Raw genomic sequence first — 57,671 nt, 5'->3', positions numbered from 1 at the left:
GTCTGTAATTGATGTAGGATGTTAAGCTTGACGTTGAATTAGATAAATAAAGATCGTTCCTGATTATTCACCTTAATAATATTCAGCTGTATTTTTATGTGTGTTAAAGAACGCTAATCTACATAAAAGTTCATTAATTAACTTCAGACTTAATATTATGTGTAATTGCGCAATGAATTAATTGTTTTAGACGCTTCTTTCTTCTATTGCATTTTTTATTTTTACCGCTGACTCCATGTCGGGTTGGTAATATAATAATATAGTATAACCAATAATTAGTGCTTAATAAGTATGGATAAATAATACCTATGCAATATCTTAAATGTTATTACCAGTTGCTTGCAATAAAACATTACTCAATTCCTAATAATATTGACACGTAACAACAGAAGGGAAAGAGCATGATTAATTTAAGCAGTAATGGTCCATTAAATATAAAACACATGAAAAGAATCAAAGATACTTTAAACAAGTCACTTAGAGAATATCACCGAACAATGATACTTAGAATTGACCTGAGAATGCCAGAAAATAGCCCGTATGAAAATGACTCTACATTAATAACGCGTTTTATGGAATCACTGAAATCCCAGAAGAATGCAGACAGGTTAAATAAAATATCTCTCAGGAAAAGAACTCATCACTGTCGGATAAGATATGTGTGGGTAAGGGAGTTTAACAAAAATGGCAAGAAACATTATCATCTGGCTTTATTTTTCAATCAAGAAGCTTATGCCTATCCCGGAACATATAAACCTGACCATGAAGGTTTATATCATCACAACCTTGCATATATGATTATGGAGGCCTGGGTAAGGGCATTACATCTCGATCAAGAGGAGAGCTATCAACAGTATTATCGGCTTATCCAGTTTCCTGATAACTGTCATGCTCGTCTGAACATGTATGGCTTATCTTACCAGAATGATTATGCAGTCATCATGAACAGGCTAAGTTATCTGGCTAAAGAGTACAGTAAAGATTATTCGGACGGTAAACGTAACTTTGGTTGTTCTATAGGATAACGGGAATAAATTATTTTATTACTGACATGTGGATATTGAGAAGGAGAATACGTCAACGGTTAATCATTACAACCAACGCTTCTCCATACCTCTCAATATTTCATATGGAGACAGCCTCATGGACACCCGGAATAACAGCACTAGTCTGCTTAACGATAAAATGGTTAATATGGCTTTCATTACCAGTTTTACCGGATTGACGGATAAGTGGTTTTACAAGCTGATAAGCGAAGGAAAATTCCCTGAGCCAATTAAATTAGGCCGTAGTTCTCGCTGGTTACAAAGCGAAGTAGAAAAATGGGTTCAGGAACGAATTAATGCCTCACGGCAGTAATACTTTCTATAATGATATATACGCCCATAAAGAACACAAAAATAATAAACACCCTGTAATCATTTCAGATGCTTTAAATGTATAGGGAAGGCAAGGTTATCACCTTTCTATTAAAAACGTCTCAGGGTGGCGTACCGCTCGTTTAAAAGGCATTAATAAATGAAGTCCGTTTATTCAGAAAAATGTAATATAGAAATCAGTCTATCTGAGGAGCAGCATCATCCATTGATTGATTGAAATTTGCTCAAAAATAAATGTTTATTTAATGTTGCTAATATTTTTATATTATGTTTTAAAATGATTTTAAATGCATTATTTTCATCATAATGAAATTGCTACTCATGCTACGTAGCATGAGTAGCAAGTATAAACATACTGAATTTATTGTTTTAAATAGATCTTTTCAGTTACACTACCATTGGTGTTTCGTTGTCGATCTATCCATATCCTATCCTCTTCTTCAAGGAATTTTAGAGCTGCATTTAAGCGCCCATTATTCCTCAGATGGGAGTTGCTAATGCTTCTTCGCATATGTGATTTTATAACGAAGTGAATCTCAGGTATTTCTTTCTGATTACTTTCGGCAGCATGATCTAAATCATCAGGCATATTGGCAAAGATTCCTCCAATATTTTTTATGTTTGATAACTCTCGCTTCAGCCAGTTGTAAACATATTCAGCATCCTGTTCTGGTGTTGCCAGTTCAGTTGAAAATAAAATCATTGCCTGATTACCATAAATTCCTGCAAAATATATAGCACAGAGAAGTGTATCGCGTGATATTTCATCTTCATCACGATAATGAAAATAATGTAACAGACCTGCAAGGCGTAAGGCATTCTCTGCCAGCTTCATGAGCAATGCTTTAATAGCATTATTTTTAGGATGCGTAGAAATTTCATCCTCAATTTTTCGATAAAATGCCTCAAGTTCTGTTTGAGCATTAGCGGTAAGTTTGAGCGTCTTTGGTTTGTTGCCTTTTTGAAGTTGTTCCTTTAAATTTAATAATAAAATGTTTATTTGCTCATGAAAGCAGACTAGTTCTTTACTGTTAGCGATATTACTAGACGACAACCGTGGTGTTACTGATGACGGTATGAATGAAATTAAAAATCTTGATAAGAAACCAGAACCAGCCGCTTTTCTTCCGTGTTTTTTAAAATACTGGATAAATACATCGTATTGAACCATAAGCAACATGGTAAAATGGGCGTCATCAATTGAAAAACTCTTTTGGCTACGACGCTCAATATCAACAGGAGCACCATCCCATAACTCATTAAGAAATCCAAGATTATTTTTAGCCCGGCCTTCAAAAAACACACTTGCTTCATCTGACATTAGCCCCGCAGTAGGAATATTATCATGTAGACCTCGTTGCATCGCTTCAGGTGTTGTGTCTGTATATATCAGCTTGATTTTTTTTGGTGGCGGAGGTTGGTTAAGCGCAAGTTTTTTCAACTCATCCTGTTCAGACTGACAGTCTTCACCGTCTCCAATTTTTTGTGTTAGTCTTCTTAAAACAGATTTATTTGTGGCGTTCCACATCAGCATTTGTGCATTATGTATCAGGAGCGCATCGCTATAATTTTTCTTCTCCGTTTTTTCAAACTCAAGAAAAGGTTTCATGACCAGTGAATAAATCGTTGATTTTCTCTCACCTGAGTCGGCAATAACAAGATTATACAGGCTACATGGCTTAATTCTGCCATCAGGAAACTGAATTTCGATAAAGGCCTGACACGCCAGAGATACAGCGGAGAGTACCGTTCCTGTAATTAGCTCAATGGGAGCGCTAATGTCCCTGCATAATGCAGTAATCACATCACGCAGTACCGGAGGGAGTGAGTCAACAGGATAACCGGTGTTCTTTGCCAGTTCCCTGGAAAGGCTCATTTTCTCAGCCTCTTCGAGTGGTTCTCCCCAGGGTCTGAATGGGTACGACATCTTGTCATTAAACATAGCTTTTTGCTTGCCTCAATTTGCCAATATCTTCCGGGCAGGATAACAAAAAGAAAGAGAGAAACCATGCTTTAACGATGAAAACCTGCCCGTTGTAGGCAGTCTAAACAGCAAACATAGCCACTAATGATTCATTACCGAAATGGATGTATTGAACCAATGTGCTCATGATTACCTTTTATCAAAGGACATGACCAAAATCATTGTGTTATGGTAGTGACCGAAGACAATAATGAAACATCCTCATCTAAAACAAGAAGTAAGATATCTCAAAAGGCAGGAAAGCGGATGGCAACAATAAAAAGGTTGGTTCTAAAAAACTTCAAACGATTCAGAAATCTTGAGCTTGAGTTCGATCCCGAGCTGAATATCTTGGTTGGAGGGAATGAAGCGGGAAAAAGTTCAGTTCTCCAGGCAATTGACATAGTGCTAAACGCCAGCCGAAGTAAGGTTGAGTCACTTGGGCTTGAAACCCTCTTCAACACAGAATGCATCAAGGACTTTCTGCACAGTGAGAGAAGAATCGTCGATCTCCCTGAGCTTTTCATAGAAATATACCTCGAAGGACTTGAAGGCCATCACGAACTCGATGGCCGGAATAATAGCAAGGGAATAGATCATCTTGGTATCAAGATGGTGTGCAAACCGGTCGACGAATACACTAAAGAGATCCAGGCACTACTTGCTGACAAACATGAAAATTTCCCTTTCGAGTACTATGGCGTCCGCTTTCTAACTTTCACGGATGAAACTATCTATCCATACAAAAAACCGCTTAGGCACTTACTCATTGATAGCTCTCAGATAAATAATGAATATGCCACACGCGAATATACCCGCACTATGTACACCAGCCATGCATCTGTAGTTCAGCGTAATCTTCACAATTTTGAGTATCGCAAGGCCAAATCGGAATTTAAGAAAAGCGCCTTCAAGGCAATGAATGAAGCACTGGATAACTACAAATTTGATGTTCGCACAAGCCCGAAAGCCAATGTCGAAACGGATATCATCATTACAGAAGGTGAGATCCCAATCGACAGTAAGGGTAAAGGCCGACAGTGCTTCATAAAGACGGAGTTTGCGTTACTAAATCGCGAACACGCGCTTGATATTCTTTTGCTTGAAGAACCAGAAAACCATCTCAGCCATGTCCATATGCACAAGCTTATTGAACGCATCCGTGGTTCTGTCAAAAAGCAGCTTTTTATTGCGACGCATAGTAGCCTGATTGCGACACGCTTAAATCTTAAAAAAGTGCTGATAATGAATGAAGAAAACCCATCTCAGCCAGCTACCCTCAAAAACCTTAGTAAAGAGACAGCTGACTTTTTTATGAAGGCTCCTGACAATAATGTACTGGAACTTGCATTGTGTAAGAAGGCAATACTTTTGGAAGGTGACGCTGAATTTATCCTTATGGATAGCCTCTATAGAAACAGCACAATGGGTGTAAGCGTTGATACTGATGGTATTTATATAATCTCGGTAGACGGAACAAGCTTCAAGCGGTACCTTGAACTCGCTAAACTACTTAGCATTAAAATTGCAGTGATTCGTGATAATGACGGCGATTACGAGGGGAATTGTGTCACTAACTATGTGGAATTCACTTCTGATTCTATAAGAATTTTTGCCGATCCTGATAACGCCCGTACTACTTTTGAGATTTGTATGTATCAGGATAATAAGGGAATTTGTGACAGTCTTTTTGCTGTTGGTCGCAAAACGCTTACTGTTGAAAATTTTATGTTAAAAAATAAAACAGATGCAGCATTCCAATTGCTTGAGAAAAAGAGTGCTGACATTATCGCTCCAAACTATATTCAGCAGGCAATCTCATGGATAAGAGCGTAATATTTGCTGTTGCAGGTTCTGGCAAGACTTACCATCTTGTTGAAAGTCTTAATGAAGAAAAACGTTTCCTGATCATCACATATACGGAGTCTAATTACAGTAATTTGCGTGAAAGAATTATAAATCGATTTGGTTATTTCCCAGCTAACATTACGCTCTATACTTATTTTAAATTTCTACATGGTTTTTGCTACCGACCATTCCTTCGGTCAAACAAGAACACTATTGGCATGACATTTAAACGTCCTAAAACATATCCCCGATATAAGTTGACAGACGATCGATACTATGTGACCCCCCACCGCCAGGTTTATGCAAATCGTCTTGCTAAATTTATTGAACAATCTAATCTAATGGGAGCTGTTATTGCACGGATGGAGAAATATTTTGATACTTTCTTTGTAGATGAGGTTCAGGACTTCGCTGGTCACGATTTTAACTTTCTTAAAACTATAAGTTCTGCAAATATAAATATCACGTTTGTTGGGGACTTTTTTCAACACACATTTGATACAAGCAGAGATGGAAATGTAAACGCCAGTCTTCATAATGATTATGCCTCCTATAAAGCGGCTTTTAAAAAGGCTAACCTTAGGGTTGATACAGACAGCCTAAAAAAAAGCCGCAGATGCAGTAGGAGCGTTTGCAATTTTATTACCGAAAAGATTGGTATAGAAATTGAAGCTTACGATGACAGAGAAAGTATTATCAGGTTTGAAGATGAACCAAAGGCTGTTGCTGCTCTCTATGAAGATTCTACAAAGGTAAAACTATTCTATAAAGCACATTATAAATACTCCTGTTATTCTCAAAATTGGGGGGCATCAAAGGGAGTTGACAGTTATAATGATGTTTGTGTTGTTCTCAATCCTGCAAATGTGAAAGCCTGGAAAAATGGAAGCTTCCGAGATATCAACTCAGAAACACGTAATAAGCTATATGTTGCCTGCTCAAGGGCTAGAGGGGATATTATTTTTATTCCTGAGTCATTACTGAAAACTTATAAAATCACCTAATGCTTTTCGATAATTAATTAGTGGGAGTTATAAAATATATTACTCAGACCTGTATTGATAATAATGATTGCTATTGTCAGTACAGATCTGAGCATCAATGACTTAAACCATTAATGGAAATATTCATACGTTTTATTGACGTAGGTTTTATCTCCACTATCAAGTTCAATCTCAGCCAGAACTTTACTATAATCAGATTTCTGCACGATGAGAGCAGAATTACCAAATTTATCTTCCATTACTCCATAGATGATATTACCATTTTTGACATCAAATCCTCCAGCCATGCCTCCTCCGCGAGTAACATCGCCACTCTCTTTTTCTAAAGTAATTTCTGGTTTTCCAACAGGTCCATAAGTATATCTATAACCTTCCTCTGTTTGGCAGAGTTCTACAGCTTTAGTATGTTTCATATTATAAGCAAAGAACACAAGATTTTGCGTTTGACATCCATGCCATTTGGCAAAGGAAGAAGCGGAAAACAAAGCAACCAGAGTCAGTATTGCAACGTTGATTAATTTTTTCATGATATATATCCCTCTTAACATGTTAATTAGTCTTCAAGTAATTTAACTTGATACTGACCTTCTTTCTCATTAGTCCATGCAATCTGATAAGTAAAATCATCGGTGTGGACATTCCCGTTGTAACGCATTGTCACCCCGGCAGTACACTGCCTTAACCCAGCTTTTTTATCATATAAAGTCTCCTTGGTATCAGACACTGTAATTTTGAGATGAAGGGCATTTGAGTTATATTGCCTTAGCTTATTAATAATCATGTTTGGTATCTTTTTATCAATAAGGTTAGAATCACTACAATAAGGAAGCTCAGGGCCACGCATAAAACCGGTTATAAAATTATAAATACAGAATAAAACAAAAGCTCCGATGATAATTTTTTTGTACTTAACAAAGAAGGCCTTAACAGAGGTTGAGTTTGTTGCTTGTGTATTCATTTTATTACCCTTGAAATTATTTTCGCACTCTAACGCCAGAAATACCTTCTTCAAGAAGATTATTCCTTGTCTTAATTGTGTCTACAATACAGTTACCTGTTTGAGTAATCCTCCCTTTATCATTGCTTAATGAGAAATCAGCAACAGGGATTCCATCCAGATTTTTAGGGATATAGGAGACATACACCATTGTATTTTGATCAGTTATTCCAGATAACGAAAACTCAGCAAATTGCGTAGCAGGTATAACCACTTGCTCAACATTTTCCGAGAATTTACCAAGAATAATAACATTATCATCTGGTGAAAATTTAGGGGCACTGTATGCGATATAGATATTGTCATCATCATGAGTAATAAGCATATTGCCTCCATTTTTGAAATCACATGACAGATCTGTTACGTTTGCGAATGAAGAGCTTGCGAATAAAAAAACAGAGATAAACAGAAAACCAATATTTAGTTTCTTCATTTCTACTACCCTTTAAATAATTAAAGCCCACTGAATTTAGGAGGCGAATAAAACTACTAATACAATTGTTCTGAAACTGCCAATGCCCCAAGTAGCCAACCAATAGATTGAGGACCAATAGCCCAAAATATTTTGGCTTTGAATATTCCAATGGTACCTTCACGGGTATATATTGCATCAGGTATCAACCACTGACGAATAAAGGCACCAATTAGCATTCCAACACCTGGTCCAACCGTCAGCCAGAACAAAATTTTCACCCCATGCCAAAAACCATAAATTTTCCCTGTTGGTGTAAATAGATTAAATAATACAATAATCAGTGACAATACGAACGCGAGAATAAAATACTTTATTGCGGTATGATGCATATGGTTAGCCTCATTTTTATAAATAAAATGTCTCTACTCACGACAATCATAGTTATTCTTCACGTATACATTGCTGTAAAGAATTTCTCATATTTTGCTGAAAGTCAGAGGGTGGGGCTGTTCGTTGATCGCCAATCGCTTTCAGTAATTTTGGCGGATAAATATTACTCATCTTCTCCCAGGTGCAAGCACATACAGAACCGTTACGGGTTGCAATTTTACACCCCGTCATAAATTGTCTTTTCTCTGGCGAATCGCAACCAGTGAGCATTGCTGTGATAAGTGCAATAGAGGCGATAAGCCCCCTTCTGGAGTAAATACTTTCTGCAAAATTAATGTTCATTTGTAATCCCTTAAAAAATTGAATTTTTCCGAATTCTGTTTGTGTCCTAACAGAAGAACTCATAAGCCTTCCGATAGGTTTTTTCTAATCCCCAGGGTAAAACTCTATGGGGCTGCACCTGCTTTTGCTTCGTCTTCCATTTACTCCTTCTCTTTACTAACGAGTCCAGACGGAAATGTTGCTACGAAAGTCACTGAACGATTTTCAAAATTTCCAACAGGTAACTGCGCGATTGAATGCAAGATTTTGTGATCTTTTCAGGAAGATGAAGATGTGTAAAATTGTTAATACCGATCGAAATTTCGAAATCGATCGACACCATCTATCGGTAAAATCGATCAGTTAATAACAATCGATCGTCATAAGCTATTAAAAAACATAAACCGATCGGTGGAGTAGATCAATCAATGAGAAGAATTTGAAGGGAACAGGAACGTGATAGATATGCTATCTGAGAGATGGAAAGATAAATACATCAATATAATCAGTCAAATGTATGTTCACATTCCCGGCATACATACCTGTCAAACACTACGCCATCCATAGCCGAACCTGTAACAGCCCCGGCCGTTGCCCCAGCGACAAACCTTCCCAGTACTGCGCCAATAACCGCCCCTGTTGCCGTCCCCACAACCGGCACAACTGAACCAATCGCTGCCCCCGTCCCTGCGCCACTGAGAGCGCCAGCCGCTCCGCCGATAATACCTCCCGTCTTCCTGCCAATATGACGCTCACTTACACGATCAGAACCGCATTGCGGGCATATTGTAGTCATTTTAGCATTCTCCTTAATTTCAGTTCGTTAGAAAGCAAAAAGGCACCTGAACATTAAAGTAAAGATGCCTTCTGTGTGTAATTCGTGTACTACACGAACTATCTGGTCTGCATTGGGTTATTGAGTTTTGCATAATCAAACGGACTAATTGTTTCCTCCCGGTTAGCATCAAGAAAGTCGGCCCACCATTGCAGCATCAACTTACGCTCATCCAGATGTTCCGCTTTATGGATATATGCCGCCCGCACTGAGTTACGTTCCATATGACTCATTTGCCGTTCTACCGCATCCTTCGACCATAGACCTGACTCAATCAACGAACTACAGGCCATTGTGCGGAAACCGTGACCGCAAACCTCAACTTTGGTGTCATAGCCCATCACCCGCAATGCACTGTTCACAGTGTTCTCACTCATGGGTTTACGCGGATCGTGATCGCCAATGAAAATCAACTCGTGTTCCCCGCAAAACTGTTTTATCTGCTTCAGGATTGCCAACGCCTGCTTTGAAAGCGGCACCAGATGAGGTGTACGCATCTTTGCTCCTCGCTGAGAATGTTTCACGCCGGGAATAGGCTCTCGCTCAGGCGGGATGGTCCACATTGACGTTTCAAAATCGATCTCTGACCAGCGAGCAAAACGCAGCTCACTGGATCGAATAAAGATAAGCAAAGTGAGTTCCGTTGCCCAACGAGTTAGCGGCCTGCCGGTATAGCCGTCTATTTTCTCGAGTAACTCTGGGATGCGCTTTAATTCCAGCGCTGGGCGATGTTGTCGATTGCCAGATGCGACGGCCCCAGCCATCTCCTGCGCCGGGTTGTAATCAACCAACCCGCTTTGCACCGCATAACGCATGATGGCCGTGGTGCGCTGTTGAAGACGGGAGGCCACTTCAAGACGGCCTGATGTCTCGACGGCTTTAATGGGAATTAACAGATCGCGGGTACCCAGTTCAGCAATATTGCGAGCACCAATTGCCGGGAAGATATTGTCCTCCAGGCTCTTTTTTACGCGATTAGCATGATCTTCCGACCATTTTTGGTTGGTCACGAGCCACTCTCTGGCAACCTTCTCGAAAGTAATAACCTCTTTCGCCTGCTCTTCTTTCGCAGCACGTTTATGCTCACGAGGATCGATACCAGCAGCTACCAGCTTTCTGGCTTCTTCCCTTTTCTTCCTGGCATCCGCCAGTGAAATTTCAGGATAGACACCGAACGCCATTAAATGCTGTTTACCGCCAAAACGGAAACGAAATCGCCAATACTTGGAACCGTTAGGTTTTACAAGTAAAAACATGCCGTCACCGTCAACAAGTGAATACTCTTTCTCCTCAGGTTTCGTAGAACGAACTTTAGTATCCGTTAGGGCCATAATGGTCCTCCTTCCATTGGTATTTCGTGAGTATACAAGCAATATCGAATCGGCAAATATACTCATTAGTATACTCACAAGCTTGTTGATGTGGGTTGAGTTAGGTTGACTTCAGTTGAGGAGAAAATCGTGGGAAGCCTTGTGTGGCGCGGATTTCAGACATAAAAAAAGACCTCAATTGAGGTCCATTTACATGCTTTTGGTGCCGAAGGCCGGACTCGAACCGGCACGTATTTCTACGGTTGATTTTGAATCAACTGCGTCTACCGATTTCGCCACTCCGGCACGGAAAGGATACGGAAAACGTTCTGGATTATACCTGTCATACGCTGCCATGCAAGCAACGTTGCATTCACCTGCCACCAAGTGATGAATTTTTCATCGGCTCAGTGTGTTAGCCTCTTCAGGGCACATTTTCCCTCCTCTTATACCCCCCTTCCCCCCTCCTTCTGCCAAGCGTCCCCTCGCCCCATGCTCTACACTTCCTTCTTAACTACGCCAAACCCAAGGAAACTATCATGAGCACTATTAAAAGTTACGCCGCCAAAGAAGCGGGCGCCGATCTGTCGCTGTGGGAGTACGATGCCGGCGACCTTAAGCCGGAAGATGTCGAAGTGCAGGTAGAGTACTGCGGGATCTGCCACTCCGACCTGTCGATGATCGACAACGAATGGGGCATGTCGAGCTATCCACTGGTGGCCGGTCACGAGGTGATTGGCCGGGTAGCAGCGCTGGGCAGCGCGGCGCAGGATAAAGGGCTGAAGATTGGTCAGAAGGTTGGGATTGGCTGGACGGCGCGCAGCTGCGGCCACTGCGACGCCTGTATCAGCGGCAACCACGTGAACTGTCTGGAAGGCTCGGTGCCCACCATCATCAACCGCGGCGGCTTCGCCGATAAGCTGCGCGCCGATTGGCAATGGGTGATCCCGCTGCCGGAGAGCATCGAGCTGGCTTCCGCTGGCCCGATGCTGTGCGGCGGCATCACCGTCTTCAAACCGCTGCTGACCCACCACGTTACCGCCACCAGCCGCGTCGGCGTGATTGGTATCGGCGGCCTCGGTCATATCGCGATTAAACTGCTGCGGGCGATGGGGGCGGAAGTGACCGCTTTCAGTTCCAACCCGGCTAAAGAGCAGGAAGTGCTGGCAATGGGCGCCGATCGCGTAGTGAACAGCCGCGATCCGGAAGCCTTAAAGGCGCTGGCCGGCCAGTTCGACCTGATTATCAACACCGTCGCCGTCGACCTCGACTGGCAGCCGTACTTTGAAGCGCTGGCGTACGGCGGCAACTTCCATACCGTCGGGGCAGTGATGAAGCCGTTCCCGGTCCCCGCCTTCACCCTGATTGGCGGCGACCGCAGCATCTCCGGTTCAGCCACCGGCAACCCGTCCGAGCTGCGCAAGCTGATGAAATTTGCCGGACGCAGCAAAGTCGCGCCGACCACCGAGCTGTTTCCGATGTCGCAGATCAACGAGGCGCTGAAACACGTTCGCGAGGGCAAGGCCCGCTACCGCGTGGTGCTGAAAGCCGACTTCTGATCAACCCTCGTCATGCTTCAGGCCGCAGCCGCGCGGCCTGAACGCCACTGGCCGGGGTGATGCCGGGCGGCCCGTCTGCCCGGCGCTTGTTTCTCTGGTCATTAAACCGTCATCTCCCCGCCATACTTTTGCAGTCAATCCTTCCCACAATCCGGGCTTCTACAAACGCCTGAATGAGACGTCCGCCACCATGAGAAAAACCTGGCTTCCCTGGCTGATACTGTCGCCTTCCCTGCTGTTTTTATTACTGTTTACCTGGTTCCCGCTCGGGCGATCGATTTATGACAGCCTGTTCGATACCCGCATGGCCAGCGACGGCGGCCAGTATGTCGGGCTGGAGAACTTTAGGCGTCTGTTCGCCGACAGCGTCTTCTGGCAGTCGCTGGTGAATAACCTGCTTTATATCCTGCTGACGGTGGTACCGGGCGTGGCCCTCGCCCTGCTGCTGGCGGTCGCCCTGACCGAGAATCACCGCATCAACCGCTGGCTACGCACCGCCTTCTTCTTCCCGATGATTATCCCGATGGTCAGCGCCGCCGCGCTGTGGCTGTTTATCTTTATGCCCGGCCTTGGCCTGCTCGACCACTATCTGGCGAAGCTGTTCGGCCCGATGAACAACAACTGGCTGGGGCGCAGCAATAGCGCGCTGCTGGCGCTGGCGCTGATTGGCGTGTGGAAGTTCGCCGGTTACTACATGCTGTTTTTCCTCGCCGGGCTGCAAAGCATCCCGGCCTCCACGCGCGAAGCGGCGATCGTGGAAGGTGCCACCCGCACACAGGTGTTCTTTAAGGTCACGCTGCCACTGCTGCGCCCGACCCTGAGCTTCGTCATAACCACGGCGCTGATCTACTCCATCACCCAGATCGACCACGTGGCGGTGATGACCCGCGGCGGGCCGGATAACGCCACGACCGTGCTGCTCTAATACATCCAGAACCTCGCCTGGGACACCCATGATTTAGGTAAAGCTTCCGCCGCCACCTTCCTAACGCTGGCCGGGCTGTTTGCCTTCTCGCTGATTAACCTCAAACTGCTGGAGAAAGGAGCGCACTATGAGCGCTGAAATCTCGCCGCTGGCGCTGCGATCGCACAGCGCATCGCGCCCGCTCTGGCTGCGCCTGCGCCGCTCGCAGCCCTTTACGCTCACGGTATTAATGTGCTGCCTGGCGCTGCTGTGGATGAGTCCGTTTTTATGGATGCTGGCGACCTCGTTCAGCGCCACGACCTTCGGCGAGGATATGGCCTCGCTGCTGCCCCGTATGCAGCTGACGCTGGATAACTTCCGCGATGCCTGGGCCAGCGCTGACTGGCTGAGCCTCTACACCAACACCCTTATCTTCACCTTAGGTACCTTCTTCGTGCAGCTGTTGACCATCACCACCGCCGGCTACGTCTTCGCCTGCCACGAGTTTCGCGGCAAAAAGACGCTGTTCCTGATGTTCCTCGTCCAGCTGATGATCATGCCGGTGGTGATGATGGTGCCGAACATGCTGACCCTGAAAACCTTCGGCCTGCTCAACACCCTCACCGGGGTGATGATGCCCTACTTCACCTCGGCGTTCGGCGTGTTCCTGATGCGTCAGGCGTTTCTGGCCATACCCAAAGAGCTGGAAGAGGCGGCGCTGATGGAGGGCTGTCGCTGGTGGCAGGTGCTGTTCCGCGTGCTGCTGCCGATGTCCTGGCCGTCGGTGCTGGCCTTCGCCACCGTCAGCATTACCTACCACTGGAACGAGTATCTGTGGCCGCTGATGATGCTGAACGACCCGGACAAACAGGTGCTGACCGTGGGGCTGGTCTCGTTCGCCATGGGCGCAGAATCCGGCGGCCAGTGGGGCATCATCGGCGCCGGCACGCTGATGGTCTGCCTGCCGCTGATGCTGGCCTTCATCTTCTTCCAGAAACAGTTCCTGCGAAGCTTCGGCTTCTCCGGGATAAAATAAGGAGCTCTTCATGCTGTTAGCGCAAATTTCCGATACCCATTTCCGCAGCCGCGGCCAGAAGCTGTACGGCTTTATTGACGTCAACGCCGCCAATGCCGACGTCGTCTCCCAGCTGAATGCCCTGCAGGAGCGTCCGGACGCGGTGGTGGTGAGCGGCGATATCGTCAACTGCGGCCGCCCGGAAGAGTATGAGGTCGCCCGTCAGATCCTCGGCAGCCTGAACTATCCGCTGTATCTCATTCCCGGCAACCACGACGATAAAGCGCTGTTTCTGGAATATCTGCATCCGCTGTGTCCGCAGCTCGGCCGCGACGCGCAAAATATGCACTACGCGGTAGACGATTTTGCCACTCGCCTGCTGTTTATCGACTCCAGCCGGGCAGGTACGTCGAAAGGCTGGCTGACCGATGAAACTATTAACTGGCTGGAAGCCCAGCTGTTCGACGGCGGCGATAAACCGGCGACGGTGTTTATGCATCATACGCCGCTGCCGCTGGGCAACGCGCAGATGGACCCTATCGCCTGCGAAAACGGCCATCGTCTGCTGGCGCTGATTGAGCGTTTCCCGTCGCTGACGCGCATTTTCTGCGGCCATAACCACAGCCTGACCATGACCCAGTATCGCCAGGCCATCATCGCCACCGTCCCGGGAACCGTCCACCAGGTGCCCTACTTCCATGAAGATACCCGTCCGTATTACGACCTCTCTCCGGCGTCGTGCCTGATGCATCGCCAGGTCAACGAACAGTGGGTGAGCTATCAGCATCCGCTGACCCACTACGCCGGACCGTGGATGTACGACGAAAATATCAGCTGCCCAACGGAAGATTGCTAAACGCCATGCTTAGTCTACAAAACATCAGTAAACAGTTTGACGGTAAACCGGCCCTCAGCGCCCTGTCGCTGGATATTCGCGAAGGGGAATTTGTGGTGCTGGTGGGCCCGTCCGGCTGCGGTAAAAGCACCCTGCTGCGCCTGCTCGCCGGGCTGGAGCCGGTCAGCGAGGGGGAGATCTGGCTGCACGATGAGAACATCACCGATATGTCGCCCAGAGAGCGTAATTTCGCGATGATCTTCCAGAACTATGCGCTGTTTCCGCACCTGTCGGTGCGCGACAACATCACCTTCGGCATGAAGGTGCGCAAAGAGGAGAAGTCCAGCTGGCAGCCGCGGGTGGATAAAGTCGCGCAGATGCTGCAGCTGGATACCCTGCTCGACCGCAAACCGGCGAAACTCTCCGGCGGCCAGCGGCAGCGGGTGGCGATGGCGCGAGCAATTGTGCGCAATCCGCGCCTGTTCCTGATGGATGAGCCGCTCTCCAACCTCGACGCCCGCCTGCGTAGCGAAGTGCGCGACAGTATTATGGACCTCCACCAGCAGCTCAGAACCAGCACCGTCTACGTCACCCATGACCAGACGGAAGCGATGTCGATGGCCGACCGCATCGTGGTAATGAACGGCGGCCACGTACAGCAGGTCGGGCGACCGGAGTATCTGTACGCCAACCCGGCCAACCTGTTTGTCGCCGGGTTTATCGGATCTCCGGCGATGAATCTGCTCTCGCTGCCCTGCGCTGATGGTGAGGTATTACTGGGTGAGCTGCGCTATCCGCTGCCGCCGCGCTACCGTGAAGAATCCCGGGTGTGGTTAGGCATTCGCCCGGAACATATCAGCGACCGCCTGGAGGAGAGCCATCTGCGCTTGCCCGCCACCGTGCTGCAACGAGAACTGATGGGAGCCGATTATCTGCTCCACGTCAGCACCCCCATCGGCACCCTACGCTTTTGCCGTCGCCATCGCGGCGCGGTGCCGGAGAAAGGCGATTCGCTGATACTCGGCTTTTCACCTGCCGATGTGCATCTTTTTCATGCTGAGAAACAGCATAATTTAGCGCCGGTACATCAGGCGTAATTGTTGCAGTCAGTTTGGACACGGACAGCGCGGAAGAACCGGAGCATACGTGTAGTACGTGAGGATGATTCGCTACGCTCCCCCTTCGGGCCACCCTGAAGGGTGTTCAAAACTCTACGAGTTTTGTCTGAGCACTGCCCTGGGCCAAACTGGCAAATAAAATAGCCTGTGGACAGGTGCTTACTGATGGAGACAAACTATGTTTAAACCTCTCACCGCTCTCGCGGTTGGGCTCAGCCTTGCCCTGAGCGGCGTGGCGCTGGCGAAAGAGAAGATCGACTTCATGTTTCCGGCGCCGGTAGATGGCAAGCTGACCATGGAGATGACCCGCGTCATTAAGCAATTCAACGAGTCGCAGCAGGATGTCGAAGTGCGCGGGATCTTTACCGGCAACTACGACACCACCAGGATCAAAGCCGAATCGGCGCAGAAGGCCGGGCAGCCGCCCGCGCTGGTGATTATGTCCGCCAACTTCACCACCGATCTGGCGCTGAAGGATGAGATCCTGCCGATGGACGAGCTGTTCCGGTATGGCGATCAAAAAGCGGGGGATTTTCTGGTGAAGGCATTCTGGCCCGCAATGCATAAAAACGCCCAGGTGATGGGCACCACCTATGCGATCCCGTTCCATAACTCGACACCGATCCTCTACTACAACAAAACGCTTTTCGATCGGGCCGGGATCAAACAGCCGCCGCAAACCTGGGCCGAGCTGCTGGCGGATGCCAGAAAGCTAACCGACGAAAGCAAAGGCCAGTGGGGGATCATGCTGCCGTCAACTAATGATGATTACGGCGGCTGGATCTTCTCGGCGCTGGTGCGCGCCAACGGCGGGAAATACTTTAACGAGGACTATCCGGGCGAAGTCTATTACAACACGCCAACCACCATCGGCGCCCTGCGCTTCTGGCAGAACCTGGTCTATAAAGACAAAGTGATGCCTTCCGGCGTGCTGAATTCGAAACAAATCAGCGCCAGCTTCTTCTCCGGCAAAGTTGGGATGGCGATGCTGAGCACCGGCGCGCTGGGCTTTATGCGCGAGAACAGCAAAGATTTTGAGCTGGGCGTGGCGATGCTACCGGCCAAAGAGCAGCGGGCGGTACCGATCGGCGGCGCCAGCCTGGTCAGTTTCAAGGGCATCAACGACGCGCAGAAAAAAGCGGCGTATCAGTTCCTGACGTATCTGGTGAGCCCTCAGGTCAACGGCGCCTGGAGCCGCTTTACCGGCTACTTCTCCCCGCGTAAGGCCGCCTACGATACGCCGGAAATGAAGGCGTATCTGCAGCAGGATCCGCGCGCGGCTATCGCCCTCGAACAGCTGAAGTATGCCCACCCGTGGTACTCCACCTGGGGGACCGTTGCCGTGCGTAAAGCGATGGAAAACCAGCTGGCCGCGGTGGTCAATGATGCCAACGTTACCCCGGAAGCCGCGGTGCAGGCGGCGCAGAAAGAGGCGGATGCACTGATGAAGCCGTATGTGGATAAAACCGTGTTGGCTGAAGTAAAGTAGGTTCCCCCTCCCCCTGACCCTCTCCCAAAAGGAGAGGGGATTGCTCGACGCGAGCTTCTGGCTCACAACCCGCACAGACTTGTAGCCCCGATAAGCGTAGTGCAATCGGGGGTTACCGATGACTAACTTGTTTGGAACATGGTGCTTTAATTTCTACCGGGCGATCTCAGAGGGGATTCGGGATGTAGAGCAGGAAAAAAAGCAGGCCATACGACGTATGGCCTGAAAATGAAACAACGATTAGATTCCTGCCGTCTCGCGGATATATTTACGCGCTTTTACGGCGTATTCGAATGGGTTGGCCAGCGCCGGATCCTGCTCGGCCTCAACCACCATCCAGCCTTTATAGCCATGCTCGTCCAGCAGCTTGAACACCGGACGGAAATCAATGACGCCGTCGCCCGGCACGGTGAAGGTCCCCTTCTTCACGCCGTCAAGGAAGGAGAGTCCTTCACGACGCACCTGCTCGATCACCGGCGGACGTACGTCTTTCAGGTGCACATGGTTAATGCGCGGCAGATATTTTTTCAGAATCGCCAGCATCGGCTCTTCGCCGCCTTCGGAATACCAGGCGTGTCCGGTGTCGTAGAGCAGGAAGACTTTGTCATCCACCAGTGACATAAACTTGTCGATCTCTGCCGTCGTCTGGATACCGGTGCCCATATGGTGGTGCAGACAGACCTGCATGCCCTTTTCCGCCGCCAGACGGCCGAGGGTGTTATAGCCTTCCGCCACCCGCTGCCACTCTTCTTCGCTAAAGCACGGTTTCGCATTCTCCAGGATGGGCTTTTCCAGCCCCTGGATGCTGCCGCTCTGCTCGGAGCAGCCGATGACTTTCGCGCCCATAGCATGTAGGAAATTCATATGATTAACGAATTCATCAATGGTTTTTTCCCGCTGGCCGTTAGCAAAAAAGGTGCTGAACCAGGCGTTGCAAATCTGAATGCCGCGGATATCCAGCATCGGCTTGAGAACCGCCGGATCGCGCGGATATTTGCTGCCGACTTCGCTGCCGGTAAAGCCCGCCAGCGCCATTTCGCTGACGATTTGCTGGAATGTATTTTCGCTGCCCAGCTCCGGCATATCGTCGTTAGTCCAGCCAATCGGCGCGATGGCCAGTTTTACGTTATCTTTGTTCATAGTAGAGGCTCCTGCCGCTGCGCCTTAGCGGCGCAGCAATTCACGTTCGATGAGTTCACGGGTTTCTACTGCCTGGTATTTCATTTTTTCCGGGTAGCCGAACAGCGAGGTGGCCACGATAGGCTCACCGCCGACCTTGAAGGTCTGCTCGGCAAACTTCATATCGCGCAGGGTGCGGAACAGCGCGTCGAAATCAACATCCCCTTCCCCGACGCCCACGTGCTGGTGAACGACGGCATCTACGCCCGGCGGGTTAACGATATAGCGGCAGTGTTTTGTATGGTTGCGGGTATCCGCTATCAGCACGTGGGAGAGATCGCTTCCCGCGTAGCGCAGCATCTTCTCAACGTCGCCCACGCCTTTGTCATAGAAGAAGGTGTGCGGGACGCTGTAAACGTACTTCACGTTATCGCTGCGGAACGACTTCACGATATCGACGGTTTCATTGTTCTCTTCGCAGAAGTCCCACGGATGCGCCTGAATTTCAACGCGGATGCCTTCGCGCTCAAAAATCGGCAGCAGCTCTTCCATGGAACGATAGAACATTTCATCGCAAATCTCCGGCTGGTTAGGATCGCCGGAAAACTCGGTGTTGATCACCTGCACGCCCATTTCAACCGCGATTTCGATAAGCCGTTTCCAGTTTTTCACTGCCGCCTGGCGGCGCAGCTCATCCGGACCGGACCAGCGATAGACGCAGATAAACGAAGAAAGCTCTACGCCGGTTTCGCGCAGCGCCTGCTTGTACTCAGCCATAATTTCCCGGCTGGCGCGCGGGTGTTTGTAGAACGGGTTGATCTGCGGGTGCGGCGACTGCTCAATGTATTTGTAACCCCAATCCGCCACCTGGTGGACCATTCGGGTAACCCCGAGGTCTTTAATGACATCAACATCAAAGGCAATTTTCATCGTCGTTACCTGTGCAAAGAAGTTCCGTCAGCAAAGCGGGATTAGCGTTTGTAGAATGCCGGGCATTCAGGCAGCGTCACCTCAACCGGCTCGCTGATTCCCTGCGCTTTGATACAGGCGTCGGCAGCAACGGATGCCGCATAGCCATCCCAGGCCGATGGGCCGTGCAGCTGGCCGGCCTGAACATCATTAATAAAGGCCTGAAGTTCAACGTCATACGCTTTGATAAAGCGATCTTTCCAGTCGGTCAGAATAGCGGTCGACAGGTTAGCGGCTTTGCGCATCTGCACAGCCGACGGCTCTGGCAGGCGGGCAATCCCGGTTTCCCCCACCACTTCACACTGGATGTCATAGCCGTACTGGCAGTTCACAAAGACTTCCACGTCAATCAGGGTGCCTTTTTTGGTTTCAAACGATACGATCTGCGGGTCTTTCAGACGCGCATGAGTGTGGGAAGTGGAGCGCGGGAAACGTACCTGCACGGAGCGATAGTCGTCATTCAGCAGCCAGCGCAGAACGTCCAGCTCGTGAATCAGGGTGTTGGTGATCGCCATATCGGTGGTGTAATTCTCGCCCACCGACTGGTTGCGGTGCGCGCAGCGCAGCATCAACGGCGCGCCGATGTCGCCGTCATCGATCACTTTTTTCAGCGCCAGATAGCCTTCGTCGTAAGGACGCATAAATCCAACCTGCACCAGGCGGCGACCAGCTTTCATTTCCGCATCAACGATGCGGCGGCAGCCTTCCGCGCTCATCGCCAGCGGCTTTTCGCAGAACACCGGCTTCCCGGCGGCGATGGCGGCCAGCGTGTACTCTTCGTGGGTGGGGTCCCATGAGGTGACCAGAATGGCGTCCACATCGCTGGCTTTAATCACGTCATGACCGTCGGCATACACTTCGGCATGCACGCCCGGCAGCGCAACCGCGGCGCGAGCATTCTCTTCGTTGATGTCCGAAACCGCCACTACCGTGGCTCCCTGCAGTACCTGAGTGCAACGACGGATATGCTCTTTACCGATAGCGCCGGCACCGATGACACCTAATTTGAGTGACATAGTTGGTTTTCTCCCGAGATGTGTAGGGTTCAGGGTTTGTATTCTGTTTTAGTAATCCCGCGCCTGAGCGCGTTTTTCATTGATCATTTGCGCCACCTTGCGGATCCGCTCGGAGAGCGCAGACTGCGCGACGCCGACGTTCCACCAGCTGCCGTATTTGTGCACCATGGTTTTCGGCAGCACTTTAATGTCTATCAGGGTGCTGACGGTTTCGCGGCGCGCGGCGTCCAGCGCATGGCGTAGTTCATCTAACGTTGTGACGCGCCATGTTTTGCAGCCGTAGCCGGCAGCGACGGTAGCGAAATCTACCGGCACCAGGCCGCCCTGCAGCTGGCCCGATTCGGCGCAACGGAAGCGGAACTCGGTGCCGAAGCTGTCCATACCGTGCTCCATTTGCAGGTTGTTGATACAGCCGTTGGCCATGTTGTCGAGCAGCACGATGTTGATCTTCGCGCGCTCCTGCAGAGAGGTCACCAGCTCGGAGTGCAGCATCATGAACGAGCCGTCGCCAACCAGTGAGTAAACCTCGCTTTGCGGTTGGGCTAACTTCACGCCCAGCGCGGCGCTGACTTCATATCCCATGCAGGAGTAGCCGTATTCCACGTGATAGGTGTTAGTAGCCCGGTTACGCCAGACGCGCTGCAGGTCTCCCGGCAGGCTTCCCGCCGCCGCCACAATCACCGCATCCGCCGGCAGCGTTTCGTTGAGTACGCCAAGGACGCTGCTTTGCGTCAGGGTAGAGTCAGTTATCTGACGGAATTCGCGATACACCGATTCCCGATCCAGATGGTCGTCGATTTCCGGGACGAAAGCGCTATCCTGCCACACCGCCTGATAAACGCGCTGAGTCTCTTTCAGCTGGCGGCTCTGTACGCTTTCAATCTGCTCGCCCCAGCCAGCCTGCCAGGATTCGCCGGACAGGGCGTCATCGAGGGCGGTGAGGGCTTCGCGGGCATCCGCCAGCATCGGAATACCGTCGAGCTTCCAGGCATCGAAGTTGCTGACGTTAATATTGAGGAAGCGCACGCCAGGGTGCTGAAAAATCCATTTTGACGAGGTGGTGAAATCGCTGAAACGCGTCCCCAGGCCGATGACTAAATCCGCCTCTTTCGCCAGCAGATTCGCCGCCAGACAGCCGGTTTCACCAACGCCGCCAACGTTGAACGGATGCGAAGAGACAACGCTGCCTTTACCGGCCTGGGTTTCGGCAAACGGCACGCCGTAGCGCTCGGCAAAACGGGTGAGCGCCTCGCCAGCCCCGGAGTATTTCACCCCACCACCGCAAACAATCAGCGGCTTACGGCTGGCTTTAATCGCCGCCACGGCATCCGCCAGCTGCGCGGCGCTGGCCGGGCGCCGGTCAAGACGGTGTACCCGGCGGGTAAAGAAGGACTCTGGATAATCCCAGGCTTCGCCCTGAACGTCCTGCGGCAGACACAGAGTAACCGCACCGGTTTCCGCCGGGTCGGTCAGCACGCGCATAGCGTTAATGCAGGCGCTCATCAGCTGCTCCGGACGGGTGATGCGATCCCAGTATTTACTCACCGCGCGAAACGCGTCGTTGGTGGTAATGCTCAGGTCGTGGCTCTGTTCAATTTGTTGTAAAACCGGGTCAGGCTGGCGGGTGGCGAATACATCGCCCGGCAGCAACAGGAGAGGGATACGGTTGGCGGTGGCAGTGGCGGCAGCGGTAATCATGTTCGCGGCGCCGGGGCCAATGGAAGAGGTACAGGCAATAATCTGACGGCGCAGAGATTGTCTGGCGAAACCGGTGGCGACATGCGCCATCCCCTGCTCATTACGCCCCTGATAGACCCGCATTTCACCGCTATCTTGTTCAAGGGCCTGGCCCATCCCCAGCACGTTGCCGTGGCCAAAGATCGCAAAGATGCCTTTGACGAACTTATGTTTTTCGCCATCGACTTCCAGGTACTGATTATCCAGGAACTTCACCAGCGCCTGCGCCATTGTCAGTCTTAGTTTGCCCATGTGCCCAATCCTTATTGTTCAGTATTTGCATGTGGGTTAGCGTTTTCCCTGACAGCGATAATTCAGGGTGATCGTTAACGTCACTGGAATACTTTTGGATTATAGGCAAACATTTTTTTCATTAAATAGAAATACAGAAGAAATATTTCATTTTGCGAGAAGGATCAAACTCTCTTTGCATTTCACCCGTTTCATTCGCTTCCTGCATACGAGGTGGCACGCAGTTTACGCGGCGCATCACTTAATATCCTTTTAAAAATCATAGGTAAAGATGGATGTTAAACTCACTCTCGTTCTATTTTCCGCTGTCGCTCAGGATCTGAGGCAGAATGAGGCTCAGCGCGGCATAGTGGTATATCCCTCACATTTTTGGTTTTTTAATTTCGATCTAGTTTGCAAATGAAATATTTATTTCTCAAACTAAAGATAATCAATAACCCTCAGGCTGTTTTCGGAGACACTGTCGGCATCCCGACTCTTCCGTACAGCAGAAATGCAAAAGGAAACCCTAGCTATGAATGCAGCAGTAAAGCGACTCGATGTCATCTGTATTGGCCGGGTGGCAGTCGATCTCTATGCCCAGCAGATTGGCGCGAGGCTGGAAGATGTTGCCAGTTTTTCTAAATACCTGGGTGGCTCTTCCGGCAACGTCGCCTTCGGCACCGCGATTCAGGGATTAAAATCGGCGATGCTGGCTCGGGTAGGCGATGAGCATAATGGTCGTTTTTTACGTGAAACGCTTAGCCGCGCCGGCGTTGATACCGAATACTTGATCACGGATAAACAGCGCCTGACGGCATTAGTGATGCTGGGGATTAAAGATCAGGAGACGTTCCCGCTGATTTTTTATCGTGATAACTGCGCCGATATGGCCCTTTCACCAGAAGATATTAAGGAAGAGTATATTGCTTCTTCACGGGCTCTGGCGGTGACCGGAACCCACCTTTCCCACGCCAATACGCGTGAAGCGGTGCTGAAAGCGCTGAAATATGCCCGCCGCCACGGCCTGCGCACCGCACTGGATATTGACTATCGTCCGGTGCTTTGGGGGTTAACTTCTTTAGGCGATGGCGAAACACGTTTCATTGAATCCGGCCAGGTGACGAGCCAGCTACAGGAAGTTCTGCATCTGTTCGATTTAGTGGTGGGTACAGAAGAAGAGTTTCATATTGCCGGCGGCAGCACCGATACCCTGACTGCGCTGAAAAACGTGCGTAATGCTACCAAAGCGACGCTGGTTTGCAAACGCGGCCCGATGGGCTGCGTGGTGCTGGAAGATGCTATTCCCGACAGCTGGGATAGCGTACCGCTGCAGCAGGGCGTGCGCGTTGACGTGCTGAACGTCCTGGGCGCTGGCGATGCCTTTATGTCCGGCCTGCTGCGCGGCTGGCTTAACGATGAAGGCTGGGAGCAGGCCTGCCGCTACGCTAACGCCTGCGGCGCGCTGGTAGTTTCACGCCACGGCTGCGCACCCGCGATGCCGACCAAAGTCGAGCTTGACGACTATCTGTCACGGGCGGAATCGGTCCCGCGTCCGGATATTGATGACCGCCTTAACCATCTCCATCGTGTCACCAGCCGTCGTCAGCAGTGGCCGGAGCTATGCATCTTCGCCTTCGATCATCGTAAGCAGCTGGCAGACCTGGCGCAGGAAACCGGGCGCGATGAATCCTGTATTCCCCAGCTCAAGCTCCTGCTGCTGGCAGCCGCAGAAGCCGCTGCGCAAGAAGCGGGTCTTGACTGCCGTAGCGGCATTCTCGCCGATAGCACCTACGGTCAACGTTCGCTCAATGCCATTACCGGCAAAGGCTGGTGGATTGGCCGGCCGATTGAAATGCCAAGCTCGCGCCCGCTGCGCCTGGAACACGGTAATATTGGTTCCCAATTGATCGACTGGCCGCTGGAACACGTGGTGAAATGCCTGGTTTTCTATCATCCGGCCGATCCCGCCGAACTACGCGCCGAACAGGATGCGCTGCTGCTGGAAGTCTGGCAGGCATGCAACAAGTCAGGGCATGAGCTGCTGCTGGAAATCATCCTGCCGGAAAACGGTCCGGATAAAGATGAACGCCATTACCACGATATGCTGGAGCACTTTTATCAGCTGGGAATCCAGCCGGACTGGTGGAAGCTACCTCCGCTATCGAGCGCTCAGTGGGAGAAGATTAGTAAGTTGATCGAACGTGAAGATAGCTGGTGCCGCGGGATCCTCATCCTCGGTCTGGACGCATCTTCGGATCGTCTGCGTGCTGGTTTTGCCGAGGCGGCGAAGCATCCGATGATCAAAGGTTTTGCCGTTGGGCGCACTATTTTTGGTCAGCCTTCACGCCGCTGGATGCAGGGTGAGCTTAGCGACCAGGCGCTGATTGACGAAGTGAAACGCAACTACCTCACGCTCATCGGCTACTGGCGCGAAGCCCGCGGCTGATTCTGGCCTGGCCCGCATTCTCTCACGAAGATGCGGGCTTTTTTCTGGATCTTCGTGAAATGAATCGCGTATTTCATCGTAGTAAATGAAAAATTCGCTTCATTTGGTACACTGGAAATCATATTTCTTTCATTTTCTCAGAGCGCAATCTATGGCCAATAATCCGACCCAACTTACCATCTTGCAGGATGAAATCAGGCGTCGCTACGACACGTTAAGCAAACGCCTGAAACAGGTAGCTCGCTATATTCTTGATAACAGCAATAGCGTGGCTTTCGATACCGTGGCCTCTATCGCGCAGCAAGCTGACGTTCCTCCTTCAACGCTGATCCGTTTCGCTAACGCTTTTGGTTTTAGCGGCTTCAACGAAATGAAGCAGATGTTCAAGCAACACCTGATGGAAGAGACCGCGAACTATACCGAACGTGCGCGTCTGTTCCGCCAGACCACGACGGATGATACAACGCCACCGGAAACGCCGACTGAAATCCTTAATATGTTCACCATGGTCAATACGCAGGCGCTGCAGCAATTGGCTATGCAGACCTCAGGAGACGATCTACAGCGCGCGGTAGCGCTGCTGGCGGAAGCGGAAAATATCTACGTTATCGGCCTGCGCCGTTCATTCAGCGTCGCCTCTTACCTGACCTACGCTCTACGCCATCTTGACCGAAAAGCGTTCCTGATTGACGGGCTGGGCGGCATGTTTACCGAGCAGCTTAGCCTAGTCGGGCCGAAGGATGTCGTTGTGGCGGTGAGCTTCTCCCCTTATGCGCGTGAAGTGGTTGAGCTCGTTGAGCTGGGCGCGCAGCGTAAAGCTCGGCAGATAGCGATTACCGACAGCCAGGTTAGCCCGCTGGCGGCCTTCAGCGACGTCTGCTTTGTGGTGCGCGAGGCGCAGGTTGATGGTTTCCGTTCGCAGGTGGCCTCGCTGTGTCTGGCCCAGACGCTGGCGGTCTCCCTGGCGCTGAACAGCAGCAAAGATGCAGAGACGAAGCAGCTGGCTTAACCTTTCCATTATTCCCGGATTGCGACGTAAACGTCTTATCCGGGCTACAACGACAAACTCGCCCGGCGAAATGCGCTTGTATGCTCCGGTAGCCCGGCTAAGCACAGCGCGAGCCGGGGACCTTCCCGGATTGCGGCTAACGCCTTATCCGGGCTACGGGACCTAAGATCTTATTCGGGTAACAGAATCAAAAAGACCGGCTAGCGTTGTTAACCGGTCTTTTTATCATCAACTGATGTTAATCGTGGCGGGGATAGTCCGGGCTGTTGATCCACGCGTGATCATCTTCCCAGGTAAACATCCATTTACGATCCGGGCCGGCCATCACGTTCAGATAGTAGCTGTCATACCCGGCAATCGCCGCTACCGGATGGTAGCCTCGCGGCACCATCACCACATCGTGGTTATAAGGAGCCATACAAGCATCAAGGCTACGGTCATCGGTGTAGACGCGCTGGAAGGCAAAACCCTGCGGCGGATCGAAACGATGATAGTAGGTCTCTTCCAGCTGGGTTTCCTGGCCCGGCAGCGCCGTATCGTGCTTATGCGACGGCCATGAGCTGGTGGCCCCCTCTTCGGTATACACCTCCACCACCAGCAGACAATCCGCCAGCTCATTATCCGGCAGAATATTGTGCACCAGACGCTGGTTACGCCCTTTCCCCCGATGCTCCACGCCAACATCCTGCGGAGAGATAACCCGTGCAGGGAGCGTACCTTTTCCCGGCGCACTGCATACCGCCAGCTCAAGATCAGAATCTGCCGTTACTTCAACTTTGTCCGCAGGCGGCACGTAGACTGACCATGGCGGCGTCCGCTCAAACGGTGACATACGCTGGCCCAGATTAGGGAAATCGGCCTTCATGGTTTTGACCGAAGCCAGCCCGGCAACCAGCACCAGACACAGTTCACGATCGCCGCTTTCCAGGGTAACGGTTTGCCCTTTCTTTAACATCCAGACATCAAAACCAATATATTTCCACCCCGCGCTCTGCGGGGTGATGTGCTGTATTTGCCCTTCTTTGTTTGCTTTAGCCAGTAAAGACATGGCGTTCTCCTTCGCCGATTAGCCTAACGTCGGCATGCTGAATTCAGATACGGTTTGCTGACCCTGCGGCCAACGGACGGTGGCGGTTTTCATACGAGTATAGAAACGTACCCCATCCGGGCCGTGCACGTTCAGTGCGCCAAATACGGAGCGTTTCCAGCCGCCAAAGCTATGGAAGGCCATTGGAACGGGTACCGGTACGTTCACCCCGACCATTCCGGCCTGAACATCATGTACAAATTCACGCGCGGCGTGGCCGTTGCTGGTAAAGATGGCGCTGCCGTTGCCGAACTCATGACTGTTAACCAGTTCCAGCGCGCTGTGGTAATCCGCCACGCGGACAATCCCCAGAACCGGGCCAAAAATCTCTTCCCGCCAGATAGTCATCTCCGGCGTCACGTTATCGAACAGCGTTCCGCCGACGTAGTAACCCTCTTCAAACCCGGGTACCCGCAGCTTACGTCCATCAACCACCAACGTAGCTCCTTCGCCAGCGCCTTTATCAATGTAACCCAGCACTTTTTTCTGATGAGTGTCGGAGACGACCGGCCCCATTTCATTCTCTTCTTTTCCACGCATACAGCCCGGCCCGACTTTCAGGGATTCTACCAGCGGCTTCAGACGCGCAATCAGTTTATCGGCAGTTTCATCACCCACGGCGACCACCACCGGCAGCGCCATGCAGCGCTCTCCCGCGGAGCCGAACGCGCCGCCCATAATGGCATTTACGGTGGCGTCCAGATCGGCATCCGGCATCACAATAGCGTGGTTTTTTGCCGCGCCAAATGCCTGAACCCGCTTGCCATAAGCGCTGGCGGTTTTATAAATATGTTCCGCCACGCCGGAAGAACCCACAAAGCTTACCGCTGCAATACGCGGGTCTCTGTAGAGCTGCTCAGCTTCTTCATTGCTGCAATGCACTACGTTAAAGACACCATCCGGCAGCCCCGCTTCTTTCAGTAGTTCGGCCATACGTACCGCAGCTGTAGGGGCCAACGCTGGCGGTTTGAGAACAAAGCTATTGCCGCAGGCCAGCGCCAGAGGGAACATCCACATGGGAACCATTGCCGGGAAATTGAACGGCGTAATTCCCGCCACCACTCCCAGAGGCTGCATCAATGAATAGCTGTCAACGCCGGTACCGACATCCGATGAGAATTCTCCTTTAATAAGATGCGGAATACCGCAGGCAAACTCCACTACCTCCATGCCGCGCGTTAGTTCACCCATCGCGTCGGAGAATACTTTACCGTGCTCACTAACGATAATTCCCGCCAGTTCTTCCGCATGCTGCTCAAGTAGCATTTTAAAATTGAACAGCACCCGGGCCCGGCGCAGCGGCGTGGTACGAGACCAGCTCTCGAAAGCATCGCGAGCAACCTGAATCGCATCAGATACTTCCTGCGCGGTCGATAACGTGACTTCGCGGACCACTTTGCCCGTCGCGGGGTCGAAAACCGGCATTGAATTATTGCTGCAGCTGGTAACGGTTTGCCCGCCAATAAAGTTTCCTGTGATAGTCATGCTCTCGCCTCATATGTATGGGGTTTCGGGGGCCAACGCAGTACGGCCCATTACTGGATCTGCTGTGCTGTAACCGTAGTAAGATGAAATTAATATTTCAATATTGATGGTTAATGAAATTCAATTTTGGTGACAATGCTCGCAATTCCTTGTAAGAAAATGTCGTACTACAATTAAAACGCCTGAAACTGAGAACAGTTGTAGCGGCTCATGAAGCTAAAGGTAATAAAAGTACATCAGAAAATATTTTGCGATTAAGCTCAAAAATCCGCCATTTCATACATTGCCAATTTTGGAATAAATGTTTTGACTATTAAGCATTCGAACAAACCCGTTCTATACGTTTCAGGAGAGTCAAAATGGCTATTGCATCGCAACGTTTTTGCATCAACCGCAAGATCGCTCCATCACTCGGCATTGAGCCCTTCTTTCGGCTGGTAAACAGCCTTGGGCTTAACAAAGTTGAGCTACGTAACGACCTCCCCAGCGGAAAAGTAACCGATGACCTGAGTCACCAGCAGGTTCGTGAACTTGCTGACCGCTACCATATTGAGATTCTTACTATTAACGCGGTCTATCCTTTCAACCGCCGCACCGCTGAGGTGCGCAGCCTGACGGAGTCATTGCTAAAAGAAGCACAAGCCATTGGCGCGAAATCGCTGGTACTGTGTCCGCTAAACGATGGTACCGAGGTTCCGGCGAGCGAAACCCTCAACGCCCTGCGCGATCTGGCGCCGTTATTTGCCTTCTACGGCATCCAGGGACTGGTGGAACCACTAGGCTTCCCACAAAGCTCGCTGCGTTCCTCGGCGCAGGCGCAAACGCTAATTCACGACGCGCGGGTGCCGTTTAAGCTGCTGATTGATACCTTCCATCACTATCTTTATCCACAGGCGGAACAGGAATTTACTCAAGTAGATGTCGGCGAAATCGGTCTGGTGCACCTTTCCGGCGTAGAGGATCCTCGTCCGCGCGATACCCTTACCGACAACGAGCGCATCATGCTGACCGCGAAAGACCGACTACAAAGCTGCGAGCAGGTCAAAAACCTGGAGGCGCGCGGCTTTCAGGGCGCGTATGCCTTTGAGCCCTTCTCACCGGAGCTGGCAAACTGGAGCGAAGACGATATCCGCCGCGAAATCGAGCAGAGCATCGCTTTAATTCAGCGCCGCTGCGCCTGAAGTGAAAAAGCAACGGCGTGCGTGATTTCCCTCCTTATTGCCATCAGGTTGCCTATACTCGCAGCAGGATAAACGGAGAAATCGATTATGAGTTCACCTCTGCTGATTGCACGCACGCTGGAGAAACAGCTGTATTTACTGCCCGCCATGGCCAACCGTCATGGATTAATTACCGGTGCTACGGGGACCGGTAAAACCGTCACCCTGCAGAAGCTGGCGGAGTCTTTCTCGGAAATCGGCGTTCCGGTATTTATGGCCGATGTGAAAGGCGACCTTACCGGTATCGCTGAATCGGGCCAAAGCTCGGAAAAACTGCAGGCGCGGCTGGAGAAAATCGGCGTCACGGACTGGCTCCCGCACGCTAATCCGGTGGTGCTATGGGATATTTTTGGTGAAAAGGGCCACCCGGTTCGCGCCACGGTTTCCGATCTTGGGCCACTGCTGCTGGCTCGCCTGCTCAACCTCAACGAGGTACAGTCCGGGGTGCTGAATATCATCTTCCGCATCGCCGACGACCGCGGGCTACTGCTGCTCGACTTTAAGGACCTGCGCGCCATTACCCAATATATTGGCGACAACGCCAAAGCGTTTCAGAACCAGTACGGCAATATCAGCAGCGCCTCCGTTGGGGCAATTCAGCGCGGATTGCTCACCCTGGAACAGCAGGGAGCAGAGCACTTTTTTGGCGAACCCATGCTCGATATTCAGGACTGGATGCGCGTCGACGCTGAGGGTAAAGGCGTGATTAATATCCTTAGCGCCGAGAAGCTCTACCAGATGCCGAAGCTGTATGCCGCCAGCCTGCTGTGGATGCTCTCGGAGCTTTACGAACGTCTGCCCGAATCCGGCGATCGGGAAAAACCAAAACTGGTGTTTTTCTTTGACGAGGCACATCTGCTGTTTAACGATGCTCCGCAGGTGCTGCTGGATAAAATCGAGCAGGTCATCCGACTGATTCGCTCGAAGGCCGTCGGCGTTTATTTTGTTTCGCAAAACCCATCAGACATCCCCGATGCGGTACTCGGCCAGCTGGGTAATCGCGTACAGCACGCCCTGCGCGCCTTCACGCCGAAAGATCAGAAAGCGGTAAAAACTGCCGCGCAGACCATGCGTGCGAATCCAGCATTCAATACCGAACAGGCAATCCAGGAGCTGGGAACCGGAGAAGCGCTTATCTCTTTTCTCGATGAAAAAGGCAGCCCATCAGTCGTAGAACGAGCCATGGTTATTGCCCCCTGCTCACGCATGGGACCGGTCACCGACGACGAACGCAACGGGCTGATCAACCACTCGGCGCTGTACGGTAAATATGAAGAGGCCATCGACCGCGAATCAGCTTTTGAAATGCTGCAACGAGGCGTCCAGGCCACCACTGATAAGCAGGAATCACCGCCAGCGCAAGGCCAGCAAAATAGCGATGACGACGGTTTACTCGGTGGGTTAAAAGATATTCTGTTTGGTACCACAGGACCGCGCGGCGGTAAGCGCGACGGCATTGTGCAAACGGCAGCAAAAAGCGCAGTACGTCAGGTCACCAATCAGATAGTCAGAGGAATGCTGGGAAGCTTACTTGGCGGGCGGAAACGCTAAAAAAACGCCCCCTTTCTTACTTCAGGAAGGGGGCGCGTTGCGTCAGGATTTGCGCATCATCAGCCAGAGGCTCAGCAAGAAGAAGCTGGCGCTCGGCAACAGCGCGCCGATGATCGGCGGGATGCCGTACACCAGGGTGAGCGGGCCGAAAATCTGGTCCAGCACGTAGAAGATGAAGCCGAAGCTTATCCCGGTAACCACTCGGACGCCCATCGGTACGCTGCGCAGCGGGCCAAAGATAAACGACAGCGCCATCAGCATCATCACCGCCACAGACAGCGGCTGGAAAATTTTGCTCCACATGTTGAGCTGATAGCGGCCCGGATCCTGGCCGCTGGACTTCAGATAGGTCACATAATTATGCAGACCGCTGATCGACAATGCGTCCGGGTCGAGGGCCACCACGCCAAGCTTATCCGGAGTCAGGTTGGTCTTCCAGGTCCCGCTAACCGTCTGCGTACCGGTTACCTGTTTCGGGTCGGTAAGATCAGATTCATCCACCTGCGACAGCCGCCAGAGCTTATTCTCGGTATCGAATTTAGCCGAGGCGGCATAGCGCACCGACTGCAGGCGGCGCTGGTCATTAAACGCGTAGATGCTCACGCCGCCCAGCTCATCGCTGCCTTTTACCCGCTCGATATAAACAAAGCTATGGCCGTCTTTCGCCCATAACCCCTGCTGTGTTGACAACAGCGAACCGCCGTACATCTGCTGAGCACGATAGTTACGCGCCATCTGCTCGCCCTGCGGGGCGACCCATTCGCCTATCGCCATCGTCAGCAGTACCAGGGGAATGGCGGTTTTCATCACCGACAGCGCCACCTGCAGGCGGGTAAAACCGGAAGCCTGCATCACCACCAGCTCGCTACGCTGCGCCAGCATCCCCAGCCCCAGCAGCGCGCCGAGCAGCGCCGCCATCGGGAAGAAGATCTGGATATCTTTCGGCACGCTGAGAATGGTGTAGATTCCAGCGCCCAGCGCATCATAATTGCCCTGTCCGGCTTTTTTCAGCTGGTCGACAAACTTAATGATGCCCGAGAGAGAAACCAGCATGAACAGCGTCATCATGATGGTGTTGAAAATCGTCTTACCGATATAACGATCAAGTACGCCAAACGCCTGCATTACACCGCTCCTTTAGTAAAACGAGCACGGAAGCGGCGCATTGGCACCGTATCCCACAGGTTCAACAGCACGGCCAACGCGAAATAGAGCAGGTTCACCGCCCACATCCAGATCATCGGATCCATTTTGCCTTTACCGCCGCTCGATTTAATCGACGTTTGCAGCAGGAAGAACACCAGATAGAGCAGCATCGCCGGTAACATCGACAGCACGCGGCCCTGACGCGGGTTAACCACGCTAAGCGGCACCACCATCAGCGCCATAATGAACACCGTTGCTACCAGCGTGAAGCGCCAGTGCAGCTCCGCCCGGGCGCGATCGGTATCGGTACGCCACAGGGTACGCATATCCATCTGCTCGGTATCGTTTGGATCGGATGCCACAGCCTGATGGCCCACTATCGCCTGATAGTTTTTAAAATCGGTAATGCGGAAATCGCGCAGCATCGCGGTGCCTTCAAAGCGAGTGCCCTGATTCATGGTCACCACCTGCGAACCGTCTTTACGCAGCGAGAGCTCGCCGGTATCGGCTACCACGACCGAAGGACGCGCGTTGCCTCTTGGCCGAAGTTGAGCAAGAAAGACATCGCTGAAACGGTTTCCGTTGACGTTCTCAATAAACAACACCGCGCTGCCATCGCTGGCCTGCTGGAACTGCCCCTGGGCCAGAGCGGCCATACCGGGGTTCGCTTTCGCCTCCGCCAGCACTTCATCCTGGTGACGGGACGACCAGGGTCCGGCCCACATCACGTTGACCGCCGCGACAATGCCGGTAAATAGCGCGAGGATCATGGCGGCTTTCACCAGTACGGCCTTGCTCAGGCCGCAGGCGTGCATCACCGTGATTTCACTTTCGGTATACAGTTTGCCCAACGTCATCAGCAGCCCGAGGAATAAACTCAGGGGCAGAATAAGCTGCGCCATTTCCGGTACGCCCAGCCCTAACAGCGAGAGCACCAGATTCGTCGGGATATCGCCATCTACCGCGGCGCCGAGGATCCTGACCAGTTTCTGACAAAAGAAAATGAGTAACAGGATGAATAGGATCGCCAACTGGCTTTTCAGCGTCTCACGAACCAGATATCTTATGATTATCACTATAAATACGCCCGTAAAAACCCGTTTTATTGCAGGAAAATTGCTTGTTTCATGGCTTAAACGTCATTTATTCTCTTTGGTCGTCGAAAACATCGCTAAGATTAAATGACTCGCTGGTTCCGCGTATCAGGATCTTTTCTGACGAACCAAGGCCGTAATAACGTTAAGATTAACACGAAGTCACCGCAACAGCGGACATGAGTTACGAAAGCTTGCAATTATATACTTAATGGATTTCGAGTTGTAGAAAGGCGGCAGGACTGTGAAGCCCCGGAGCGGCATCGGCCAGCATCAGGGATAAGCAGGCGTAGCCAACGCATCTGCAACTGGAAAGGCGACGAGTATAGCCGTAGCCCCCACTGTTGTCTTTAAGATTCAGGAGCATAGTGCATGGAGTTCAGTGTAAAAAGCGGTAGCCCGGAGAAGCAGCGGAGCGCCTGTATCGTGGTCGGCGTCTTTGAACCACGTCGTCTCTCCCCCATCGCCGAACAGCTTGATAAAATTAGCGACGGTTACATCAGCGCCCTGCTGCGTCGCGGTGAGCTGGAAGGCAAACCTGGCCAGACTTTATTGCTGCACCATGTGCCGAACATTCTGTCGGAGCGCATTCTGCTAATTGGCTGCGGTAAAGAACGCGAGCTGGATGAACGTCAGTACAAGCAGGTGATTCAGAAAACTATCAACACGCTGAATGATACCGGCTCCATGGAAGCCGTTTGCTTCTTGACCGAACTGCACGTCAAAGGCCGCAATAACTACTGGAAAGTGCGTCAGGCAGTCGAGACCGCCAAAGAGACGCTGTACAGCTTTGACCAGTTGAAAACTAACAAAAGCGAGCCGCGTCGTCCGCTGCGTAAAATGGTCTTCAACGTTCCAACCCGTCGTGAGCTGACCAGCGGTGAACGCGCTATTCAGCATGGTCTGGCGATTGCTGCCGGCATCAAAGCGGCGAAAGATCTCGGCAATATGCCGCCAAACATCTGTAACGCTGCCTATCTGGCCTCTCAGGCTCGCCAGCTGGCCGATACTTACAGCAAGAACGTCATTACCCGCGTTATCGGCGAACAGCAGATGAAAGAGCTGGGAATGAACTCTTATCTGGCGGTGGGCAACGGCTCGCAGAACGAATCGCTGATGTCGGTTATCGAATACAAAGGCAACCCGGCGGAAGACGCGCGTCCTATCGTGCTGGTCGGAAAAGGCCTGACCTTTGACTCCGGCGGTATTTCCATCAAGCCAGCCGAAGGCATGGACGAGATGAAATACGATATGTGCGGCGCGGCGGCGGTTTACGGCGTGATGCGCATGGTTGCCGAACTTCAGTTACCGCTGAACGTTGTCGGCGTGCTGGCCGGGTGTGAAAACATGCCGGGCGGTCGCGCCTATCGTCCAGGCGACGTGCTGACCACGATGTCCGGGCAAACGGTTGAAGTATTAAACACCGACGCCGAAGGGCGCCTGGTACTGTGCGATGTGCTGGCCTACGTTGAACGTTTCGAGCCGGAAACGGTTATTGATGTGGCAACGCTGACCGGCGCCTGCGTGATTGCGTTGGGCCACCACATTACGGGCCTGATGTCGAACCACAATCCGCTGGCCCATGAGCTGATTGGCGCCTCCGAACTGGCGGGCGATCGCGCATGGCGTCTGCCGCTCGGCGACGAGTTCCAGGAACAGCTGGAGTCTAACTTCGCGGATATGGCTAACATCGGTGGCCGTCCTGGTGGGGCGATTACCGCCGGCTGCTTCCTGTCGCGCTTTACCCGCAAGTACAACTGGGCGCACCTGGATATCGCCGGTACTGCCTGGCGTTCCGGCAAGGCTAAAGGCGCGACCGGTCGCCCGGTAGCGATGCTGTCGCAGTTCCTGCTCAACCGCGCCGGGTTTACCGGCGAAGAGTAAGTTTGTTTACCGAATGGCGACGAAAACGCCGGGTCTGGCCTGCAAGCTCGGGCAATAAGAATTCTATACCCTATGGATTTCGAGTTGCATCGCGGCGGCAACTGAGCAAATCCCCAGGAGCATAGTTTACTATGTGACTGGGGTGCGCGAAGGCAGCCAACAAAGAGGCAACTTGAAAGACGACGGGTGTAGATATGAAAAATGCGACCTTTTATCTTCTGGACAATGATACGCAACAAGACGGCTTAAGCGCCGTTGAACAGCTGGTGTGTGACATTGCCGCAGAACGTTGGCGCAGCGGCAAGCGAGTGCTCATCGCCTGCGAAGATGAGCAGCAGGCGATTCGTCTGGACGAAGCGCTGTGGGCAAGGCCAGCGGAAAGTTTCGTCCCGCATAATCTGGCGGGGGAAGGCCCACGCGGCGGCGCGCCGGTGGAAGTTGCCTGGCCGCAGAAGCGCAACAGCAGCCCGCGGGATATTCTGATTAGCCTGCGGCTAAACTTTGCAGATTTTGCCACCGCTTTCACAGAAGTGATAGACTTCGTCCCTTATGAAGATTCTTTGAAACAACTGGCGCGCGAACGCTATAAAGCGTACCGCATGGCTGGTTTCAACCTGAACACGGCAACCTGGAAATAATGGAAAAGACATACAACCCCCAAGATATCGAACAGCCGCTTTACGAGCACTGGGAAAAGCAGGGCTATTTCAAGCCTAACGGCGACGAAAGCAAAGAGTCCTTCTGCATCATGATCCCGCCGCCGAACGTCACCGGCAGTTTGCATATGGGTCATGCCTTCCAGCAAACCATCATGGATACCATGATTCGTTACCAGCGCATGCAGGGTAAAAACACCCTGTGGCAGGCCGGTACCGACCACGCGGGTATTGCTACCCAGATGGTGGTTGAGCGTAAGATTGCCGCCGAAGAAGGTAAAACCCGCCACGACTACGGTCGCGACGCCTTTATCGATAAAATCTGGCAGTGGAAGGCGGAATCCGGCGGCACCATTACCCGTCAGATGCGCCGCCTGGGCAACTCCGTGGACTGGGAGCGCGAGCGCTTCACCATGGATGAAGGCCTGTCCAACGCCGTAAAAGAAGTCTTTGTCCGCCTGTACAAAGAAGATCTGATCTACCGCGGCAAGCGCCTGGTCAACTGGGACCCGAAACTGCGCACCGCCATCTCGGATCTGGAAGTGGAAAACCGCGAGTCGAAAGGCTCCATGTGGCATATCCGCTATCCGCTGGCCGACGGCGCGAAAACCGCTGACGGCAAAGACTATCTGGTGGTCGCCACCACCCGTCCGGAAACCGTGCTGGGCGATACCGGCGTGGCCGTTAACCCGGAAGATCCGCGCTATAAAGACCTTATCGGCAAATTTGTGATTCTGCCGCTGGTTGACCGCCGTATTCCAATCGTTGGCGATGAACACGCCGATATGGAGAAGGGCACCGGCTGCGTGAAGATCACCCCGGCGCACGACTTCAACGACTATGAAGTCGGTAAGCGTCATGCTCTGCCGATGATCAATATCCTGACCTTTGACGGCGATATCCGCGAAACCGCGGAAGTTTATGACACCAAAGGCAACGAGTCCGACGTCTACTCAAACGTTATTCCAGCTGAGTTCCAGAATCTGGAACGCTTTGCCGCGCGTAAAGCGGTAGTTGCCGCTATCGACGCGCTGGGCCTGCTGGATGAGATTAAACCGCACGATCTGACCGTTCCTTACGGCGACCGCGGCGGCGTGGTTATTGAACCGATGCTGACCGATCAGTGGTACGTTCGTGCCGACGTGCTGGCTAAACCGGCGGTTGAAGCGGTTGAAAACGGCGACATTCAGTTCGTGCCGAAGCAGTACGAAAACATGTACTTCTCCTGGATGCGCGATATTCAGGACTGGTGTATTTCCCGTCAGCTGTGGTGGGGTCACCGTATCCCGGCATGGTACGACAACGAAGGTAACGTCTATGTAGGCCGCACCGAAGACGAAGTGCGTCAGGAAAACAACCTCGGTGCCGACGTGGCGCTGCGCCAGGACGAAGACGTGCTGGATACCTGGTTCTCCTCGGCGCTGTGGACGTTCTCCACACTCGGCTGGCCGGAAAACACCGATGCCCTGCGCCAGTTCCACCCGACCAGCGTGATGGTTTCCGGTTTCGACATCATCTTCTTCTGGATTGCCCGCATGATCATGATGACCATGCACTTCATCAAAGATGAAAACGGCAAACCGCAGGTGCCGTTTAAAACCGTCTATATGACCGGTCTGATCCGCGATGACGAAGGCCAGAAGATGTCCAAATCGAAGGGCAACGTTATCGACCCGCTGGATATGGTTGACGGCATCTCCCTGCCGGAGCTGCTGGAGAAACGTACCGGCAACATGATGCAGCCGCAGCTGGCGGAGAAAATCGCCAAACGCACCGAGAAACAGTTCCCGAACGGTATTGAACCGCACGGTACCGATGCCCTGCGCTTCACCCTGGCGGCGCTGGCCTCCACCGGCCGCGATATCAACTGGGACATGAAACGCCTGGAAGGCTACCGTAACTTCTGTAACAAGCTGTGGAACGCCAGCCGCTTTGTGCTGATGAATACCGAAGATCAGGATTGCGGCTTTAACGGCGGCGAAATGACCCTGTCGCTGGCGGACCGCTGGATCCTGGCGGAATTCAACCAGACCATCAAAGCCTACCGCGAAGCGCTGGACGGTTTCCGCTTCGATATCGCCGCAGGCATTCTGTATGAGTTTACCTGGAACCAGTTCTGCGACTGGTACCTCGAACTGACCAAGCCGGTAATGAACGGCGGTTCCGAGTCTGAACTGCGCGGCACCCGCCATACTCTGGTGACCGTGCTGGAAGGTCTGCTGCGCCTGGCGCATCCGATCATCCCGTTCATCACCGAGACCATCTGGCAGCGCGTGAAGGTCATTTGCGGTATCACTGCCGATACCATCATGCTGCAGCCGTTCCCGCAGTACGATGCGTCTCAGGTTGATGAAGCGGCGCTGGCCGATACCGAATGGCTGAAGCAGGCGATCGTCGCCGTACGTAACATCCGTGCGGAAATGAACATCGCTCCGGGCAAACCGCTGGAACTGCTGCTGCGCGGCTGCAGTAAAGATGCCGAGCGTCGTGTTAACGACAACCGCAGCTTCCTGCTCAATCTGGCGCGCCTGGAAAGCATCACCGTGCTGCCTGTCGATGATAAAGGTCCGGTCTCGGTAACCAAAATTATCGACGGCGCTGAGCTGCTGATCCCGATGGCTGGCCTCATTAACAAAGAAGATGAGCTGGCGCGTCTGGCAAAAGAAGTGACAAAAATCGAAGGCGAGATTGACCGCATTGAAAGCAAACTCTCCAACGAAGGTTTTGTGGCCCGCGCGCCGGAAGCGGTGATCGCCAAAGAGCGTGAAAAGCTGGACGGTTACGCGGAAGCAAAAGCGAAACTGATTGAGCAGCAGGCGATTATCGCCGCGCTGTAATTCCCCTGAACGAAAAATTAAGGCCGGAGCTTGCTCCGGCCTTTTGCATTACAGGAACGGCAGCATGGGGAAAAACCCGCTGCACAGTTTGCCTGATGCCGCAGGCTGAGGCGCGGTTTCCGGCTCCAGATCGAGAGAATCCAGCTCGCCGACCACCGCGGTGTTGGCGGCAATATAGCGCAGTAAATTAATTTTTAACCAGGGATAAGCCAGCCCCAGAGTGAGGGGAGAGAGGAAAGTCAGGCCTAATAAACGCGGAGCAAGAGCGGAAAACGTCAGAGTCGAACGAAAATGAACGCGGTCTCCCAGCTGCAGATTATTCAACGCATGATTACGCAGCGCCGCCCAGACATACGCCATAGATATCACGATACCAATAGCGAGGAAAATATATCCGCCCACTACCGAGCCAAGGTGCTGCAATGCCATCAGCAGCGCCGTGCTTTCATTACACATGCCGAACATACAGCCGGTAATCATCTGCGTGAATACTGAAAGTAAGAAAACGATAAAAAGAATAATAAACGGCAATAAAATAGCTGTGGCCCATAAAAATATAATCACGCAACGTTTAGTACTGATATGGATATTAAATTTATTTTTGCCAAAAGTGGCACCCTTTCCGATAAGTTCGAGCCAATGGCTGTAAACGACCCCGTTGGTAATACCAATAATCAGCAGCATCAGTAAAGTCAGAAAAACGACACTCAGTATCATACTGGTTATTCCATAGTAGAAACCAAGATATCTTCCTGACATGGATAACAAGACCGCCATTAACACGTATATCAGCACCGGCATACCGAGCATCACCCACCATGCGCGAAGCGGGTGACACTGAAAGCCAAAACGAATTTTACCAAAAGAGGTCATCACCGCATGATAGCTTAACCCCTTTGTTATCATTACAGGTAGCAGGATGAGGAAAAGTAGCATCTCCAGCCCCTCGCTTCCGGGATAAAATATAGCTAACGCTAAGCTGAGCAAAACCAATACAACAAATATCAGCACCCAGCTGAGTAAAATCGTAATACCGCGACCATGGTAGCCAAAACGGATGCCATTTAACTCCATATTTTCACAAAGATAGCGGCGACTGCGCACCCAGGCCCAGGGAATAAATATTCCAAGAGTAATAATAGATAAAATGACATTAACCAAACAAATAGTAAAGAAGGGCCAGACCTGGCCATGAAAAACTAAATGTCGGCTATAACTTTGTTGCTGACCGGAAATCACGCTCATAAATACGTCGTCCTTGTACTTTAAATCATATATAAAAATAATAAATCAAGATAACCCGTTTTAAAGCAACAGAATATATTATCCTTCCATTATTCGGCAATGCATTTAACGCGCTCCTTGCGCCGGTAAAAAAATAATGGTATTAAAACAGCGTATGGTATTTTAAGTTAAAATTGAGTGATTCCATGAATCTTGCCGCGCCACAGACCTTCACTTTACGTCGCATCACTGCACAAGATAACGCCGCGATAGCCGCCGTTATCCGCCAGGTCTCAGCTGAATATGGCCTGACCGCCGATAAAGGCTATACGGTCGCCGACCCTAACCTGGACGAGCTGTTCCAGCTTTATAGCCAGCCGGGTTCTGCCTATTGGGTGGTTGAGCAAAATGGTCAGGTTGTTGGCGGCGGCGGGGTTGCGCCTCTGAGCTGTAGCGAGCCCGATATTTGCGAATTGCAAAAAATGTATTTTATGACCTCCGCTCGCGGCCAGGGGCTGGCGAAAAGGCTGGCGCTGATGGCTCTGGATTACGCCCGTGAACAGGGGTTTAAACGCTGCTATCTGGAAACCACCGCCTTCCTTAAAGAAGCTGTCGGTTTATATGAACATCTCGGTTTCGAGCATATTGACGGACCGCTGGGCTGCACGGGTCATGTTGACTGTGAAGTCAGGATGTTGAAAGCGCTGTAGCCCTGCGAGACTGCTACAGCGGCCCGGATATCGACTGGGCGCTCAAATCGGTACGCCGCTATGAAAGCGAAATTCCGCCTCCGGTGCGTTAATTAACGCCGCTTCCGCCTCGCCAAGCTGGCGCACGCGTTCGCTGATATCTTCCCCGGCAATCTTCCGCGCTAAATCCAGATAGTCCTGATAGTGACGCGCCTCGGACCGCAGCAGGGACAAATAGAACTTTTGCAGATCGTCGTCCAGCCATGGCGCCAGTGCGGCAAAACGCTCGCAGCTGCGGGCTTCAATATAGGCTCCGCAGATAAGTTTATCGATCAACATCACCGGTTCGTGTGAACGCACTTCCCGGCGCAGCCCGCGGGCGTAGTTGCTGGCGGCGATCTTAACGTAAGGTATATCCCGGGAAATCATGATTTCCCGTACCTGCCAGAAGTGATGCAGCTCCTCTTTGATCAGCAAAATCATGCTATCGAGCAGCTGACGCCCCCAGGGATCGTCGGTCTGCGGCATCGCGCTTTTATTTATCTGCTTATGCAGCGCGACAAAATCCGGCTCCGGCCCCCGGCGATAGGTGAAGTCCTCATAGGGTTTCAGACAGGCCAGCAGTTCATCCGCACCTTCTTTATCCGCGACGTAACGTCGCACCAGCAGCATGGCGTTTTGCGCCGCTTTCAGCTCGCACACCATATGGTCGGTCAACAGCAGCGGGAGGTTTTCCGGTTTACGGGCTTCATCAATCCATGCCTGAGGAGTTGGGCAATGCAGAAAGCTTAAAATCGGAGCGAGTATTTGCGGGTAATCCATTAAAGTTCCTTGCTATACCCAGGATAATTCGAGTTTCAGGGCAAAACGGTTAACCGTTTTGCCCGGCGCTTGCGCTGGCTCCAAAGAGGCGAACTACGCGGTAAGCAAGCAAGTCCCCAGCAGCTTGCACAATTAAGCGACCGGGGCGAGCGAACGCAGCCAACGCACATGCAACTTGAAGAATGACGGGTATATACGGCGGCGCGGTATGCCGCCGTATACCTCTGCTACTTAGTGGCGAACGCCGTCATCGTCTTCATCAACGAGATCGTCGTCATCGCCCTCTTCGTCTTCACCGTTAGGATCTTCGTAGTAGGTGCCCCAGCCGTCGTACTCAACTTCGTATTTTTCCGCCAGCGTCATCAGCTGCTCAACCTGAGCATCGATCAGCTCAGCATTCAACGCGGATTCGCTGAGGATATCGCAGCAGATAACGGTATCGCCCTCTTCCACTTCCAGCTCTTCCGGCTCAGTCACTTCGTAGCCCAGCTTGAAAGCTTCTACCGCCACTTTCTCCAGCGTTTCTAAATCATCGGCAGAGAGATGATGCTCAATGGTGTACAGCGCATCAGGATCGCTGCCGTCTTCGAGCAGCTCTTCAATAATCAGACGCGTTTCTTCACGCTGTTCTTCCAGTAATTCCGGGTTAGCCATGGCTCGTTCCTCATAATGTGTCGCGGATGCTTCTATTGTCACATACCGCCGTGATTGCCTCCACCTTCTGAGAGAAAGATTTATGACACGGGGTTGCAAATGAATATTCATACATATAAAGTGAATTTTAATTCAACAAATGGCCTGAGCCATGTGAGGGAACCATGTCCGCGTTTTATCAGAAGCATTTTTTAAAGTTGCTTGATTTTACCCCTGCCGAAATCACCGCCCTGCTTGACCTGGCCGCCAGGCTCAAAGCTGATAAGAAAAACAACATCGAAATTCAGCACCTTACCGGCAAAAACATCGCGCTCATCTTCGAAAAAGACTCAACCCGTACCCGATGCTCTTTCGAAGTTGCCGCTTTTGACCAGGGCGCTCGCGTCACCTATCTCGGGCCGAGCGGCAGCCAGATTGGTCACAAAGAGTCGATTAAAGATACCGCCCGCGTGTTAGGGCGCATGTACGACGGTATTCAGTACCGTGGTCATGGCCAGGAAGTGGTCGAGACGCTCGCACAATATGCCGGTGTTCCGGTCTGGAACGGCCTGACTAATGAATTTCATCCCACCCAGCTGCTGGCGGATCTGTTGACCATGCAGGAGCATCTACCGGGTAAAGCCTTTAACGAGATGACTCTGGTCTACGCCGGCGACGCGCGGAATAATATGGGGAACTCGATGCTGGAAGCCGCCGCGCTGACCGGTCTGGATCTGCGTCTGGTGGCGCCAACGGCCTGCTGGCCGGAAGAGAAGCTGGTTGCACAGTGCCGGACGCTGGCGCAACAAAACGGCGGCAATATTACCCTGACCGAAGATATTGCGGCGGGCGTGAAGGGAGCGGACTTTATCTACACCGACGTCTGGGTATCGATGGGCGAAGCCAAAGAGAAATGGGCTGAGCGCATTGCGCTGCTGCGGGATTATCAGGTGAATAGTCAGATGATGGCGCTGACCGGCAATCCGCAGGTGAAATTCCTCCACTGCCTGCCCGCATTCCACGACGACCAGACCACGCTAGGTAAGCAGATGGCCGCGGATTACGGCCTGCACGGCGGGATGGAAGTGACCGATGAGGTATTTGAATCCGCAGCGAGCATCGTTTTCGACCAGGCGGAAAACCGTATGCACACCATCAAAGCGGTGATGGTCGCGACGCTGGGTAAATAGTCACCTTTACGCAATATTTTCCCGGATTGCGCCGCGCTTATCCGGGCTACCCGTCCCTAACCACACCGATCTGTAGCCCGGGCAAGGCGTCTGCCGCAGCCCGGGGTATTTTTACGCCATCAGCATCTTCACAACCGCTTTGCGCACCTTCGCCGGCGCGCCGACGGCGCACAGCGGTTTATGCACTTCGCCTGGGTAAAACACCACAAAATCGCCTTCGTTGAGGATCACGGTTTTCTCCTGCCCGCCCGCCGCCAGGAAGGCGATATCTTTATCCGCCAGCCAGTCGATATCCGGCGTACCGGCAGGGAGAACGCTAAAGGTCATTCCCTCCTGACCTTTTAACACTATCTGGATATCCAGGTAGCGGGCGTGATACTCAGCGCGGCGGTCCGTTAACGGCTCAGTCGAATCTTCAGAAATAAGGTAAAACAGGTTGTTGCCGTCAATATCATGTTTACCCAGCGGCGTCGCCTCGGTGACATGAGCCTTAACGTATTCAATAGCCTCACGCAAAGACTCCGGCAGCCAGCTTTGCAGATGGTGAATGTTTCCAACGATCATAATATCCCTCAAATATAAAACATCTTTTCATTTTCCGTTTTATACCTCCCTCAGGACTGCCATACCACATCTTTTTAAGGGTTTTTTGCGTTGACGCACTATTATCCAGGCAAACGTTTACCTGTTTGTGGATTAATCGCTTGATCCGAAGACAGAGCTGCGTATAATGCCACCCGTTTTGCCGGGAGGAATTATGGTTCAGTGTGTACGACATCGTGTCTTACCGCGTCTGAAAACAGGCGCTGGCCTGCCGTTTTTCCTTTCCGTTGCATCCGTATTCGTAAAGCCCCTTATTTAAGGGGCTTTTTTTTTGCCCAGGCGTCAGGAGATAAACATGGCTAATCCGCTGTATCAAAAACATATCATTTCTATAAACGATCTCAGCCGCGAAGACCTTGAACTGGTACTGGCGACCGCAGCAAAGCTCAAAGCCCATCCGCAGCCGGAGCTGCTGAAGCATAAAGTTATCGCCAGCTGCTTTTTTGAAGCGTCGACCCGCACCCGCCTGTCGTTTGAAACCTCAATGCACCGCCTGGGCGCCAGCGTGGTTGGTTTCTCAGACAGCAGTAACACCTCTCTGGGCAAAAAGGGCGAAACCCTGGCTGACACCATCTCGGTGATCGGTACCTACGTCGATGCCATCGTCATGCGCCATCCGCAGGAAGGCGCGGCGCGTCTGGCGACTGAGTTTTCCGGCGGTATTCCGATACTCAACGCCGGCGACGGCGCAAACCAGCATCCGACGCAAACCCTGCTGGATCTGTTCACCATTCAGGAAACCCAGGGTCGTCTGGAAAACCTCCACGTGGCCATGGTCGGCGATCTGAAATATGGCCGCACCGTCCACTCTCTGACCCAGGCGCTGGCGAAATTTAACGGCAACCGCTTTTACTTTATCGCTCCTGACGCGCTGGCCATGCCGCAGTACATTCTCGATATGCTCGACGAAAAAGGCATTGCCTGGAGCCTGCATAGCGCCATTGAAGAGGTGATGGCTGAAGTGGACATTCTGTACATGACCCGCGTGCAGAAAGAGCGCCTCGACCCATCGGAATATGCCAACGTGAAGGCGCAGTTTGTTCTGCGCGCCGCCGATCTGGAAGGCGCCCGCGCCAACATGAAGGTGCTGCACCCGCTGCCGCGCATTGATGAAATCACCACCGATGTTGATAAAACGCCGCATGCCTGGTATTTCCAGCAGGCAGGCAACGGCATCTTCGCGCGCCAGGCGTTACTGGCGCTGGTACTGAATAGCGATCTTGCACTGTAAGGGGATAAAAGAGATGACACACGACAATAAATTACAGGTAGAAGCCATCAAACGTGGCACCGTTATCGACCATATCCCGGCGCAGGTCGGCTTTAAGCTACTGACCCTGTTCAAATTGACCGAGACGGATCAGCGCATCACCATCGGCCTGAACCTGCCATCGGGCGAAATGGGCCGCAAGGATTTGATCAAAATCGAGAACACCTTTCTGACCGACGAGCAGGTCAACCAGCTCTCACTGTACGCGCCTCAGGCTACGGTGAATCGCATCGATGATTACGAAGTCGTCGGTAAGTCGCGCCCGAATCTGCCGGAGCGTATTAACAACGTGCTGGTATGTCCGAACAGCAACTGCATCAGCCACGCCGAGCCGGTGTCCTCCAGCTTTGCGGTGAAAAAACGTGAAAACGATATCGCGCTGAAGTGCAAATACTGTGAAAAAGAGTTCTCGCACAATGTGGTTCTGGCTAACTAATTGAGGTTGGTATTGCGTACCCGGCTCCCTATAATGGCCGGGTCTCTTACCTAACATCTTTCAGATCGTTGCGCAGTTGGCAACGCGAAAGATAACTACTTCATTAAGCTGTTATTCAGGAGAACTCATGTCTAAAACTATCGCGACGGAAAATGCACCCGCAGCTATCGGCCCGTACGTTCAGGGTGTTGATCTGGGTAACATGATCATCACTTCCGGCCAGATCCCGGTAGACCCGAAAACCGGCAGCGTGCCGGAAGATGTCGCCGCTCAGGCGCGTCAGTCGCTGGACAACGTGAAGGCCATCGTTGAAGCCGCGGGTCTGAAAGTGGGCGATATCGTTAAAACTACCGTTTTCGTGAAAGATCTGAACGACTTCGCTATCGTGAACGCCGCCTATGAAGCCTTCTTCACCGAACATAACGCCATCTTCCCGGCGCGCTCCTGCGTAGAAGTGGCGCGTCTGCCGAAAGACGTGAAGATTGAGATTGAAGCGATCGCCATTCGCCGCTAATCAGCTGCGCGATGAAACAAAGGCAGCCAATGGCTGCCTTTGTTGTTTTTGCGCGCCAGACGGCGTAATCCCCACTTACTGCCAGCCGTAGCGGCGGCTGTAAAAACCTTTAACCATCTGCGTCAGCGTCATATAGCCCGCCAGGATAGCAATCAGCCACGGGAAGTAGCTTAGCGGCAGCGCCTGAAGCTGCAAATAGCCCGCCAGCGGCGAGAACGGCAGCGCAATTCCTACCACCATCACCAGCAGCGTCATCACGATCAGCGGCCAGGCCGCACGGCTCTGGATAAACGGGATCCGCCGCGTACGGATCATATGCACAATCAACGTTTGCGACAGCAGTCCCACCACGAACCAACCGGACTGGAACAGGGTTTGATGTTCCGGCGTATTGGCGTGGAACACCCACCACATCAGGCAGAACGTCAGAATATCGAAGATAGAACTGATCGGCCCAAAGAAGACCATAAAGCGACCGAGATCCGCTGGGTTCCAGCGCTGCGGTTTACGGATCTGCTCCTCGTCCACGTTATCAAACGGTATCGCGACCTGGGATACATCGTACAGCAGGTTCTGGATCAACAGGTGCAGCGGCAGCATCGGCAGGAACGGCAGGAAGGCGCTGGCCACCAGCACGCTGAAGACATTACCGAAGTTGGAGCTGGCGGTCATTTTAATGTACTTGAGCATATTGGCGAAGGTGCGGCGGCCTTCAATAACCCCCTCTTCCAGCACCATCAGGCTCTTCTCAAGCAGGATGATATCTGCCGCCTCGCGGGCAATATCCACCGCGCCGTCGACGGAAATACCGATATCCGCTGCGCGCAGCGCCGGGGCGTCGTTAATGCCGTCGCCCATAAAACCCACCACGTGTCCTTCGCGTTTGAGCAGCGTGACGATACGCTCCTTGTGCAGCGGCGCCAGGCGAGCAAACAGGGTGGTACGTTTTGCCAGTTCGGCCAGCTCATCATCATTCAGCGCTTCAACCTGGCTGCCGATGACCACTTCGCCCGCATCCAGCCCCACTTCATGGCAAACTTTAGCCGCCACCAGCTCGCTGTCGCCGGTGAGGATTTTGACCGTAATGCCGCTGGCCTTTAGCGCTTTCAGCGCCGGGGCGGTGGTCTCTTTCGGCGGATCCAGGAAGGCAATATAGCCCTCGAGGATCAGGTCGGATTCATCCGCGCGATGGTAGTCGCCCTCGCGTGCGGGCAGGTACTTCGTCGCTACCGCCACCACTCGCAATCCCTGACGGTTGAGGGTATCGGTAACGCGACGGATGCGCCGCAGCATGGTGTCGTCCAGCGGTACAATTTCGCCGTTATAGCGAACCTGGGTCGAGACGTTGAGGATCTCCTGCAAAGCGCCTTTGCAGATCAGCTGATGGACGTTGGCCTGTTCCTGCACCACCACCGACATACGGCGGCGTTCAAAATCGAACGGGATCTCATCCACTTTCTGCCAGCGCTCCGCCAGCGCGCGCGCCGACTCCAGCTCGACGCCCTCCAGCACTGCGGTATCAAGGAGATTCTTCAATCCGGTCTGATAGTGGCTGTTCAGCCAGGCGGTATGCAGTACGCGTTCGCTCACCTTTCCGGAGACATCGGTATGATTCTCCAGCACGATTTTATCCTGAGTCAGGGTGCCGGTTTTATCGGTACACAGAATGTCCATCGCGCCAAAGTTCTGGATAGCGTCGAGATGCTTGACGATAACTTTCTGTTTCGACAACTTCACCGCCCCGCGCGCCAGCGTCGAGGTAACGATCATCGGCAGCATTTCCGGCGTCAGGCCAACGGCAACAGAGAGCGCGAACAGCGCCGCTTCCCACCAGTCGCCTTTGGTATAACCGTTAATCAGCAGCACGATCGGCGTCATCACCAGCATAAAGCGGATCAGCAGCATGCTGACCCGGCTGATGCCTTTCTGGAAGGCGTTCGGTTCGCTTTCCTGCTCGCTGACGCGTCCGGCCAGTTGACCAAACCAGGTGCCGCCGCCGGTGGCAAAAACAATCGCCTGGGCCGAGCCGCTTACCACGTTGGTGCCCATAAAGCACAGCGTGTCGCACTCCAGCGGGTTCGTCTGCAGCGGGTCGCGGGTGCGGGCGACTTTTTCGACCGGCAGCGATTCACCGGTCAGCGAGGCCTGAGCGACGAACAGGTCGCGCGCCTGAATAATACGCAGGTCCGCAGGGATCATATCGCCCGCCGACAGCTTAACGATATCCCCCGGCACCAGCTGGTCGATAGGCAGCTCGCACCAGCGGCTTTCGCCCTGCTCATTGACCACCCGCAGTACCGTGGCAGTATTGCTGACCATCGCTTTCAGGGCGTCCGCCGCTTTGGTTGAGCGCGCTTCCTGGATAAAGTTCAGCAGGGTGGAGATCCCCACCATCAGAGCGATAACCGCCGCGGCAAACAGATCTTCCGTTGAGTAGGAGACGATACCCAGGACGGTCAGCAGCAGGTTGAAGGGATTGCGATAGCAGCTCCACAAATGTACCCACCACGGCGACGGTTTCTGCGCCGGGATCTGGTTTTCGCCGTACTGCGTGATTTTTTGCGCTACTTCGCCTTCGTTTAGCCCTTCTGGATGGCTGGCGAAGGCGCGCCAGATTTCATTTTCATCCATTGCCGCCACGTTCAGGCACTGCTTGCCAAGAGAGTCCGGGATCGGCGCGCTCGCCAGATTGCGGGCGTCAGGTAACGGGTCGCGCTGTACTAAACGATGCGGTAAATGGCGGCCAAGCTGGGCAAACAGCTGGCGGGTAAAATTTTTCAACATAAACAGTCCCTCCGCGCTCGCGTGAGCGAACGCAGCGCTACCGACAGGCGTAAGTAAACCTTACCTGTCAGGCATGTTATTTTTATGGCAGGGATATCAAAGACATCGCTGCTTTACGCTTCCGGTAAAGCAGCGCTAAGCAGGTTTACCGGAAAAAAAGATGGCTCCATCGAGGATGAGGAGTGGGATCGGGGTCCATAAAATCTCCGGCAAGTGAAAACAAACGGCGCAAATTATAATGCTGCCAATAATATATTTGTGGCTATTATGGCAATGATACCGCCGGGCAACTAAACCAGAAGTAAACCAGACTTTGCTCATTGCGGTTTCGTTGAGTAGCATTAGGCTCACTTTAAGCAGACCACAACGAGAACCCCGCATGCAAAACCGGCTGACCATCAAAGATATCGCGCGCTTAAGCGGCGTCGGGAAATCGACGGTATCACGCGTGCTGAATAACGAAAGCGGCGTGAGCGAACGCACTCGCGAGCGGGTAGAAGCAGTGATGCAGCAGCACGGATTTTCGCCGTCGCGTTCCGCCAGGGCGATGCGCGGTCAGAGCGACAAAGTGGTGGCGATTATCGTCACCCGTCTGGATTCGCTCTCGGAAAATCTCGCCGTACAGACCATGCTTCCGGCTTTTTACGAGCAGGGTTACGATCCGATTATGATGGAAAGTCAGTTCTCTCCAGCGCTGGTTCAAGAGCATCTTGGCATACTTGCCCGCCGCAACATCGACGGTGTGGTGCTGTTTGGTTTTACCGGCATCCAGGACGAGATGCTCGCTCCGTGGCGCGAGACGCTGGTGCTGATGGCCCGCGATGCGCCGGGAATCGCCTCCGTGTGCTATGACGATGAAGGGTCGATTAAGATGCTGATGCAGCGCCTGTACGATCGCGGTCATCGCCATATCAGTTTTCTCGGCGTGCCGCATAGCGACGTGACCACCGGGCAACGCCGCCACCAGGCTTATCTTGATTTCTGTAAGAAAAAACACCTCACCCCCTGCGCCGCTTTACCCGGGCTGGGAATGAAACAGGGCTACGAAAACGTCGCCAGAGTGCTCTCCGCTGAGACCAGCGCGCTGGTCTGCGCCACCGATACCCTCGCCCTCGGAGCCTGTAAATTTCTCCAGCAGCAGGGAATCGAGAATCTTCAGCTTGCCAGCGTCGGCAGCACGCCGCTGATGAAGTTTCTTCATCCGGAGATCCTGACCGTCGATCCCGGCTATCCCGAGTCCGGACGCCAGGCGGCACAGCAGCTGATCGAGCAGATCGCCGGCAACCGGGAACCCCGCCAAATCATCATTCCCGCCGTATTAAATTAGCCCTGCCGGGACGATTTATGTGATCTTCGCTGCGTTTCGGGAACGTTCCCATTTTGCAATTCAAACGGAGCGGTTAGGATCCGTCGCAAGTTAAATACAACCTCTCCCCTCGGTCATGAGGCCTCATCATGAGTAAAGTGAATCAGCAGGACATCGATAAACTTATCGAACTGGTGGGCGGACGCGACAATATCGCCACCGTCAGCCACTGTATTACCCGTCTGCGCTTTGTGCTGAATAATCCAGCCGTTGCCAGACCTAAAGAAATCGAACAGCTACGCATGGTGAAGGGCTGCTTTACCAACGCCGGACAGTTCCAGGTAGTGATCGGCACCGAAGTGGGCGACTACTACAAGGCGCTGCTGGCAACCACCGGGCAGGCCAGCGCGGATAAAGAGCAGGCCAAAAAAGCCGCCCGGCAGAATATGAAGTGGCATGAACAGCTCATTTCACACTTCGCGGAGATCTTCTTTCCGCTGCTGCCTGCATTGATCAGCGGCGGCCTGATCTTAGGCTTCCGCAACGTGATCGGCGATCTGCCGATGAGCAACGGCCAGACGCTGGCGCAGATGCACCCGTCGCTGAAAACGCTTTATGACTTCCTGTGGCTGATTGGTGAGGCGATCTTCTTCTACCTGCCGGTAGGGATCTGCTGGTCAGCGGTGAAGAAAATAGGCGGTACGCCGATCCTCGGCATCGTGCTGGGCGTCACGCTCGTTTCTCCGCAGCTGATGAATGCCTATCTATTGGGTCAACAGATGCCGGAAGTGTGGAACTTCGGCCTGTTCACCATTGAGAAGGTCGGCTACCAGGCGCAGGTTATTCCGGCCCTGCTGGCGGGGCTGGCGCTCGGCTTTATCGAAACGCGTCTGAAACGCATCGTGCCTGACTACCTCTATCTGGTGATAGTACCGGTCTGTTCGCTGATCCTGGCGGTATTCCTCGCCCACGCTTTTATCGGCCCGTTTGGCCGCATGATTGGCGACGGCGTAGCCTGGGCCGTTCGCCACCTGTTAACCGGCAGCTTCGCCCCGATTGGCGCCGCGCTGTTCGGCTTCCTGTACGCGCCGCTGGTGATTACCGGAGTCCATCAGACCACGCTCGCCATCGACATGCAGATGATTCAAAGCATGGGCGGTACGCCGGTATGGCCGCTGATCGCGCTGTCCAACATCGCCCAGGCATCGGCGGTCGTGGGGATAATTATCGCCAGCCGCAAAAAGAATGAACGCGAAATCTCCGTCCCGGCGGCCATTTCCGCCTACCTCGGCGTAACGGAACCGGCGATGTACGGTATCAACCTGAAATACCGCTTTCCGATGCTGTGCGCGATGGTTGGCTCCGGTCTTGCCGGGCTGCTGTGCGGACTGAACGGCGTGATGGCCAACGGTATCGGCGTCGGTGGCCTGCCGGGCATCCTCTCCATTCAGCCCACCTACTGGCAGGTTTACGCCCTGGCGATGGTCATCGCCGTGGTGGTGCCGATTGTGCTGACGACGATTGTCTACCAGCGCAAATTCCGCCAGGGCACCTTACAGATTGTCTGACTTCTTATTTTCGGGGCGCGCTGTCGCCCCCTTTTTTGTAGCAGGAACGCAATATGAATACCCTTCCCCTCTGGTGGCAAAACGGCGTTATTTATCAAATCTATCCGAAGAGTTTCCAGGACACGACCGGCAACGGCACCGGCGATCTGCGCGGCGTCACCGCCCGTCTCGACTATCTGCAGAAGCTCGGCGTTGACGCCATCTGGCTGACGCCGTTCTACATCTCGCCGCAGGTGGATAACGGCTATGACGTGGCCAACTATACCGCTATCGACCCCGCCTACGGCACGCTGGACGATTTCGATGAACTGGTGGCTCAGGCGAAGGCGCGAGGCATTCGTATCGTGCTGGATATGGTACTGAACCACACGTCTACTGAACACGCCTGGTTCCGCGAAGCGCTCAATAAAGAGAGCCCGTATCGCCAGTTCTATATCTGGCGCGACGGCGAACCGACCACCCCGCCGAACAACTGGCAGTCCAAATTTGGCGGCAACGCCTGGCAGTGGCACGCCGAAAGCGAGCAATACTATCTGCATCTGTACGCCGTTGAGCAGGCGGACCTGAACTGGGAAAACCCGGCGGTACGCGCGGAGCTGAAAAAAGTCTGCGAATTCTGGGCCGACCGCGGCGTTGACGGCCTGCGTCTGGACGTGATCAATGTCATTTCCAAAGACCAGACCTTCCCGTCCGATACCGCTGGCGATGGCCGCCGCTTCTATACCGACGGCCCGCGGGCGCACGAATTTTTGCAGGAGATGAGCCGCGATGTCTTCACTCCACGTAACCTGATGACGGTGGGCGAAATGTCCTCCACCACCCTTGAGCATTGCCAGCAGTATGCGGCGCTCGACGGCAGCGAAATATCGATGACCTTTAACTTCCACCATCTGAAGGTGGACTATCCCGGCGGTAAAAAGTGGGAGCTGGCGCGCCCGGATTTTGTGGCGTTGAAATCGTTGTTCAGCCACTGGCAGCAGGGGATGCACAACCGTGCGTGGAACGCGCTGTTCTGGTGTAACCACGACCAGCCGCGCATCGTCTCCCGCTTCGGTGACGAAGGCGAATACCGTGTCCCGGCGGCGAAAATGCTGGCGATGGTGCTGCACGGTATGCAGGGCACGCCCTATATCTATCAGGGCGAAGAGATAGGTATGACCAACCCGCACTTTACACGTATTACCGATTATCGCGACGTAGAGAGCCACAATATGTTTATTGAACGCGCCGCGCAGGGGCAGGATCACGATGAACTGCTGGCGATTCTGGCCAGTAAATCGCGCGATAACAGTCGTACGCCAATGCAGTGGAGCGGCAGTGAACACGGTGGGTTTAGCGCTGGTGAACCGTGGATTGCGCTGTGCGATAACTATCATGAGATTAACGTTGAAGCGGCGCTGGCGGACCCGGAATCGGTGTTTTATACCTATCAGCGGTTGATTACGCTACGCAAAAACACGCCGGTGCTGACCTGGGGCGACTATCAGGATCTGTTGCCGGACCATCCGTCGCTGTGGTGCTATCGCCGCCAGTGGCAGGGGCAAACGCTGGTTGTCGTCGCTAACCTGAGTCGCGAGTTCCAGCGCTGGCAGCCGGAAGCGATGAGCGGGGACTGGCAGGTGCTGATGAGCAACTACGCGGAAGCGGCGAACCGCCCTGCCGATATGACCCTGCGCCCGTTTGAAGCGGTATGGTGGCTACAGAAGTAAAACCCCTTCCCGGCTTGCGCTACGCTTAGCCGGGCTACCAGGGCAGTGGAATCGTGTAGTTAGGTAGCCCGGGTCAGGCGTTTACGCCGCGACCCGGCAGACGCCGGGATTAATGTATCGGTGTGGCTTCTTCCCGGTGGCGCTGCGCTGACCGGGCTACAGGTTCACCATCTTCTGCGGGCCGGTAGCCCGGACAGGCGCGTCAAGCGCCGCCTCCGGGAACAAGACCGCAGAGGCATCAGATACGGTCAGCCACAGACAGCGTCGCGCTGGCTTCCGGCTGCGCTGAAGCCTGCTCTTCTTTCGCTTTCAGGCGATCCCAGGCGCGGAAGAACGGATAATAGATCACCAGCGAGATCGCCAGGTTCACCACCTGCAGCACCGCCCCGGAAATATGTCCCCCCGTCGCCAGATAGCCGCTCATAAAAATAGGCGTGGTAAACGGCAGCGCAATCCCCGCAGGCTTCATCACCAGTCCGGTAGCCATCGCGGTATAAGAGACAATCACCAACAGCACCGGCGTCAAAATAAACGGCAGGAAGAAGTACGGGTTCATCACCAGCGGAATGCCGAATACCATCGGTTCGCTGATATTAAACAGCGCCCCCGGCGCGGCGATTTTCCCCAGCTGTTTCATCTGCTGGCTACGGCTGCGCAGCAGCATAAAAATCACCAGCCCCAGCAGCGCTCCGGTACCGCCGGGCGCGATCCACAGGTCATAAAACTGCTGGGTGATGATGTGCGGGATCGGCAGCCCATTCTGGAACGCTTCGAGGTTCTCCGACATATTCGACAGCCAGACCGGGCGAATAAATACCAGCACGATAGTGTCGCCATGCAGCCCCAGAGTCCACAGAATGCCAATCAGGATCACCGAGATAATCATTCCCGGCAGGGATCCGCCCACGTGCGACATGGGAATACCGATAAGCGTAGTGATCATGCTATTTATATCGCCGAACGGCGAGGCTTCGACGATCAGGCGCAGGGCCAGCACAACGGCCAGTACGCAGAAACCGGGGATCAGGGCGAGAAAGGACTTCGCCACCGCCGGTGGGACGCCGTCCGGCATGCGGATCACCAGATTACGGCTGGCGACCAGACGGTAGATCTCCGTCGAGAGCAGCGAAATCACAATCGCCACAAACAGCCCCTGGCTGCCAATCATCCCCACCGGCAGCACGCCTTTTACGATTTGCGCCGCCGAACCATCTGCGGGGGTAAAAAGCGTCACCTGCGGAATGGTCATCACAAACGCCACAAGCGACATCGCCCCGGCGCTTAGCGGGTCCAGAGTGCGATACTTCTCCGCCAGCCGGTAGGCAATGCCGAACGCGGAGATCAGCGCCATGATGTCGTAGGTTGCTTTGACCGGGTACAGCATCTTGTCGCGCCAGGCATCGCCAAACACGCTGGCCATCATCTCACCGTAGCCGGGGATCGGCAGGTAAGCGAATATCAGGAAAAATGACCCAATCAGCATAAACGGCATATTGAGAATAATGCCGTCGCGTACCGACAGGACATGCTTCTGACCGCCGATTTTCAGCGCGGCGGGCATGACATAGCGTTCAATAAATGAAGTACGAGACATAGTGGTATCCCCGAAGGCGGAAAAGTTTAGTTAAACTGCGTTAACCAGGGGCGGTTGATGGTTAACACCTCATCAAGCAGCGCCTGAGCGTCGGTGACATTACCGACCAGCGGGTTACTGACCAGCGCCAGCAGCGCGCTATCGCGACAGCCGTGGACCGCGGCCTCAATCGTCAAGCGCTCGAAGGCTTTCACCTGTTGCGTCAGACCGTTCATGATCGGCGGCAGCGCGCCAAAAGCCAGCGGTCGTGCGCCCTGCGCGTCGATGATGCTGTTAATTTCCACCACCGCATCATCATCGAAGCCGTGAATCGCGCCGTTGTTACGGGTATTCACCACCATTTCCTGACCGAGATTGTTGTAGATGGCGTTAATCAGTTCGACCGCCACTTCGGAGTAGTATGCCCCGCCGCGGAAGCTCAGCTGTTCGGGCTTTTCATCCAGTTCGGGCCGGGCGTAAATCTCAAACAGCTCCTGTTCCACCTTCATCACCTGCTCAGCGCGGGTGCCTTTGGTTTTTGCCGCTGCAATCTCCTCCGCCAGCATTGCCGGAGTCAGCCAGAAATAACGGTGATAGGGACAGGGGATCGCCTTCAGGGCGCGAAGAAATTCCGCCGGCCACGGCAGCGATTTAATGTTGTTCATCGACAGCGATTTACCATCGCACAGCATATCAAGAACCTTACTGGTCACATCTTCCCGCCCCTGCATCACCTTATGTACCCAGACCATGTGATTCAGCCCGGCGAAGCTCAGCCTGACCTCCTCTTCTTTTGCCTCCAGCATTCCGGCGATCATGTGGTGCATATTGATGGGCACGTTGCACAGGCCGATGATTTTGGCGCTGCTGTAGCGACTCACGGCTTCCGTCACGATCCCTGCCGGATTAGTGAAATTGAGGATAAAGGCGTCGGGCGCCAGCGCTTCGACCTTACGGGCGACCTGCAAAATCACCGGGATAGTGCGCAGCGCTTTGGCAAATCCGCCGACGCCGGTCGTTTCCTGGCCCAGCAAATTGTACTTCAGCCCTAAACGCTCATCCGCCGCCCTGGCCGCCAGTTGCCCAACCCGTAGCTGAGTCAGCACGAATTTAGCGCCGCGAATGGCCTCATCCAGGCCGAAATGCACGCTGACCTTTACCTGTTCGAGGCCCTGACGCTTTAGCATGCGCCGGGTCAGCGCGGCGATTATCGTCACTTTCTCGCGCCCGGCCTCAACATCGACCAGCGCCAGCTCCGTCACCGGGATCTGCTGATGGCGAAGGATAATTCCTTCAATAAGCTCCGGCGTATAGCTGCTGCCGCCGCCGATTACGGCAATTTTCAATGCGTGCATAGTGGCCTCATTTTTGGCGTACAGATCTCCGCGCCAAGCCGCATGGGCTTCGCGAAAAAAACGCGTGAATGGGAAAGAGTTAGTGGTTCAGCAGAGCGAGCGCTTTATCCAGGACCGCAGCGCCGCGCATCATGCCGTAATCTGCCATATCGATCACCGCGACCGCTTTTCCATGGGGTGCAGCGAGCTCCGTCAACCGCGCCGCTTCATACTTCACCTGCGGCCCAAGTAAAATCACATCGGCATTCGGCAATTCGCGCTCAAATTCTGCGACGGGTACAGCGTAAATCTCCAGCGCCAGCGCGCGCTGCTGCGCCTCGGCTTTCATTTTGTTGACCAGCATGCTGGTGGACATTCCGGCGGCGCAGCACAGTACAATACGTTGCATAAATCCTCCCAATGGGTTTTGCTTGAGCGAGCGCTAAATAAACATCATCGACTATAGGACGATGGGTTGGCATGGGTGAAGGCTATATGAAAATTTTTTTCACGTACGTGATCGGGACGTTGTTTTTCACCCTTTGACTCATCCATAAACGCAAAAAAGGCAATAATTCCAGGCGTTACGGGTGATTAAATGGTATAAAAGGCATCATTATTTGAAAAATATTTTCAAAATACGATGCGGAAACAGGGGCTGAAAGCATGGATATCGTAGGACAGTTACAGGAAGGCATGACCCGCTTTAGCACTCAGGAATCAAAAGTCGCGGCATTTATTCTGGAAAACTTAAGCTTTACCGCCAGCGCTTCGATTGATGAACTGGCGATGCGCGCCGGCGTGAGCGCGGCCACTATTACCCGCTTTGCCCGCTCGGTAGGCTGCGATGATATTCGTGATTTGCGTAAACAGCTGGCGCAGGCTTGTGAACGTCGCACCAGCTGGCTGAACGAGGATAGCTCCGCCCTGCCCGCAGCCTGGCGCGACACCTTAAGCCTGGTTAACAGCAATCTCGAGCATCAGCTGGTGAGCACGTCAGAAGCCACGCTGCAAAAACTGCGTACGCGTCTGCGAAACGCCCGTGCCGTCCACTGTTTCGCCCTTGGCGCCGAGGATATCGCGCTGGCGACGCTGCTTCAGCACCAGCTGCTCTCAATAGGCATCGTCATTAATCTATGCCAGG

At 52.9% G+C, this 57,671-nt stretch carries 51 protein-coding genes, 1 tRNA gene and 1 pseudogene (1 of these 53 cut by a window edge); 28 read left to right on the top strand and 25 right to left on the bottom strand.

The genetic code is table 11. The features are described from left to right. Window positions 1–401 precede the first annotated feature (401 nt). On the top strand, window positions 402–1,025 hold the full coding sequence (locus GJ746_RS02965; RefSeq protein ID WP_154678868.1) for an inovirus Gp2 family protein: 624 nt from the start codon (window positions 402–404) through the stop codon (window positions 1,023–1,025). A gap of 118 nt (window positions 1,026–1,143) precedes the next feature. Next, complete coding sequence (locus GJ746_RS02960; protein WP_154678867.1) at window positions 1,144–1,359, top strand: helix-turn-helix transcriptional regulator; 216 nt, start codon at window positions 1,144–1,146, stop codon at window positions 1,357–1,359. A 381-nt stretch (window positions 1,360–1,740) separates the two neighbouring features. Here GJ746_RS02960 and GJ746_RS02955 read toward each other — a convergent pair whose 3' ends face one another. Continuing rightward, the gene (locus GJ746_RS02955) at window positions 1,741–3,321 is read right to left on the bottom strand and encodes a YfjI family protein (RefSeq protein WP_154678866.1); all 1,581 of its coding nucleotides are present in this window, start codon (window positions 3,319–3,321) and stop codon (window positions 1,741–1,743) included. A gap of 288 nt (window positions 3,322–3,609) precedes the next feature. Here GJ746_RS02955 and GJ746_RS02950 point away from each other — a divergent pair, with 288 nt between their 5' ends. Both GJ746_RS02950 and GJ746_RS02945 read left to right on the top strand, forming a co-directional pair. Further along, on the top strand, window positions 3,610–5,178 hold the full coding sequence (locus tag GJ746_RS02950; RefSeq protein WP_154678865.1) for an ATP-dependent nuclease: 1,569 nt from the start codon (window positions 3,610–3,612) through the stop codon (window positions 5,176–5,178). Beyond that, window positions 5,163–6,194, top strand: coding sequence for an AAA family ATPase (locus GJ746_RS02945; protein ID WP_154678864.1), 1,032 nt, complete (start codon window positions 5,163–5,165; stop codon window positions 6,192–6,194). The genes GJ746_RS02950 and GJ746_RS02945 overlap by 16 nt, the downstream gene beginning before the upstream one ends. Window positions 6,195–6,304: 110 nt before the next feature. Here GJ746_RS02945 and GJ746_RS02940 read toward each other — a convergent pair whose 3' ends face one another. The 7 genes from GJ746_RS02940 to GJ746_RS02905 all read right to left on the bottom strand — a co-directional run bounded on the left by GJ746_RS02940 (window position 6,305) and on the right by GJ746_RS02905 (window position 10,768). Continuing rightward, a complete protein-coding gene (locus GJ746_RS02940; protein ID WP_154678863.1) occupies window positions 6,305–6,721 on the bottom strand; it encodes a hypothetical protein in 417 nt (138 codons plus the stop codon). 26 nt (window positions 6,722–6,747) lie between these two features. Continuing rightward, the gene (locus tag GJ746_RS02935; RefSeq protein ID WP_154678862.1) at window positions 6,748–7,152 is read right to left on the bottom strand and encodes a hypothetical protein; all 405 of its coding nucleotides are present in this window, start codon (window positions 7,150–7,152) and stop codon (window positions 6,748–6,750) included. 16 nt (window positions 7,153–7,168) lie between these two features. After that, window positions 7,169–7,624 carry a hypothetical protein gene (locus tag GJ746_RS02930; protein ID WP_154678861.1) on the bottom strand — a complete coding sequence of 152 codons (456 nt, stop codon included), beginning with the start codon at window positions 7,622–7,624 and terminating at the stop codon, window positions 7,169–7,171. A gap of 56 nt (window positions 7,625–7,680) precedes the next feature. Next, window positions 7,681–7,995, bottom strand: a complete 315-nt coding sequence (locus GJ746_RS02925; protein ID WP_154678860.1) for a hypothetical protein — start codon at window positions 7,993–7,995, stop codon at window positions 7,681–7,683. Window positions 7,996–8,047: 52 nt separating this feature from the next. Continuing rightward, complete coding sequence (locus GJ746_RS02920; protein WP_154678859.1) at window positions 8,048–8,401, bottom strand: hypothetical protein; 354 nt, start codon at window positions 8,399–8,401, stop codon at window positions 8,048–8,050. Window positions 8,402–9,211: 810 nt separating this feature from the next. After that, on the bottom strand, window positions 9,212–10,483 hold the full coding sequence (locus GJ746_RS02910; protein ID WP_154678857.1) for a tyrosine-type recombinase/integrase: 1,272 nt from the start codon (window positions 10,481–10,483) through the stop codon (window positions 9,212–9,214). Between the two features lie 200 nt (window positions 10,484–10,683). Beyond that, a tRNA-Leu gene (locus GJ746_RS02905) sits at window positions 10,684–10,768 on the bottom strand. A gap of 233 nt (window positions 10,769–11,001) precedes the next feature. On the opposite strand from GJ746_RS02905, the gene ahr reads away from it, so the two are divergent. The 6 genes and pseudogenes from ahr (at window position 11,002) to GJ746_RS02875 (ending at window position 17,382) form a co-directional block, all read left to right on the top strand. Next, a complete protein-coding gene (ahr, locus tag GJ746_RS02900) occupies window positions 11,002–12,021 on the top strand; it encodes an NADPH-dependent aldehyde reductase Ahr (RefSeq protein ID WP_154678856.1) in 1,020 nt (339 codons plus the stop codon). Window positions 12,022–12,211: 190 nt separating this feature from the next. Further along, window positions 12,212–13,084, top strand: a pseudogene (locus tag GJ746_RS02895) (carbohydrate ABC transporter permease). Then, window positions 13,074–13,961 carry a carbohydrate ABC transporter permease gene (locus tag GJ746_RS02890; protein ID WP_154678855.1) on the top strand — a complete coding sequence of 296 codons (888 nt, stop codon included), beginning with the start codon at window positions 13,074–13,076 and terminating at the stop codon, window positions 13,959–13,961. Before GJ746_RS02895 ends, GJ746_RS02890 begins: the two are co-directional and overlap by 11 nt. Before the next feature lie 10 nt (window positions 13,962–13,971). Continuing rightward, window positions 13,972–14,796 (top strand): phosphodiesterase, encoded by an 825-nt coding sequence (locus GJ746_RS02885; protein WP_154678854.1) that lies wholly within the window; start codon window positions 13,972–13,974, stop codon window positions 14,794–14,796. 5 nt (window positions 14,797–14,801) lie between these two features. Then, complete coding sequence (locus GJ746_RS02880; RefSeq protein ID WP_154678853.1) at window positions 14,802–15,872, top strand: ABC transporter ATP-binding protein; 1,071 nt, start codon at window positions 14,802–14,804, stop codon at window positions 15,870–15,872. 199 nt (window positions 15,873–16,071) lie between these two features. Continuing rightward, window positions 16,072–17,382 carry an ABC transporter substrate-binding protein gene (locus GJ746_RS02875; RefSeq protein WP_154678852.1) on the top strand — a complete coding sequence of 437 codons (1,311 nt, stop codon included), beginning with the start codon at window positions 16,072–16,074 and terminating at the stop codon, window positions 17,380–17,382. A gap of 240 nt (window positions 17,383–17,622) precedes the next feature. Here the strand turns inward: GJ746_RS02875 and iolE are convergent, their stop codons facing one another. The 4 genes from iolE to iolD are packed head-to-tail and all read right to left on the bottom strand — an operon-like array spanning window position 17,623 to window position 22,475. Next, complete coding sequence (iolE, locus tag GJ746_RS02870) at window positions 17,623–18,522, bottom strand: myo-inosose-2 dehydratase (protein ID WP_004098147.1); 900 nt, start codon at window positions 18,520–18,522, stop codon at window positions 17,623–17,625. A 24-nt stretch (window positions 18,523–18,546) separates the two neighbouring features. Beyond that, window positions 18,547–19,431, bottom strand: coding sequence for a sugar phosphate isomerase/epimerase family protein (locus GJ746_RS02865; RefSeq protein ID WP_154678851.1), 885 nt, complete (start codon window positions 19,429–19,431; stop codon window positions 18,547–18,549). Between the two features lie 41 nt (window positions 19,432–19,472). After that, entirely contained in the window at window positions 19,473–20,486 is a 1,014-nt protein-coding gene (locus tag GJ746_RS02860) for a Gfo/Idh/MocA family protein (protein ID WP_154678850.1), read from the bottom strand. A 48-nt stretch (window positions 20,487–20,534) separates the two neighbouring features. Further along, window positions 20,535–22,475, bottom strand: coding sequence for a 3D-(3,5/4)-trihydroxycyclohexane-1,2-dione acylhydrolase (decyclizing) (iolD, locus tag GJ746_RS02855; protein ID WP_154678849.1), 1,941 nt, complete (start codon window positions 22,473–22,475; stop codon window positions 20,535–20,537). A 514-nt stretch (window positions 22,476–22,989) separates the two neighbouring features. Here iolD and GJ746_RS02850 point away from each other — a divergent pair. Both GJ746_RS02850 and GJ746_RS02845 read left to right on the top strand, forming a co-directional pair. Continuing rightward, the gene (locus GJ746_RS02850; RefSeq protein ID WP_154678848.1) at window positions 22,990–24,903 is read left to right on the top strand and encodes a bifunctional 5-dehydro-2-deoxygluconokinase/5-dehydro-2-deoxyphosphogluconate aldolase; all 1,914 of its coding nucleotides are present in this window, start codon (window positions 22,990–22,992) and stop codon (window positions 24,901–24,903) included. Window positions 24,904–25,054: 151 nt separating this feature from the next. Then, window positions 25,055–25,912, top strand: a complete 858-nt coding sequence (locus GJ746_RS02845) for a MurR/RpiR family transcriptional regulator (RefSeq protein ID WP_154678847.1) — start codon at window positions 25,055–25,057, stop codon at window positions 25,910–25,912. A 238-nt stretch (window positions 25,913–26,150) separates the two neighbouring features. On the opposite strand, the gene iolB is transcribed toward GJ746_RS02845, so the two are convergent. Together iolB and GJ746_RS02835 are read right to left on the bottom strand one after the other, a co-directional pair. Further along, complete coding sequence (gene iolB / locus GJ746_RS02840; protein WP_154678846.1) at window positions 26,151–26,960, bottom strand: 5-deoxy-glucuronate isomerase; 810 nt, start codon at window positions 26,958–26,960, stop codon at window positions 26,151–26,153. Window positions 26,961–26,978: 18 nt separating this feature from the next. After that, a complete protein-coding gene (locus GJ746_RS02835; RefSeq protein ID WP_154678845.1) occupies window positions 26,979–28,484 on the bottom strand; it encodes a CoA-acylating methylmalonate-semialdehyde dehydrogenase in 1,506 nt (501 codons plus the stop codon). Between the two features lie 359 nt (window positions 28,485–28,843). On the opposite strand from GJ746_RS02835, the gene GJ746_RS02830 reads away from it, so the two are divergent. Beyond that, window positions 28,844–29,665, top strand: coding sequence for a TIM barrel protein (locus GJ746_RS02830; protein WP_154678844.1), 822 nt, complete (start codon window positions 28,844–28,846; stop codon window positions 29,663–29,665). 87 nt (window positions 29,666–29,752) lie between these two features. Then, on the top strand, window positions 29,753–31,255 hold the full coding sequence (locus GJ746_RS02825) for a helicase HerA-like C-terminal domain-containing protein (RefSeq protein ID WP_154678843.1): 1,503 nt from the start codon (window positions 29,753–29,755) through the stop codon (window positions 31,253–31,255). Between the two features lie 42 nt (window positions 31,256–31,297). On the opposite strand, the gene lptG is transcribed toward GJ746_RS02825, so the two are convergent. Then, entirely contained in the window at window positions 31,298–32,380 is a 1,083-nt protein-coding gene (gene lptG / locus GJ746_RS02820) for an LPS export ABC transporter permease LptG (protein WP_154678842.1), read from the bottom strand. Continuing rightward, window positions 32,380–33,477 carry an LPS export ABC transporter permease LptF gene (gene lptF / locus GJ746_RS02815; RefSeq protein WP_154678841.1) on the bottom strand — a complete coding sequence of 366 codons (1,098 nt, stop codon included), beginning with the start codon at window positions 33,475–33,477 and terminating at the stop codon, window positions 32,380–32,382. Before lptF ends, lptG begins: the two co-directional genes overlap by 1 nt. 390 nt (window positions 33,478–33,867) lie before the next feature. Here lptF and pepA point away from each other — a divergent pair, with 390 nt between their 5' ends. The 3 genes from pepA to GJ746_RS02800 all read left to right on the top strand — a co-directional run bounded on the left by pepA (window position 33,868) and on the right by GJ746_RS02800 (window position 38,872). After that, window positions 33,868–35,379, top strand: a complete 1,512-nt coding sequence (gene pepA / locus GJ746_RS02810; protein WP_154678840.1) for a leucyl aminopeptidase — start codon at window positions 33,868–33,870, stop codon at window positions 35,377–35,379. 194 nt (window positions 35,380–35,573) lie between these two features. Next, window positions 35,574–36,017, top strand: coding sequence for a DNA polymerase III subunit chi (gene holC / locus GJ746_RS02805; RefSeq protein ID WP_154678839.1), 444 nt, complete (start codon window positions 35,574–35,576; stop codon window positions 36,015–36,017). Then, window positions 36,017–38,872 carry a valine--tRNA ligase gene (locus GJ746_RS02800; RefSeq protein WP_154678838.1) on the top strand — a complete coding sequence of 952 codons (2,856 nt, stop codon included), beginning with the start codon at window positions 36,017–36,019 and terminating at the stop codon, window positions 38,870–38,872. Before holC ends, GJ746_RS02800 begins: the two co-directional genes overlap by 1 nt. 48 nt (window positions 38,873–38,920) lie before the next feature. Here GJ746_RS02800 and GJ746_RS02795 read toward each other — a convergent pair whose 3' ends face one another. Next, window positions 38,921–40,117: a YjgN family protein gene (locus GJ746_RS02795; protein ID WP_154678837.1), complete on the bottom strand. Its 1,197-nt coding sequence runs from the start codon at window positions 40,115–40,117 to the stop codon at window positions 38,921–38,923. A gap of 185 nt (window positions 40,118–40,302) precedes the next feature. On the opposite strand from GJ746_RS02795, the gene GJ746_RS02790 reads away from it, so the two are divergent. Further along, window positions 40,303–40,806, top strand: coding sequence for a GNAT family N-acetyltransferase (locus tag GJ746_RS02790; RefSeq protein ID WP_154678836.1), 504 nt, complete (start codon window positions 40,303–40,305; stop codon window positions 40,804–40,806). 42 nt (window positions 40,807–40,848) lie between these two features. On the opposite strand, the gene miaE is transcribed toward GJ746_RS02790, so the two are convergent. Then, the gene (gene miaE, locus GJ746_RS02785) at window positions 40,849–41,607 is read right to left on the bottom strand and encodes a tRNA isopentenyl-2-thiomethyl-A-37 hydroxylase MiaE (RefSeq protein ID WP_154678835.1); all 759 of its coding nucleotides are present in this window, start codon (window positions 41,605–41,607) and stop codon (window positions 40,849–40,851) included. Window positions 41,608–41,838: 231 nt separating this feature from the next. Further along, window positions 41,839–42,261: a ribonuclease E inhibitor RraB gene (gene rraB / locus GJ746_RS02780; RefSeq protein WP_154678834.1), complete on the bottom strand. Its 423-nt coding sequence runs from the start codon at window positions 42,259–42,261 to the stop codon at window positions 41,839–41,841. Window positions 42,262–42,360: 99 nt separating this feature from the next. On the opposite strand from rraB, the gene argL reads away from it, so the two are divergent. Continuing rightward, window positions 42,361–42,456: a putative translational regulatory protein ArgL gene (argL, locus tag GJ746_RS25570; RefSeq protein ID WP_370798676.1), complete on the top strand. Its 96-nt coding sequence runs from the start codon at window positions 42,361–42,363 to the stop codon at window positions 42,454–42,456. Next, window positions 42,426–43,430 carry an ornithine carbamoyltransferase gene (argF, locus tag GJ746_RS02775; protein ID WP_154678833.1) on the top strand — a complete coding sequence of 335 codons (1,005 nt, stop codon included), beginning with the start codon at window positions 42,426–42,428 and terminating at the stop codon, window positions 43,428–43,430. The genes argL and argF overlap by 31 nt, the downstream gene beginning before the upstream one ends. 111 nt (window positions 43,431–43,541) lie before the next feature. On the opposite strand, the gene GJ746_RS02770 is transcribed toward argF, so the two are convergent. Continuing rightward, entirely contained in the window at window positions 43,542–43,994 is a 453-nt protein-coding gene (locus GJ746_RS02770; protein ID WP_154678832.1) for a YhcH/YjgK/YiaL family protein, read from the bottom strand. A 193-nt stretch (window positions 43,995–44,187) separates the two neighbouring features. Here GJ746_RS02770 and GJ746_RS02765 point away from each other — a divergent pair, with 193 nt between their 5' ends. The 4 genes from GJ746_RS02765 (at window position 44,188) to ridA (ending at window position 46,253) form a co-directional block, all read left to right on the top strand. Beyond that, window positions 44,188–44,292 carry a pyrBI operon leader peptide gene (locus tag GJ746_RS02765; protein WP_009652331.1) on the top strand — a complete coding sequence of 35 codons (105 nt, stop codon included), beginning with the start codon at window positions 44,188–44,190 and terminating at the stop codon, window positions 44,290–44,292. Window positions 44,293–44,328: 36 nt separating this feature from the next. Then, window positions 44,329–45,264, top strand: a complete 936-nt coding sequence (gene pyrB / locus GJ746_RS02755) for an aspartate carbamoyltransferase (RefSeq protein WP_154678831.1) — start codon at window positions 44,329–44,331, stop codon at window positions 45,262–45,264. A 13-nt stretch (window positions 45,265–45,277) separates the two neighbouring features. Beyond that, entirely contained in the window at window positions 45,278–45,739 is a 462-nt protein-coding gene (gene pyrI / locus GJ746_RS02750) for an aspartate carbamoyltransferase regulatory subunit (protein ID WP_154678830.1), read from the top strand. A 127-nt stretch (window positions 45,740–45,866) separates the two neighbouring features. Then, complete coding sequence (gene ridA, locus GJ746_RS02745; RefSeq protein ID WP_154678829.1) at window positions 45,867–46,253, top strand: 2-iminobutanoate/2-iminopropanoate deaminase; 387 nt, start codon at window positions 45,867–45,869, stop codon at window positions 46,251–46,253. A gap of 75 nt (window positions 46,254–46,328) precedes the next feature. Here the strand turns inward: ridA and mgtA are convergent, their stop codons facing one another. Continuing rightward, window positions 46,329–49,037, bottom strand: a complete 2,709-nt coding sequence (mgtA, locus tag GJ746_RS02740; RefSeq protein WP_154678828.1) for a magnesium-translocating P-type ATPase — start codon at window positions 49,035–49,037, stop codon at window positions 46,329–46,331. Window positions 49,038–49,182: 145 nt separating this feature from the next. Beyond that, the gene (gene mgtL, locus GJ746_RS25565; RefSeq protein ID WP_227852784.1) at window positions 49,183–49,236 is read right to left on the bottom strand and encodes a mgtA regulatory leader peptide MgtL; all 54 of its coding nucleotides are present in this window, start codon (window positions 49,234–49,236) and stop codon (window positions 49,183–49,185) included. Between the two features lie 180 nt (window positions 49,237–49,416). Between mgtL and treR the strand changes: the two genes are divergently transcribed. The 3 genes from treR to treC all read left to right on the top strand — a co-directional run bounded on the left by treR (window position 49,417) and on the right by treC (window position 53,620). Then, window positions 49,417–50,364 (top strand): trehalose operon repressor TreR, encoded by a 948-nt coding sequence (gene treR, locus GJ746_RS02735; RefSeq protein WP_154678827.1) that lies wholly within the window; start codon window positions 49,417–49,419, stop codon window positions 50,362–50,364. Between the two features lie 128 nt (window positions 50,365–50,492). Next, a complete protein-coding gene (gene treB, locus GJ746_RS02730; RefSeq protein ID WP_154678826.1) occupies window positions 50,493–51,911 on the top strand; it encodes a PTS trehalose transporter subunit IIBC in 1,419 nt (472 codons plus the stop codon). A 53-nt stretch (window positions 51,912–51,964) separates the two neighbouring features. Further along, window positions 51,965–53,620 (top strand): alpha,alpha-phosphotrehalase, encoded by a 1,656-nt coding sequence (treC, locus tag GJ746_RS02725; protein WP_154678825.1) that lies wholly within the window; start codon window positions 51,965–51,967, stop codon window positions 53,618–53,620. Between the two features lie 238 nt (window positions 53,621–53,858). Here treC and celB read toward each other — a convergent pair whose 3' ends face one another. The 3 genes from celB to GJ746_RS02710 all read right to left on the bottom strand — a co-directional run bounded on the left by celB (window position 53,859) and on the right by GJ746_RS02710 (window position 56,936). After that, the gene (gene celB / locus GJ746_RS02720; protein ID WP_154678824.1) at window positions 53,859–55,214 is read right to left on the bottom strand and encodes a PTS cellobiose transporter subunit IIC; all 1,356 of its coding nucleotides are present in this window, start codon (window positions 55,212–55,214) and stop codon (window positions 53,859–53,861) included. A 26-nt stretch (window positions 55,215–55,240) separates the two neighbouring features. Further along, window positions 55,241–56,548, bottom strand: a complete 1,308-nt coding sequence (locus GJ746_RS02715; protein WP_154678823.1) for a 6-phospho-beta-glucosidase — start codon at window positions 56,546–56,548, stop codon at window positions 55,241–55,243. 79 nt (window positions 56,549–56,627) lie between these two features. Next, window positions 56,628–56,936, bottom strand: a complete 309-nt coding sequence (locus GJ746_RS02710; RefSeq protein WP_154678822.1) for a PTS sugar transporter subunit IIB — start codon at window positions 56,934–56,936, stop codon at window positions 56,628–56,630. Window positions 56,937–57,193: 257 nt separating this feature from the next. Between GJ746_RS02710 and GJ746_RS02705 the strand changes: the two genes are divergently transcribed. Then, a protein-coding gene (locus tag GJ746_RS02705; RefSeq protein ID WP_154678821.1) for a MurR/RpiR family transcriptional regulator crosses the window boundary here: on the top strand, window positions 57,194–57,671 show its 5' portion. Its footprint extends 266 nt past the window's final position; 478 of the gene's 744 nt are visible here — the first part of the coding sequence; the start codon lies at window positions 57,194–57,196; the stop codon falls past the right edge of the window.

The sequence above is a fragment of the Klebsiella oxytoca genome (genome assembly GCF_009707385.1).
In the GTDB taxonomy this organism is placed as follows: domain Bacteria; phylum Pseudomonadota; class Gammaproteobacteria; order Enterobacterales; family Enterobacteriaceae; genus Klebsiella; species Klebsiella oxytoca_C.
Note: the sequence above shows the minus strand (reverse complement) of the source record. Positions and strands in the feature narration are given on the sequence as shown.

What these genes read in the sequence shown, in the direction of transcription:
- GJ746_RS02965 (WP_154678868.1), top strand. Translation starts at nt 402, where the DNA reads ATGATTAATTTAAGCAGTAATGGTCCATTAAATATAAAACACATGAAA.
- GJ746_RS02960 (WP_154678867.1), top strand. Translation starts at nt 1,144, where the DNA reads ATGGACACCCGGAATAACAGCACTAGTCTGCTTAACGATAAAATGGTT.
- GJ746_RS02955 (WP_154678866.1), bottom strand. Translation starts at nt 3,321, where the DNA reads ATGTTTAATGACAAGATGTCGTACCCATTCAGACCCTGGGGAGAACCA.
- GJ746_RS02950 (WP_154678865.1), top strand. Translation starts at nt 3,610, where the DNA reads ATGGCAACAATAAAAAGGTTGGTTCTAAAAAACTTCAAACGATTCAGA.
- GJ746_RS02945 (WP_154678864.1), top strand. Translation starts at nt 5,163, where the DNA reads ATGGATAAGAGCGTAATATTTGCTGTTGCAGGTTCTGGCAAGACTTAC.
- GJ746_RS02940 (WP_154678863.1), bottom strand. Translation starts at nt 6,721, where the DNA reads ATGAAAAAATTAATCAACGTTGCAATACTGACTCTGGTTGCTTTGTTT.
- GJ746_RS02935 (WP_154678862.1), bottom strand. Translation starts at nt 7,152, where the DNA reads ATGAATACACAAGCAACAAACTCAACCTCTGTTAAGGCCTTCTTTGTT.
- GJ746_RS02930 (WP_154678861.1), bottom strand. Translation starts at nt 7,624, where the DNA reads ATGAAGAAACTAAATATTGGTTTTCTGTTTATCTCTGTTTTTTTATTC.
- GJ746_RS02925 (WP_154678860.1), bottom strand. Translation starts at nt 7,995, where the DNA reads ATGCATCATACCGCAATAAAGTATTTTATTCTCGCGTTCGTATTGTCA.
- GJ746_RS02920 (WP_154678859.1), bottom strand. Translation starts at nt 8,401, where the DNA reads ATGAGTTCTTCTGTTAGGACACAAACAGAATTCGGAAAAATTCAATTT.
- GJ746_RS02910 (WP_154678857.1), bottom strand. Translation starts at nt 10,483, where the DNA reads ATGGCCCTAACGGATACTAAAGTTCGTTCTACGAAACCTGAGGAGAAA.
- ahr (WP_154678856.1), top strand. Translation starts at nt 11,002, where the DNA reads ATGAGCACTATTAAAAGTTACGCCGCCAAAGAAGCGGGCGCCGATCTG.
- GJ746_RS02890 (WP_154678855.1), top strand. Translation starts at nt 13,074, where the DNA reads ATGAGCGCTGAAATCTCGCCGCTGGCGCTGCGATCGCACAGCGCATCG.
- GJ746_RS02885 (WP_154678854.1), top strand. Translation starts at nt 13,972, where the DNA reads ATGCTGTTAGCGCAAATTTCCGATACCCATTTCCGCAGCCGCGGCCAG.
- GJ746_RS02880 (WP_154678853.1), top strand. Translation starts at nt 14,802, where the DNA reads ATGCTTAGTCTACAAAACATCAGTAAACAGTTTGACGGTAAACCGGCC.
- GJ746_RS02875 (WP_154678852.1), top strand. Translation starts at nt 16,072, where the DNA reads ATGTTTAAACCTCTCACCGCTCTCGCGGTTGGGCTCAGCCTTGCCCTG.
- iolE (WP_004098147.1), bottom strand. Translation starts at nt 18,522, where the DNA reads ATGAACAAAGATAACGTAAAACTGGCCATCGCGCCGATTGGCTGGACT.
- GJ746_RS02865 (WP_154678851.1), bottom strand. Translation starts at nt 19,431, where the DNA reads ATGAAAATTGCCTTTGATGTTGATGTCATTAAAGACCTCGGGGTTACC.
- GJ746_RS02860 (WP_154678850.1), bottom strand. Translation starts at nt 20,486, where the DNA reads ATGTCACTCAAATTAGGTGTCATCGGTGCCGGCGCTATCGGTAAAGAG.
- iolD (WP_154678849.1), bottom strand. Translation starts at nt 22,475, where the DNA reads ATGGGCAAACTAAGACTGACAATGGCGCAGGCGCTGGTGAAGTTCCTG.
- GJ746_RS02850 (WP_154678848.1), top strand. Translation starts at nt 22,990, where the DNA reads ATGAATGCAGCAGTAAAGCGACTCGATGTCATCTGTATTGGCCGGGTG.
- GJ746_RS02845 (WP_154678847.1), top strand. Translation starts at nt 25,055, where the DNA reads ATGGCCAATAATCCGACCCAACTTACCATCTTGCAGGATGAAATCAGG.
- iolB (WP_154678846.1), bottom strand. Translation starts at nt 26,960, where the DNA reads ATGTCTTTACTGGCTAAAGCAAACAAAGAAGGGCAAATACAGCACATC.
- GJ746_RS02835 (WP_154678845.1), bottom strand. Translation starts at nt 28,484, where the DNA reads ATGACTATCACAGGAAACTTTATTGGCGGGCAAACCGTTACCAGCTGC.
- GJ746_RS02830 (WP_154678844.1), top strand. Translation starts at nt 28,844, where the DNA reads ATGGCTATTGCATCGCAACGTTTTTGCATCAACCGCAAGATCGCTCCA.
- GJ746_RS02825 (WP_154678843.1), top strand. Translation starts at nt 29,753, where the DNA reads ATGAGTTCACCTCTGCTGATTGCACGCACGCTGGAGAAACAGCTGTAT.
- lptG (WP_154678842.1), bottom strand. Translation starts at nt 32,380, where the DNA reads ATGCAGGCGTTTGGCGTACTTGATCGTTATATCGGTAAGACGATTTTC.
- pepA (WP_154678840.1), top strand. Translation starts at nt 33,868, where the DNA reads ATGGAGTTCAGTGTAAAAAGCGGTAGCCCGGAGAAGCAGCGGAGCGCC.
- holC (WP_154678839.1), top strand. Translation starts at nt 35,574, where the DNA reads ATGAAAAATGCGACCTTTTATCTTCTGGACAATGATACGCAACAAGAC.
- GJ746_RS02800 (WP_154678838.1), top strand. Translation starts at nt 36,017, where the DNA reads ATGGAAAAGACATACAACCCCCAAGATATCGAACAGCCGCTTTACGAG.
- GJ746_RS02795 (WP_154678837.1), bottom strand. Translation starts at nt 40,117, where the DNA reads ATGAGCGTGATTTCCGGTCAGCAACAAAGTTATAGCCGACATTTAGTT.
- GJ746_RS02790 (WP_154678836.1), top strand. Translation starts at nt 40,303, where the DNA reads ATGAATCTTGCCGCGCCACAGACCTTCACTTTACGTCGCATCACTGCA.
- miaE (WP_154678835.1), bottom strand. Translation starts at nt 41,607, where the DNA reads ATGGATTACCCGCAAATACTCGCTCCGATTTTAAGCTTTCTGCATTGC.
- rraB (WP_154678834.1), bottom strand. Translation starts at nt 42,261, where the DNA reads ATGGCTAACCCGGAATTACTGGAAGAACAGCGTGAAGAAACGCGTCTG.
- argL (WP_370798676.1), top strand. Translation starts at nt 42,361, where the DNA reads ATGAATATTCATACATATAAAGTGAATTTTAATTCAACAAATGGCCTG.
- argF (WP_154678833.1), top strand. Translation starts at nt 42,426, where the DNA reads ATGTCCGCGTTTTATCAGAAGCATTTTTTAAAGTTGCTTGATTTTACC.
- GJ746_RS02770 (WP_154678832.1), bottom strand. Translation starts at nt 43,994, where the DNA reads ATGATCGTTGGAAACATTCACCATCTGCAAAGCTGGCTGCCGGAGTCT.
- GJ746_RS02765 (WP_009652331.1), top strand. Translation starts at nt 44,188, where the DNA reads ATGGTTCAGTGTGTACGACATCGTGTCTTACCGCGTCTGAAAACAGGC.
- pyrB (WP_154678831.1), top strand. Translation starts at nt 44,329, where the DNA reads ATGGCTAATCCGCTGTATCAAAAACATATCATTTCTATAAACGATCTC.
- pyrI (WP_154678830.1), top strand. Translation starts at nt 45,278, where the DNA reads ATGACACACGACAATAAATTACAGGTAGAAGCCATCAAACGTGGCACC.
- ridA (WP_154678829.1), top strand. Translation starts at nt 45,867, where the DNA reads ATGTCTAAAACTATCGCGACGGAAAATGCACCCGCAGCTATCGGCCCG.
- mgtA (WP_154678828.1), bottom strand. Translation starts at nt 49,037, where the DNA reads ATGTTGAAAAATTTTACCCGCCAGCTGTTTGCCCAGCTTGGCCGCCAT.
- treR (WP_154678827.1), top strand. Translation starts at nt 49,417, where the DNA reads ATGCAAAACCGGCTGACCATCAAAGATATCGCGCGCTTAAGCGGCGTC.
- treB (WP_154678826.1), top strand. Translation starts at nt 50,493, where the DNA reads ATGAGTAAAGTGAATCAGCAGGACATCGATAAACTTATCGAACTGGTG.
- treC (WP_154678825.1), top strand. Translation starts at nt 51,965, where the DNA reads ATGAATACCCTTCCCCTCTGGTGGCAAAACGGCGTTATTTATCAAATC.
- celB (WP_154678824.1), bottom strand. Translation starts at nt 55,214, where the DNA reads ATGTCTCGTACTTCATTTATTGAACGCTATGTCATGCCCGCCGCGCTG.
- GJ746_RS02715 (WP_154678823.1), bottom strand. Translation starts at nt 56,548, where the DNA reads ATGCACGCATTGAAAATTGCCGTAATCGGCGGCGGCAGCAGCTATACG.
- GJ746_RS02710 (WP_154678822.1), bottom strand. Translation starts at nt 56,936, where the DNA reads ATGCAACGTATTGTACTGTGCTGCGCCGCCGGAATGTCCACCAGCATG.